Raw genomic sequence first — 56,225 nt, forward strand, 5'->3', positions numbered from 1 at the left:
TGCACACCCACCAGAGCCTCTGGCGCGGCGGCGAACCGCTGTTCTACGACGAGACCGGCTACGCCGGCCTGTCCGACACCGCCCGCTGGTACATCGGCGGCCTGCTGCACCACGCCCCGTCGCTGCTCGCCTTCACCAACCCCACCATCAACTCCTACCGTCGTCTGGTGCCCGGCTTCGAGGCCCCGGTCAACCTGGTCTACTCCCAGCGCAACCGCTCCGCCTGCACCCGCATCCCGGTCACCGGCAGCAACCCGAAGGCCAAGCGCGTCGAGTTCCGGGTGCCGGACCCGTCCAGCAACCCGTACCTGGCGTTCTCGGCCATGATGATGGCCGGCCTCGACGGCATCAAGAACAAGATCGAGCCGCCGGCCCCGATCGACAAGGACCTCTACGACCTCCCGCCGGAGGAGTGGGGCGACGTCAAGCAGGTCCCGGGTTCGCTGCCGGAGGTGCTCAACGCGCTGGAGGCCGACCACGACTACCTGCTCGACGGCGGCGTGTTCACGCCCGACCTGATCTCCACCTGGGTCGACTGGAAGCGGGCCAACGAGGTCGACCCGGTGCGCCTGCGCCCGACCCCGCACGAGTTCGCGATGTACTTCGACTGCTGAGCACGCTCGTCAGCACCGGCCGGGCCGGCTCCGCGATGGCGGAGCCGGCCCGGCCGTTTCACGCAGTACGGCGGCGCAGCGCGGCCCGGACGCCGGCCACCGCGACGACCACCACCAGCGCCGTCATCAGCACCGCGCCCGGCGCCTTGCTGAACCGGGCCAGGTTGGAGCCGTCCGGCAGGGTGAGCGCCGACGCCACCGCGCTGGGTGCCACGAACCAGACCTGCCGGGCAAGCGGCACCGCCGCGGCCGCGAGCAGCGTCAGCGGCCAGATCGCGTACCAGGGGTGGAAGACCGGCGCGAGCAGCACCGTGGCGGCGAGCGCCAGGCCCGCGCCGAGCAGCGCCACCCGGGGGCGGGCGCGCGTCAGCCGGGCCACCCGCTGCCGGGCGTCGTCGAGCCGCCGTAGCGTCGTCCACGCCCACCACCAGAGCGCGACGAGCGTTCCGGTCAGCAGCACCAGCGCGACCGCCCGGATCACCGGCACCGCCGCCGGCCGCCGCCCGGCCAGCTCCCCGGCGTAGTCGACGACGAACCCGATCGCGGTCGGCGGGGAGGTCCACTGCTGCGAGTCGCCGCTGTGGCCGAGCCCGTCCACCCAGCCCAGCCCGAGGCCGGTGGCGAGCGACACGACCAGCAGCGTGCCGAGCACCGACGCGGCCAGTTGCCCGCCGTCGCGCAGCAGCGCCCGCCACGTGTAGCCGCCCAGCACGGCGGCGAGCGCCGCGAACGGCAGCGCCACCACCGCGACCGCCTTCACCGCCACCGCCAGGCCCAGCAGCACCCCGGCGACCAGCAGCGCGCGCGGCCTGCCCGGCAGGCGGACCAGCACCAGCAGGCCGAGCAGGAGCAGCCCCAGCGCGAGCGCGTCGTTGTGCGCGCCCGCCACCAGGTGGATCCCGACCAGTGGGCAGGCGAGCACCAGCCAGGCGGCCCGGCGGGTGGGCACCCCGGCGGCGCGGGCCAGGCCGGGCAGGCAGAGCGCGACCAGCAGCACCCCGGCCACCGCGGCCAGCCGCAGCGCCACGATCGCCCCGATGAGGCCGCCACCGGCAAGGACGGCGAGCCCGGCCAGCAGCACGAAGAACGGCCCGTACGGTGCCGGGGTGTCCCGCCAGATCGGCGGCACCGAGTCGGTCCACGGGCAGCCGGCCCCGGCGACTCCCACCCGGTACGGGCTGAGGCCCTGCGTCCACGTCCAGCCCTGGCAGGCGTACGAGTAGACGTCGCGGCTGCCGATCGGCGGCGCGGCGAGCAGCGGCAGCGACCAGAGCCCGGCGGTCAGGTACGCCCACCGTCCGGACGGCGCGCCCCACCGCAGCGACCACCAGGCGCCCACCAGCAGGAGCGTCCCGGCCAGCCAGCAGCCGAGCGCCACCGGCCCGTGCGGGGCCGCCCAGATCGCGGCGAGCGTGCCGCGCGACGGCGTACCGGGAAGCGCGCCGCCGAGCCATCCGGCGGCGGTGAGCAGCACCGCCCCGGCGAGGCCGGCGTAGCGGGCGAGACCGGCGGCGACCGGCCGGACGGGTCCGTCGGGCTCGCTCACCGGCACTCTCCTCAGTCCGCGGGAACCGGCTGCCGACCCTGGCGAGCCGACCGTACCAACCACACCACCAGCCCGATCACGAACAGGGTCATCAGGGGCGCACCGGGCATCTTGGTGTACCTGGGTAAACCGGTGCCGTCGGCCAGCACCAGAAATGACGACACCACGGTGACGATCGAGAACCAGAGCGTGCGGTGCGCGGTGGCGGCGAGCACCGCCAGCGGCCACAGCCAGTACCAGGGGTGGAACAGCGGGGAGAGCGCGATCGTGGCGGTCAGCGCCAGCCCGGCGTGCCAGAACGGTTCACCGCGGCGGAACGACCGGAACCACAGCCAGATCAGCACGGCGATCAGCACGACCATGCCGATCGCCCGGGTCACCGGCAGCGCGTCGACATGCACGCCGAACGGCGCCAGCAGGTAGCCGACGGTCTGCCCCACCGCTGTCGGCGGCGAGGTCCAGGCCACCACCAACCCGCCCTGTTCCAGCCCGCTGATGAACCCCAGCCCCAGGCCGGACGCGACGGTCGCCGCGGCGAGCGCCGCGAGCGAGCCGCCGACCACCCACCCGCCGTCGCGCACGAGCGTCCTGATCCGGTACGCCCCGGCGATCGCGGCCAGCGCGGCGAACGGCATCACGACCAGCGCGGTGACCTTGACGGCGGCAGCCAGCCCGAGCAGCGCCCCACCGGCGAGCAGCGGTCCGGGCCGCCCCGGACGGGCCGCCACCACCGCCAGCCCGGCAACGAGCAGGCCGATCATCAACGCGTCGTTGTGCGCGCCGGAGACCAGGTGCACGGGGACCAGCGGGCTCGCCAGCGCCAGCCAGAGCGCCCGCCGCGGCGGCACCCCGCAGCGGCGGGCCAGCACCGGCAGGGCCCACGCGGTGAGCGCCACCCCGGCCACGGCGAGCACCCGGAACAGCGCGACGGCGGCGAACAGCGACCCGGTGGCCTCCACCACCGCACCGGCGAGCAGCACGAACAGCGGCCCGTACGGCGCCGGGGTGTCCCGCCAGATGAAGGAGATGGTGTCCAGCCAGGGGCAGGGCAACGCTGACACGCCCTGCTCGTAGGGGTTGATCCCGGCCGAGAAGCTGGCGCCCTGGCAGGCGTACGCGTACACGTCTCGGCTGCCCAGCGGCGGCGCGACAAGCATCGGGAGCAGCCAGAGCGCGACGGTGACCAGCACCCACCGGGCCGACGGCACCCGGTTCCGCAGCGACCACCAGGCCCACGCCAGCAGCCCGGTGCCGAGCAGCCACAACCCGATGATCAGCGGCCCGTCCGGGCCCTGCCAGATGCTGACCGGGGTGGGACGCAACTCTCCGTCGGGCAGGGCGCCGCCGAGGAACGCGGCCACGGCGAGCAGTACGGAGCCCGCCAGGCCGATCCAGCGCGAGAGGTGGTGAGGCACGTCCGACATGCTGCCAGTACGGTGGTTCGCGATCAGGAGGTGGGCATGCGGGGCGGTCGGGTGGTGGCGGTCTCCGCCGTGTCGGCGCTCGTGCTCGCCGCGTTCCACCTCACGCTGCCGGCCACCGGCTCGGACCTGTCCGCGCAGGTGGCCCGCGCCGGCTTCTTCGCCGAGCACGGTGCCGCCCTGGTGGACCTGCGCTGGTACGGCGGCGTGCACCCGTGGGGTTACAGCCTCGTCTCGCCGCCGCTGATGGCGCTGCTCGGGGTACGTGTCACCGGCGCGCTCGCCCTGCTCGCCTCCGCCACCGCGTTCGCCGCCCTGCTGGTGCGGGCCCGGGTGCCCCGGCCGCTGCTGGGCAGCCTGGTCGGCGTGGTCACGATCGCCGGCAACCTGGTCTCCGGCCGGGTCACGTACGCCCTCGGCGTCGCGTTCGGCCTGGCCGCACTGCTGGCGCTCACCGTTCCTGCCCGCCGCACCCGCCTCGCCGCCGGTGCCGCCGCCGAGCCGGTCGGGCCCGGCGCTTCCGGTCGTGACCGGAGCGTCTGGGCGACCGTCGCCGCCGCTGCCGCCGCGCTGCTCGCCTCCGCGGCCAGCCCGGTGGCCGGGCTGTTCGTCGGGCTCGCCGGCGTCGCGCTGCTGCTGACCCGCCGGTACGCCGACGGCCTGCTGCTCGCCGTGCCGGCCGCCGCGCCGCTCGCCGTGACCGGGCTGCTGTTCGGCGAGGGCGGCTGGATGAACATCAGCACGGCCGACACCGTGCACGCCGTGGTGACGAGCCTTCTGGTCGCGGCACTCGTGGCGTACCGGCCGGTGCGGGCGGGCGCGCTGCTGTCCGCGGCCGGGGTGCTGGCGTCGGCGCTGCTGCACACCCCGGTCGGGCTGAACGCCACCCGGCTGGTGGTGATGTTCGCGCTGCCGGTGCTGGCCGCCGCCGCGACGCTCCCCGCCCCACTCGCCGATCGACTGCGCCCTGCCGGTCGGCGCTCCCGGGTCGCCGGAGCGGCCGGGCTGGCCGCTCTCCTGGCGGTGGTCTGCTGGTGGCAGCCGCCGGTGGTCACCGCCGACCTGCGCAGTGCCGACGACCCGACGGCCGACCCGGCGTACTTCGCGCCGCTGCGCACGGAGTTGGCCCGGCGCGGGCTCACCGGGCGGGTGGAGGTGCCGCCGACCCGCAACTACTGGGAGGCGGCCCACATGGGCGAGGTGCCGCTGGCCCGGGGCTGGCTGCGGCAGGCCGACATCGACCGCAATCCGCTGTTCTTCACCACGGTGCCCGGCGCGGACGGCACCGGCGTCCCGCTCACCCCGGTCACCTACCGGGACTGGTTGGCCGACAACGCGGTGCAGTACGTGGCGGTGCCCGACGCCGAGTTCTCCTGGGTGGGTGCGTCGGAGGCGAAGCTGGTGGAGGCGGGCCAGCCGTACCTGACCGAGGTCTGGTACGACCGGCACTGGAAGCTGTACGCGGTCACCGAGCCGACTCCGCTGGTCGGCGCGCCGGGCGAGCTGATCCGCCAGGACGGTGCCTCGATCACGTTCCGCGCCCCCGCCGCCGGCCCGATCCCGATCCGGGTGCGCCACACCCGCTGGCTCACCGCCTCGGGCGGAGCCGCAGTCACCCCGAACGGCACCTGGACCACGGTGACGGTCCCCCAGGCGGGCACCTACACCCTCACCAGCTGATCCACCGTCCCCTGAGCGCGGCGATCTTGCGCTTTCTGCCCCGGCAAATCGGGCCTATCCGGCCTGCGCGGGGCCGCAACTGCAAGATCGCCGCGCGGGACGGCGTGCGGGGGCGGGGTGGGACGCGGCGGACGGGCGCAGGGGCTAGAGGGGGGACTCCAGGATTCGCTGGACGACCGTGCGGGAGTGGCGGCCGGTGCGCAGGTACTCGTCGAGGAACTCGCCCTGGTCCTCGCGCCCCAGCAGCCGCACCACCCCGGCCAGCTCCACCCCGTGCCGGGGCAACTGGTCCCCGGCCCGGCCGCGTACCAGCATCAGCGCGTCGCGCACCTCGGCGGCGAGCGTCCAGCCGGCGGCCAGCTCGGCGGCGTCGGACGGGTCGAGCAGGCCGGCGGCGCGGGCGGCGGCGAGGGCGTCGAGCGTACGGGTGCCGCGCAGGGCGGGCACCTGACCGGCGTACCGGAGCTGGAGCAACTGCACCGCCCACTCGACGTCGGCCAGCCCGCCCCGGCCCAGCTTGGTGTGGGTGGCCGGGTCGGCGCCGCGGGGCAGCCGCTCGGTCTCCACCCGCGCCTTGATCCGGCGGATCTCGACCACCTGCTCGCGGCTCAGCCCCTCGGCCGGGTAGCGCACCGGCTCGATCATGGCTTCGAACTCGGCGCCCAGGTCGGCGTCGCCGCAGACGAACCGGGCGCGCAGCAGCGCCTGCGCCTCCCACACCCGCGACCAGCGCGCGTAGTACTGGGCGTACGCGGCCAGGCTGCGGACCAGCGGGCCCTGCCGGCCCTCGGGGCGCAGGTCGGCGTCGACGCCCAGCGGCGGGTCGGGAGCGGGCGCGGACAGCAGCCGGCGCAGTTCCTCGGCGACGGCGTGGGCCGCGGCGCTGGCGGCGCTCTCCTCCACCCCGGGCGGCGGGTCGTAGACGAACAGCACGTCGGCGTCGGAGAGGTAGTTCGACTCGTACCCGCCGAGCCGGCCCATGCCGATCACCGCGAAGCGCAGGCCGGGCGGTCCGGGGTGGACGGTACGGGCGGCGCGCAGCGCGGCGGCCAGTGTGGCGTCGGCGACGTGGGACAGCGCGGTGCCGACCGCCGTCACGTCCACCACTGTGGGCCGGCGTTCCCCGCCGCCGACCGGGCGCGGGGTGAGCGGGGCGAGCGAACCGGCGCGGCTGAGCACGTCGGCGGCGGCGATCCGGACCAGTTCCCGGCGGCGCAGCGCGCGGACCGCCCGGATCGCCTCGACCGGGTCGTCGTGGCGGGCGGCAGCGGCGGCGAACCCCTCGACGAGCGTCGCCCGTGGACGCGGGGTCAGTTCGCTGTCCTCGGCGAGCAGCCGCAGCGCCTCCGGTTCGCGGGCCAGCATGTCGGCCGCGTACCGGGACGACGACAGCACCCGGGCCAGCCGGCGCGCCACCGGGCCGGAGTCGCGCAGCAGGCGCAGGTACCACGGGGTGCTGCCGAGCTTGTCGGAGACCTGCCGGTAGTTGAGCAGCCCGCGGTCCGGCTCGGGGGCGTCGGCGAACTCGTCGAGCAGCACCGGCAGCAGCGTGCGCTGGATGGCGGCGGTACGGCTGACCCCGCCGGTGAGCGCCTGGAGGTGCCGCAGCGCGCCGGCCGGGTCGGCGAAGCCGAGCACCTCCAGCCGGTGGCGGGCCGCCTCGGGCGTGAGGCGCAGCCCTTCGGCCGGTACCCGGGCCACGGCTTCCAGCAGCGGCCGGTAGAGCAGTTTGGCGTGCAGCCGGCGTACCTCGGCGGCGTGGGTGACCCACTCGGCGCGGAACTCCTCGACGGCGCTGCGGCCCGGCGTGGCCGCGTAGCCGAGCGCGGCGGCGAGCCAGCGCAGCGCGGCCGGTTCGGTCGGCACGGTGTGGGTCCGGCGCAGGGCCTGGAGCTGGAGCCGGTGCTCGACGGCGCGCAGGAAGCGGTAGCCGCGCAGCAGCGCCTCCCCGTCGGCGCGGCCCACGTAGCCACCGGCGACGAGCGCGCGCAGCGCCGGCACGGTGCCCGGCACCCGCAGCGACTCGTCGCCCCGACCGTGCACGAGCTGGAGCAGCTGGACGGCGAACTCGATGTCGCGCAGCCCGCCCGGACCGCGCTTGATCTCGCGTTCCAGCTCCTTCGGCGGCACATTGTCGAGGATCTTGCGGCGCATCGACCGGACGTCCTCGACCGCCTCGGGGCGTTCGGCGGCGGTCCAGACGAGCGGGGCCAGCGCGTCGATCCACTCCTTGGCCAGCTCCAGGTCGCCCGCCGCCGGGCGGGCCTTGAGCAGCGCCTGGAACTCCCAGGTGCGGGCCCAGCGCTTGTAGTAGGCGAGGTGGCTGGCGAGCGTGCGGACCAGCGGGCCCCGGTTGCCCTCCGGACGCAGCGCGGCGTCGACCGGCCAGGCCACCAGCCCGCAGATCTGGATCAGCCGGGTGGCGACCTGGGTGGCGGCGGGCAGGTCGTCGTCAGTCGCGGAGACGAAGATGACATCGACGTCGGAGACGTAGTTCAGCTCGTCGCCACCGCACTTGCCCATCGCCACCACTGCCAGCCGGGGGCGTGGCGTGCCGTCGGGCAGCTCGTCGGCGGCGATGTCGTACGCGGCGGCCAGCGTGGCGTCGGCCAGCCCGGACAGCGCCGCCATGGTCTGCTCCAGGCCGCGCCCGCCGGTCAGGTCGGCCGCCGCGATTCGCAGCAGCGCGAGCCGGTACGCCTGCCGCAGCAGCGGGACCGCGCCGGTCATGGTGGTCAGCCGGGCCGCGACGCTCAGGTCGAGCCGCCCGTCCGCGGTGGGGGCGAGCCCGTCCGGCTCGGTCGCCAGCACCGCCCACTGGCCGGGGTTGGCCACCAGGTGGTCGCCGAGCGCTGAGGAGGCGCCGAGCACCGCGATCAGCCGGCGGCGCAGGCCGGGGTCGGCGGCCAGGGCGTCGCGTACGGCCGTCTCGTCGCCGGAGCGCCGCTCGGACTCGACCAGCCGGTGCAGCTGACGCAGGGCCAGGTCCGGATCGGCGGCGCGGGACAGCGAGGCGAGCATCTCGGCGGCGCTGTCGTCGGCGGGCTCCTGGGTGTCGGGCCGCCACAGGGCGAGCCCGTCCGGGCCGAGCAGGTCCACGGCGCGGACGGCGCCGTCGCCCTCGGCGAATCCGTAGCGGGCCAGGCGCCCGCGGGCCGGCCGGGCCACCGTCAGGCCCCGAGCAGCGGCAGGCTGCGGCGCGGGTTGTCGTCGCCTAGTTCGCCGAGCGCGAGCGCGGCGAACCGGATCGCGAACGGCTGCCACGCCTCCTCGACGTCGGCCATCACCCGGTCGCAGGCGGCCACCACCAGCTCCGGGTCGTAGCCCAGCTCGGCCAGCACCGCCGAGTCGCGGGACCACTCGGCGATCATCGCGGTGTCGCACTCGATGTGGAACTGCAACCCCCAGGCCCGGTCGCCGAGGCGGAACGCCTGGTGCGGGTAGCGGGTGGACGCGGCCAGCAGCGTCGCGCCGTGCGGCAGCTCGGTGATCTCGTCGGCGTGCCACTGGAGCACGTCGGGCATCAGCGGCACGTACCGGAACAGCGGGTCGTCCTCGGCGGCGTCGCGCCGGCCCACCAGCGCCGGGCCGACCTCCGGGCCGGACGGGCTGCGCTCGACCCGGCCGGCGTGCGCGGTGGCGAGCAGTTGCGCGCCGAGGCAGACGGCGAGCGTGGGCACCCGCTGCCGGACCGCCTTGCGCAGCAGCCCTTCCAGTGCCGGGAACCAGGGCGCGCCGGGGCCGCCGTCCGGCCCCGGGTACGCCTGCTGGTCGCCGCCGAGCACGACGAGCGCGGCGTACCCCTCCAGGTCGGCGGGGAGCGGGTCACCGGCGTGCGGACGCAGCACGCGCAGCTCCAGGCCCCCTTCGGTGAGCCACTCCCCCAGTCGGCGGAGGTCGTCGGTCGGGTCGTTCTCGATCACCAGAGCGGTCGCCACGACGTCGAGGCTAACCGGTGCGCCCGACCGGGCCGGTTCCGGCAGGCCCTAGGCTCCGATCGTGCCTGACGACTGCCTGCGCCCACCGGCCCTGCGTCCCGGCGACGCGGTGATGCTGGTGTCCCCGTCCGGGCCGACCCGTCCCGAACGGGTGGCCCGCGGCGTCGAGCTGCTCACCGGCTGGGGGTTGCGGCCGGTGCCCGCGCCCAACGCGTACGCCCGCCGGGGTTACCTGGCCGGCGACGACGCGCTGCGGGCCGCGGACCTGAACGCGGCGTTCGCCGACCCGGAGATCCGCGGGGTGGTCTGCACCCGGGGCGGCTACGGCGCGCAGCGGGTGGTCGACCTGATCGACATGGCGGCGGTACGCCGGGATCCGAAGGTGGTGGCCGGGTTCTCCGACATCACCGCGGTGCAGTTCGCGCTCTGGCGGGGTGCCCGGCTGGCCGGGGTGCACGGGCCGGGCGCCGCGTGGCGGGACGAGCGCACGCCGATCCGCTCGGCCGAGTCGCTGCACGCGGCGCTGACCAGCACCGAGCCGGTGACGGTGGCGGCGGTCGAGGCGGAGGAGACGTACCCGGTGCGGGTGCCCGGCCGGGCCGGGGGCCGGCTGCTCGGCGGCAACCTGTGCCTGATCACCGCGTCCGTCGGCACGCCTGACATGCCCGACCTGACCGGGGCGGTCCTGCTGGTCGAGGAGGTGCAGGAGCCGCCGTACAAGATCGACCGGATGCTCACCCACCTGCGCCGCTGCGGCGCGCTGGACGGGATCGCCGGAGTGGCGGTCGGCCAGTTCACCGAGTGCGCGGACGGCTGGGACACCACTGTCGTGGACGTGCTCACCGACCGCCTGGGCGACCTCGGCGTACCGGTCCTCGGCGGCCTGCCCGTCGGCCACGGCCCCGGCCAGCTCACCGTCCCGGTGGGTACCCCCGCCACCCTGGACGCCACCGCAGGCACCCTGACGGTGACCGCCGCCGTCCGCTGACCCGAGGCCGAGGCCCGGCGGTCATGAGGTTGGCGGCAGTCGTGGATCTCTGGACTGCCGCCAACCTCTTGATCAACCCTGCGAGGGCGGGGCGAGGTGGGCCACGGCGCCGATCTCCAGGGCGGCCCAGACCGCACCGTCGGGGGTGACCGTGAGACCGTGCGGCTCGGACGCGGGGGTGGGCAGGGGGTGGGCGGTGACGTGGCCGTCGGGGTCGACGTGGCCGATGCGGTTGGCGCCCCACTCGGTGAACCAGCAGCCACCGGCCGGGTCGGCGACGATCGCGTGCGGGCGCGCCGCCCGGTCCGGCAACGGGAACTCGTCGATCCGCCCCTCCGGGGTGATCCGGCCGATCTGCCCGGCGAGGATCTCGACGAACCAGAGCGCGCCGTCGCCACCGCGGGTGATGCCGACCGGCCCGGCCGCCCCGGTGGGCAGCGGATGCACCGACACCTTCCCGTTCAGGTCGACCCGGGCGATCGCGTTGCCCTGGTTGAGCGTGAGCCAGAGCGCGTCGCCCGGGCCGGCCGCCAGCATCGACGGGAAGCCCTCGGCCACCGGCAGCGGGAACGACGTGACCTCCCCGTCGACGCTCACCCGGCCGACCGTGTCGTCGCTCATGCCGGCGTACCAGAGCGCGCCGTCCGCGCCCACCGCCAGCCCGCAGGGGCCGCAGCCGGGCGGCAGCGCCACCGAGCCGGTCTCGCCGCCGACGGTGATCCGGCCGAGCCGGTCGTCGCCCGAGCGGGTGTACCAGAGCGCGCCGTCGGGGCCGGCGACGATGATCAGCGGGCGGCTGCCGGGCGGGTCGCCGCGGTAGGTCCGTACCTCACCGTCGAGACCGAGCCGGGCGACGCCGCCGGAGCCGGCCAGCGCCAGCCAGAGCGCGCCGTCGGGCCCGACCGTGATCGAGTACGGGCCGGAGCCCGGCCCGGTGAGCGGGATCTCGCGGATGGCGGGCTTCGTCATCAAGTGGCCCTTCGTCGGGTTTCGCCCAGCCTCGCGGGCACTTCGGCACCCCGGCAACGCGAATAAAAGGGGCCTTCCGGACGGAATTGCCAGCTCGCTGACAGGTCCGCCACGGGTGGCCCTCAGTTCCGGCGACCACTGTCGGTGACGTCATCGCACCACCACCGAACAGGAGAATCGCATGATCCGCACGATGTCGAAGAAGCACCTGCTGGCCGGCCTGGCCGCTGCCGGCATGCTCGGCGTCGGGATCGCCGCCCCGACGGTGGCGCTCGCCGACGACAAGAGCCCGAACCCGTCCTCGAGCGCCAGCACCACCGACCAGGGTGACGACCGCCGCCAGAAGCACGCCGACCGGCAGGCCGAGTTCGCCGAGGCGCTCGCCGAGGAGCTGGGCGTCTCGACCGACAAGGTCACCGCGGCGCTGGAGAAGCTGCGCGAGCAGCGCCAGGGCGACCGCCCGGAACGCCCGGAACGGCCGTCGACCGAGGACCGGCAGGCAGCGCTGAAGGAGCGGCTGGACCAGGCCGTCACCGACGGCGAGCTCACCCAGGAGCAGGCCGACGCGGTGCTCGAAGCCGCCGAGGCGGGCGTGTTCCCGGGCCCGGGCAAGGGCGGCCACCACGGCCGGGGTGGCGACAAGCCCGGCCAGGGCGCCGAGGCCGGGCAGGAGGGCCAGGGCGGCAAGTGACGTGGTGGCCCCGCCGCCCCGCACCGGCCGTTCCCTCCTCCTGGCCGGAGCCGAGCGGGGCCACCCGTGGTGGCGGTGCCCGACCGGGCACCGCCACCACGCCGCTACGGGTGCTGTCGCCCCGGTCCGGCGACGCGCACCCGAAGCGCGCTCAGCCCTCGGCCCGCGGGGCGAAGACACCGAGCAGGTTGCCCGGGAGGACGGGACCGCTTCAGGCGATGCAGGCGCAGACGATCAGCGCGGCGCCGAAGTGGGTGGCGGCGCTGACCCTGGCGGCCGGATGCGGCTCCTCGGCGGCGATGACGTCACCCAGCTTGCCCGGGGTGAGCAGGTCCAGCACGAGGAACGCCAGCGCCATCACCAGCAGACCGACCAGCCCGAACACCACAGTGGACGCGAGCCCCTTGGTGAACGAGCTGTAGCTGGTCAGGATGGCCGTGAAGACGATGCCGGCGATGCCGACCTGGTTGGCGGCGAGCAGCAACGCGGCGTTGCCGTTGCGGCGCACCCAGATCAGCTCCCGCAACTTGCCCGGGGTGAGCAGGTCGACGAGCAGGAAGCCGGCGGCCATCAGCGCCACCCCGACGATCCCGAACACGATGCTCTGCCACGCCCCGTCGAGCAGATCTCCCAGCACCAACGCCTCCCCGGCTCACCCCGCCCGGCGGTGGTGCCGGGGCGGTGCCGCAGACGATAGCGGCACCGCGCCAGCGTGATCTAGAGCGAGAGGTAACGCTGCCGCTCGTACGGGGTGACCTCGCGGCGGTACTGCTCCCACTCGGAGCGCTTGTTGCGCAGGAAGAAGTCGAAGACGTGCTCGCCGAGCACCTCGGCGACCAGCTCGGACCCGGCCATCACGTCGATCGCCTCGGCCAGGTTCTCCGGCAGCGCCTCGTAGCCCATGGCGCGGCGCTCGGCGCTGCTCAGCGACCAGACGTCGTCCTCGGCGCCCGGCGGCAGCTCGTAGCCCTCCTCGATGCCCTTGAGGCCGGCACCGAGCATCACCGCGAACGCGAGGTAGGGGTTGGTCGCCGAGTCCAGCGAGCGGACCTCGACCCGGGCCGAGTTCGGCTTGCCGTACGCGGGCACCCGCACCAGCGCCGACCGGTTCAGGTGACCCCAGCAGACGTACGCCGGGCTCTCGGTGATCCGGTCCGGCAGCGCCTGCGGGAACAGCCGCTTGTACGAGTTGACCCACTGGTTGGTGACGGCGGTGTACTCGCGGGCGTGGGTGAGCAGCCCGGCGATGAACGACTTCGCGACCTTGGAGAGCTTCATCGGGTCGCCGGCGTCGTGGAACGCGTTGCGCTCCCCCTCGAACAGCGACAGGTGCGTGTGCATGCCGCTGCCCGGCTGGTCGGTGAACGGCTTCGGCATGAAGCTGGCCTGCACGCCGGTGGAGAGCGCGACCTCCTTCACCACGTGCCGGAACGTCATGATGTTGTCGGCGGTGGTGAGCGCGTCGGCGTAGCGCAGGTCGATCTCCTGCTGGCCGGGGGCGACCTCGTGGTGGCTGTACTCCACCGAGATGCCGATCCGCTCCAGCGCCAGCACGGCCTGGCGGCGGAAGTCCCGCGCGACGGCGTGCGTGGTGTGCTCGAAGTAGCCGCCGGTGTCCACCGGAATGGGCACCGAGCCGTCCTGCGGACCGTTCTCCAGCAGGAAGAACTCGATCTCCGGATGGGTGTAGAAGGTGAAGCCCTTGTCGGCCGCCCGGGAGAGCATCCGGCGCAGCACGTGCCGCGGGTCGGCCCAGGACGGGCTGCCGTCGGGCAGCATGATGTCGCAGAACATCCGGGCGCTCTCGCCGCTGACCCCGCCCTCGAACGGGAAGACCTGGAACGTGGTCGGGTCCGGCATGGCCACCATGTCCGACTCGAACACCCGGGCGAAGCCCTCGATCGCGGAGCCGTCGAAGCCGATGCCCTCCTCGAAGGCCGCCTCCAGCTCCGCCGGGGCCACCGAGACGCTCTTGAGCGTGCCGAGCACATCGGTGAACCACAGCCGGACGAAACGGATGTCCCGCTCTTCCAGCGTGCGGAGGACGAACTCCTGCTGACGGTCCACTTCCACCCCTCGTGACACGTACGTCCGCACCGGTCGGGCCGGCCGGGCCTGACCGCCCAGTCTCCACCGGGCTCGTTACGCCGACGTTACGCCTTCCCCGGCCGGCCGTCCCGGACGGCTGGGGGAAGATGGAACCATGCCCACCCTTCGTCTCGCCCTGTGCCAGGTCAACCCGACGGTAGGCGACCTCGCCGGCAACGCCGGCCTGGTCCGCACGTGGACCCGTCAGGCCGCCGACGCCGGCGCCCAGCTCGTCCTGTTCCCCGAGCTGATGCTCACCGGTTACCCGGTCGAGGACCTGGTGTTCCGCCGCTCGTTCGTGGCCGCGTCCCGTGCCGCGCTGCACCGGCTCGCCGCCGACCTGGCCGCCGACGGTCTCGGTGACCTGCCGGTACTGGTCGGCTACCTGGACGCGGACGGCCCCCCGCAGGTCAGCTCGGACGCCGAGCCGGGCCGGGGCGCCCGCAACGCGGCGGCGCTGCTGCACCGGGGCGAGGTGGTGGCCACCTACTTCAAGCACCACCTGCCCAACTACGGCGTCTTCGACGAGGACCGCTACTTCGTCCCCGGTGACACGCTGACGGTGGTGCGCGTGGGCGGGGTCGACGTGGCGCTGACCATCTGCGAGGACCTGTGGCAGGCCGGCGGCCCGTTCGCGGTGGCCCGGGAGGCCGGCGTCGGGCTGGTGCTGAGCATCAACGGCTCGCCGTACGAGCTGAACAAGGACGACGTGCGGCTGCCGCTGGTGCGTCGGCGCGCCGCCGAGGCCGGGGCCGCCGTCGCGTACGTGAACATGGTCGGCGGCCAGGACGAGCTGGTCTACGACGGTGACTCGATGATCGTCGCCGCGGACGGCACGCTGCTGACCCGGGCGCCGCAGTTCGTCGAGCACCTGCTCGTGCACGACCTGGAGCTGCCGGCGGCTGCGGGTGCGCCCGGCGGGACCGGCGCACCGGCCGACGGGATGCGCGTGGCCCGCCACGATCTCCCGGCGATCCCGGCCGCGCCGTCCGGCCCGGCTGCCGACGGCGGCGTCATCGAGCCGGTCGCCGACGAGCCCGAGGTGTGGCACGCGCTGGTGCTGGGCCTGCGCGACTACGTCGACAAGAACCGGTTCCCGTCAGTGGTGCTCGGCCTGTCCGGCGGCATCGACTCCGCGGTGGCGGCGGCGATCGCGGTGGACGCGGTCGGCCCGGACCGCGTGGTCGGCGTCTCGATGCCCAGCCAGCACTCCTCCGAACACTCCCGCACCGACGCCGAGGACCTGGCGAAGCGCACCGGCCTGGACTACCGGGTCGAGCCGATCCAGCCGATGGTGGACACGTTCCTGGCGAACATGTCGCTGTCCGGGGTGGCGGTGGAGAACCTCCAGGCCCGGGTACGCGGCGTGATCCTCATGGCGCTGTCGAACCAGGAGGGCCACCTGGTGCTCACCACCGGCAACAAGAGCGAGCTGGCGGTGGGTTACTCGACGCTCTACGGCGACTCGGTGGGCGGCTACAACCCGGTCAAGGACGTCTGGAAGACGCTCGTGTGGCGGCTGGCGAAGTGGCGCAACGCCGACGCGGTACGGCGCGGGCAGACGCCGCCCATCCCGGAGAACTCGATCGGCAAGCCGCCGTCGGCCGAGCTGAGCCCCGGCCAGCTCGACAGCGACACGCTGCCCGACTACGACGTGCTCGACCCGATCCTGATCGGCTACGTCGACGGCGACCTGGGCCGCGACGGCCTGGTCGAGTCCGGCCACGACCCGGCCGTGGTGGACAAGGTGCTGCGGATGGTGGATACCGCCGAGTACAAGCGACGGCAGTCGGCGCCCGGCACCAAGATCTCCATGAAGGCGTTCGGGCGGGACCGGCGGCTGCCGATCACCAACCGGTGGCGCGAGGACGGCTGACCGCTTCCCCGGCCGGGGAGTGAAATCCTCCACTCCGACCTGCCCGCGGCCCGCCGCCCGGTGCGACGATCGCGGGGAACCCGGGGACCGCGTGCGCGGCCTCGAGGAAGGAGATTGTCATGGTGGAGTCCACCCCGGCCGAGGTGACCGCCCTCTACGGCGGGCCGGCCACCCGGCGGGTACGCGCCCGCGACCTGATCGCCGCCAAGGAGCGCGGCGAGCGGTGGGCGATGCTGACCTCGTACGACCAGTACACGGCCTCGATCTTCGACCAGGCGGGGATCCCGGTGCTGCTGGTCGGCGACTCGGCGGCGAACAACGTCTTCGGCTACGAGACCACGCTGCCGGTGACCGCCGAGGAGTTGCTGCCGCTGGTCCGTGCCGTGGTACGGGCCACGAAGCACTCACTGGTCGTCGGTGACCTGCCGTTCGGCTCGTACGAGGAGGGGCCGGCGCAGGCGCTGCGCACCGCGGTGCGGTTCATGAAGGAGGGCGGCTGCCACGCGGTGAAGCTGGAGGGCGGGCGGCGCTGCGCCGCCCAGATCGAGGCGATCACCGGCGCCGGCATCCCGGTGATGGCGCACGTCGGCTTCACCCCGCAGAGCGAGCACACCCTCGGTGGCTACCGGGTGCAGGGCCGGGGCGACGCCGCCGAGGAGGTGCTCGCCGACGCGCGGGCGGTGGCCGAGGCGGGCGCGTTCGCGGTGGTGCTGGAGATGGTGCCCGGCGAGGTGGCGAAGCGGGTCACCGCCGAGCTGCCCATCCCCACCGTCGGGATCGGGGCCGGCCCGGACACCGACGGGCAGGTGCTGGTCTGGCAGGACATGGCCGGGCTGCGGACCGGCCGGGCGCCGCGTTTCGTCAAGCGCTACGCCGACCTGGCCGGTGCGCTCACCGACGCCACCCGCCGGTTCGCCGACGAGGTGCGTGACGGCGAGTTCCCCGCGGCCGAGCACACCTTCTGAGGGTGCAAGGAAGGGCCCCTTCTTAACGCCTCGCGTAGAGGAGGGGCCCCTTCTTAACACGCGCTGCCGCCGTGCCCCCGCCCACGGCGCGGGCGGGGGGGCACGGCGGCAGCGCGTCAGAGGTCGGTGACCCGGATGCCAGCGTGCGCCTTGTAGCGCTTGTTGATCGCGATCAGGTTGGCGGTGAACGCCTCGATCTGGTGGGCGTTGCGCAGCCGCCCGGCGTAGATGCCCCGCATGCCGGGGATCCGCGCGGCCAGCGCGGCGACCACGCCCACGAGTTCCCGGTCCTCGGTGCAGATCAGCACGTCCAGGTCGATCCGGTCGATCTCCGGGTCGGCCAGCAGCGGCGCGCTGACGTGGTTGAACGCGGCGCAGACCCGCGACTCGGGCAGCAGCGCGGCGGCCTGCTGCACGGCGCTGCCCTCGGCGACGGTGAGCGCGTACGGGCCCTGCTTGTCGAAGCCGAGCGGGTTGACGCAGTCCACCACGATCTTGCCGGTCAGCGGTCCGGCGAGCGCGGCGACGGTGGCCGCGTGCCCCTCCCACGGCACCGCGACGATCACCACGTCGCTGCGCCGGGCGACGTCCTCGTTGTCGCCGCCGGAGACCAGAGCGCCGTCGGGCACCCCGGGCAGGGCGGCGATCTCGGCGGCGGCCTGGGTGGCCCGCTCGGCGGTACGGGAGCCGATCAGCACGGTCTGCCCGGCTCGGGCGAACCGGTAGGCGAGACCCCGTCCCTGGTCGCCGGTGCCACCGATGATGCCGACGGTCAGCCCGGAGACGTCGGGCAGCGTGGTCGCGTCGTAAGCCATGGGCTCATCCTCGCAAAGCGGGGCGGCGAGCGGTGCGTCCCGATGCTGTGACAATCGCCGCGCCGGTCACGCCCGTTCGAAAGCGACCCGGCGCTGGGCCGGGTCGGCGACGGTGAGCCGCACCCGGACGCGTTCGCCCAGCGGCAGCTCGCCGGTGCAGCGGGCGCGCACCGGCGGCTCGTCGAGCGCGATCGTGCCGCCGGGCGGGCGGCCCTGACGGCCGTTGCCCGCCGGACGCGGTTCGTCCACGTCGAGCACCGCCGCCTCGAACGTCTCCCCCACCCGGTGCGCGAGCAGCACCGCCTCGGCCAGCTCCACCGCGCCCCGGGTGGCCGCGCCGGCGATCCGGTCGGTCGCGGCCATCGCCTCGGGCAGCTTCGGCAGCGCGGCCCGGACCTGCTCGGGCACGTCGCGGCCCTCGTGCAGCGCCAGGCAGACCTCGGTGGCGTAGCGGTCGGCCAGCCGGCGCAGCGGCGCCGTCACGTGCGCGTACGCGGCGGCCACCCCGCCGTGCTCGGGCTGCTCGGGCAGTTCCCCGTCGAACGCGGTGTACGCGGCGCCGCGCATCAGCTCGGCGGCCTGGTCGACGAAGGCGGCCACCCGGGGCTGGGAGGTGTCCAGCCCGTCGAGCACCTGACCTACCGGCGTGCCGTCCGGCCAGGGCACGCCGAGCGGGCCGGCGGCGAGCCGCAGCCGTTCGACCGCCTCCGGGCGTGGGCGGGGCATGGTGCGCAGCAGCCCGATCCGGCCGGCCAGCATGATGTCTGCCGCGGCCATCCCGGTCAGCAGCGAGATCTGGGCGTTGTGCTCCTCCATCGGGACGGGCCCGCGCAGCACCAGCCGCCACCCGTCGCCGTCGGACTCGACGTCCTGCTCCGGCAGCGGCAGGCTGATCGCGCCCCGGCTCAGTCCCCGCGCGGTGAGCAGGGCCCCGATCTCGGGCAGCAGGGCGATCGGCTCGGGCAGCCGGCCGGCGTCGGCGTCGCGCTGCACGCCGGCGTAGTCGAGCTTGGCCCGGCTGCGCACCAGCGCCCGCTCCAGCGCGACGGCGACGGTGCCGCCGTCGGCGTCCAGGTCGACGGTCCAGAGCACGGCGGCCCGGTCGGCGTCGGGCAGCAGGCTCGCCGCCCCCTCGCTGAGCGTGTGTGGGTGTAGCGGCACGTTGCCGTCGGGCAGGTAGACCGTCTGCCCCCGGCGCCACGTCTCGGCCTCCAGGTCACCGCCGAGGCGTACGTGGGTCAGGACGTCCGCGATCGCGTACCGGACGCGGTAGCCGCCGCCGGGACGGCGGGTGAGGTACATGGCCTGGTCGAGGTCGCGCGAGGTCGCCGGGTCGACGGTGACGAACGGGATGTCGGTCCGGTCGGCGACGGCCGGTGGCGGCGCGGCGGCGGCCAGGTCGGCCTCGCGCTGCGCCGCGGCCGGGAAGCCCTCGGGCAGTCCCAGCTCGCGGCGCAGCGCGCCGAAGTCGATACGGGGCGCCAGTACGCGTCGGATCACCACGCGGTCAATCCTGACAGCGCCCCGCACGTTCCGCTTCCCGGGAGGGAGCGGCGTCAGGCGCGGCGGACCGGCGCCTTACGTGCGGTGGTGGTCTTCGCGGTCGTGCTCTTGCGGGCCGGCGCCTTCTTCGCGGCGGTGGTCTTCTTCGCCGCCGTCGTGCTCTTGCGCGCGGTGGTGGTCTTGCGCGCGGGTGCCTTCTTCGCCGCCGCCTTGCGCGCCGTGGGACGCGTCGAGGCGGTGGTCTTCTTCGCCGGCGCCTTCTTCGCCGCCGCGGTGACCTTCCGCGCGCCCGTGGTCTTCGCCGCCGCCGCCGTCGTCTTCTTCGCCGCCGTCGTCTTGCGGGCCGGCGCCTTCTTCGCGGTCGCGGTGGTCCGGGCCGTCGTGGTCTTCCGGGCCGTCGTGGTCTTCTTCGCCGCCGCCGTCTTCTTGGCCGCCGTGGTCTTCTTCGCGGTCGTCTTCTTCGCCGTGGTCTTCTTGGCCGGCGCGCTCTTGGCGGTGGCCCGGCCGGCCGGCGCCGTACGGCCCGTGGTCTTCTCCGCCGCCGTCCGGCTGGTTGTGGTCTTGGTGGCCGGCGCCTTACGGGCCGCCGACACGACCTTCCTGGCGGCCGCCTTCTTCGCCGCCGCCTTCTTCGCCGGGGTCCGTCCGGCGCCGGCGCCCGAGGCGTTCGGCGACGCCTTGGTGACCGTGGTCGTCCTGCCCGCGGCGCTTCTCTTCGCGGTCGTCCGTTTCGCGGCCGGGCGGGTGGCCTGCTGTGCTTCGGCCATCTCGGTTCCCTTTCCTGGGGACGTGCTCTCGCCCTCGCGGAGCACGGATCACCTCGACGCGGGCCCTCCCGCGCCGTCTAGCGGCCCTCCCCGGCCCAACGGGCGTCCTCGGCGTCCCACGCGTCGTTGCGCTCCCGCACCGTCTGCAGGGCGTTGTCCGCGTCGGCGGCTGAGGCGTACGGTCCGAGAACGTGCCGTGCGGGGCACACGTCGGCATCGGTCTCGACCCGGTGGTGTCGCGTGCACCAGTAGTAGTGCCCACCACTTCCGTCGTCGCTCATGCGATCACTGTGCACCGGGAACCGCCTGGCCGCCACCGGAACGGCACAAATAGCCACATCCTTCTCCACATTAGACCTGGTCACGGCGGTTGTGGCGGGGAACGGCTGAAGACCCGGCCACGCCCGCCCTCGTCCGAACGGCCGCTACCGGCTCGGGCGGGAAGCAGCCAGGACCGACGCTCGTGATCACCACGACGACGGGCACGGGGGCCTGTCCGCGATGCGGCGCGACGCCGGTGTCGCTGGACGGGGCGTTGCCCTGGTGCGCCGGCTGCGACTGGAACCTCGACACCTACGACGCGCGCCGCCAGCCGCCGGAGTTCGGCTGGTCCCGGGTCGACCGGCGGACCTACCGGCTCGCCGCGCGGCTCACCCGCCGGCAGTACACCGCCCTGCTCGGCCGGTCGCTGGAGCCGGCCGGGCCGGGGTTCGCCGGCGCATTCTGGTCGCCGGCATCTCGGTGCTGCTCCTGCTCGGCGTTGCGGGACTCGCCGTGGCCGGGGTGTGGCTGCTGTTCGCGTACCCCTTCCCGAACCTCGCGGTGGTCGGCGGCGTGGCGCTCCTCGCGCTCGCGGTGGCGCTGCGGCCGCGTTTCGGCCGGCTCGACCGGGACCTGGACGTGCTCACCGAACGGGAGGCGCCGGAGCTGCACGCCCTGGTCCGGGAGGTGGCGACGGCGGTTAGCGGGCCGAGTACCTGGCCGACGAGATGGCTGCCCGCGCCGGCGGCACGGCGGGCGCGACCCGGCTGCTGGACACGTTCCTGCGGACCGAGTCGGTGGCCACCGCGGTGCGCAACGCGGTACGCGGCGGCCACGGGCCGGACACCTGGCGGGTGGAGACGGGACGCGCGCTGGACGCGGCGGCCGAGCGGCTGTCGCTGGAACGCCAGCTCACCGTCCGGGAGGACACCTCGCGCTGTTCGCCACCCACCCGCCGACCGGCCTGCGGCACCGGATGCTCGGGTGGCGTGGCCGCCCGGCGGACGGCCAGGCTCGCAGCGTACCGGACCATCCTCCAGCGACGGCTGGTGCGAGCCAGCTCGGCGGTCCACTCCCGGGCCAGGTCGGCACGCAGCTCGGCCAGTGCCAGCCGGGCCGACCGGATGCCCACGCCGGTCAGGCGGTAGTAGCGGCGGGCCGGGTGACCGGGGACGGCCGGGTCGGCTTCCTTCCAGTCGAAGCCCTCGGCGGGCCGACGGACTAGCCTCGCGGCTGTGACCCCGCACCTGCTCGACCGCGCCACCGCCCGCCGGATCGCCGTCCGCGCTCAACTGCTCGACGCCCACCGGCCGGCCGACCTGTTGTCGACTGTGGACCGGTTGACGTTCCTGCAGATCGACCCGACCGCCGCGGTCGCACCCAACGCCGACCTGGTGGCCTGGACCCGCCTGGGCGCCGGCTACCACCCGAACGACCTGGTCCGCGCACTCGAACACGAGCGCAGCCTCTTCGAGCACCGGGCCATGATCAGGCCGATGGCCGACCTGTCCCTGCACCTCGCCGAGATGGCCGCCTGGCCCCCCGACGCCCGACGGCGGGACTGGCTGGCCGCCAACGACAGCTTCCGCCGCTACGTGCTGGACGTGCTGCGCGACGCCGGCCCCCGGCTCAGCCGGGACATCGAGGACCGCAGCGTGGTGCCGTGGCCGTCCAGTGGCTGGACGAACAACCGCAACGTCACCCAGATGCTGGAGTTCCTCGCCGCCCGGGGCGAGGTCGCCGTCGCCGGGCGGGTCGGCCGCCAACGTACCTGGGACCTGGCCGAACGGGTCTACCCGGCCACCGCCCCGGTCTCCGCCGAGGAGGCCGCGCGGCGACGCGCCGAACGGCGGCTGGGTTCGCTCGGCGTCGCCCGGGCGGCCGTGGTCGGCGACGCGGGCGAGCCGGCGCGGATCGAGGGCACGTCCGGCGTCTGGCGGGTCGCCCCGGCCGCGCTGGACGACGCGCCGTTCACCGGCCGCACCGCACTGCTCTCCCCCTTCGACCGGCTCGTGCACGACCGGGTCCGCGCCAAGGAGCTGTTCGACTTCGACTACCGGCTGGAGATGTACGTGCCGAAGACGCAGCGGCGCTGGGGCTACTTCGCCCTGCCGGTGCTGCACCACGATCGGCTGGTGGGCAAGGTCGACGCGACCGCCGACCGCAGGGCGTCGGTGCTGCGGGTCGACGCGATCCACCCGGACGTGCCCTTCACCCCGGAGCTGACCGCCGCCGTGCACGCCGAGATGGCCGCGCTCGCGTCCTGGTCGGGCCTGCGCGATCTGCGCCTCCCGGCCCGCTGAGGACGGCGTCGTAGCAGCCCAGCCGGGAATCGGCCATCGGACGGCGCGTTCCCTTGCGGGGACCGGTGGCCGGTCCCGTGGGGACCGCTCAGGTGGATCACCAGCGGCCCGGGTGCGGGCCCCGACTCCGTATGCGAACCTCGACGGACCGAACCCGCTGCCCACCCGCTCCGGTGGACAGCGGCCCGAGCTGGGGAGAGAAAAATCGTGGGCAACCTTGACATCGCGCTGAAGAACGCGATGGACATCGACGGCGCGATCGGGGCCGCGCTCGTCGACTACACCAGTGGCATGACCCTCGGCGTCGCCGGGGGCACCGGCGAGATCGACCTGACCGTCGCCGCCGCCGGCAACACCGACGTCGTACGCGCCAAGCTGCGCACCATCGAGATGCTCAGGCTCGACGACGAGATCGAGGACATCCTGATCACGCTCGGCAGCCAGTACCACCTGATCCGCCCGCTGAGCAACCGCACCGGCAAGGGCCTGTTCCTCTACCTGATGGTGAGCAAGAGCCGGGCCAACCTCGCGATGGCCAGACACCAGCTACGCGCGATCGAGGAGAGCCTGGAACTGTGAGCCGGGTGGACGACCTTCCCCGCCGTGCGCGACCCCAGCCCGGCACCCTGCCGCCGCCACAGGCGCTCCCTCAGTCGCTGGCCGGCAACCCGGCGTTGCCGTACCCGGCCATCGGCCAGGAACTCTCCACGCTGCGGTTGCAGATCCCCGGCGTGCACGGCTGCGTCCTCGGCGGCGTCGACGGCCTGCTCGTCACGCACAACCTGCAGAACGGTGCCGACCCGGACGACCTGGCCGCGCTCGCCGCCACCATGTACGGGCTCGGCCGTCAGGTCGGGCTCCGGCTCGGGCAGGGCGACTTCCAGCAGTCCACGGTACGTAACGCCGGCGGCTACCTCAGCGTGTACGCGATCAACGGGCACGCGCTGCTCGCCGTGATCGGCACGGACAGCATCAACGTGGCGCGGCTGCACCTGCACGCCCCGACCACAGCGGCCCGGCTCGCCGAACTGCTCGACGGCGTCAGCCCGGCCACGTCCTGACGTACGCCGGTCGTCTCGGTCCCACCCGTCCGGGCCGCGGGCGGCCGGCGTACCTCCGGGTCCTGTGGTTGTCGTGGCGCGGCGGTGGGGCGCCCTGCCGCGGCGGCCCGGTCGGCGCGGTCGCGCCGCGCAGCGGTGGTGCGGTCGCGCCGCGCAGCGGTGGGTGCGGTGGGTCAGACGCCGAAGCGGCCGGCCCACGCGGTCACGTCGGCCACCGTGGCGTTGCCGCCGCAGACCACCAGGCCCAGCCGGGCGTCGCCGCCCATCCGCTCGACCACCCGGCGGGCGGCAGGCAGCAGGCACCCGGCGGCCGGCTCGGCCCACACCTTGGCGTGCTCGGCCAACTCGACGGTGCCCCGCACCGCCTCGGCGTCGGAGACCACGAGAACGTCGCTCACCAGCGCGGTCACATGGTCGTAGGTGAGCTGCGAGACGCTCGGCGCGCTGAGCGTGGTCACGATCGACGACAGCGGCACCTCGACCGGACCGCCCTTCGCGATCGCCTGCGACATCGCCTGCGCGCCCTCGGTCTCCACGCCCCAGATCCGTACCCCCGGCCGTCGCGCCCGCAGCGCCGCCGCCACACCCGAGATCAGGGCGCCCCCGCCGATGCTGACCAGCACGTCGGTCAGCTCACCGGCGTCGTCGGCGAACTCCAGCCCGACAGTGCCCTGCCCGGCGAGCACGATCGGGTCGTCGAACGGGTGCAGTAGCGTCACGCCCTCGTCCCGCAGCCGGTTCATCAGGGCGAACGCGCCGGCCATGTCCTCGGTGAGGCGCACGTCCGCGCCCGCCGCACGGGCCACCTCGACCGCGCGCGCCGGTGCCGTGCAGGGCATGACCACAGTCGCCGTCACCCCGAGGGCACCGGCCATGACCGCGACGGCGATGCCGTGGTTACCGCCGCTGACCGCCACCACCCCGGCCGCCCGCTCGGCGTCGTCGAGCGCGAGAAGCTTCGCCGCCGCGCCCCGGGCCTTGAACGATCCGGTACGTTGCAGCAGCTCCAGCTTGGCGGTGACCGGTACGCCGAGCAGCTCGGTCAGTCCCGGGCTGGGCACGGTCGGGGTGTGCACCACGACGTCGGCGATCCGGTCGGCGGCCGCCTGGATGTCCGCAAGCTCGATCACCACCGCAGCGTGCCACACCGGCCCTCACAGCCCGCGCCGTCCCCGCGGCGCGGCGCCACAACTCCAAGAACGCTGGAGTGGCTGGTCCTGTCACGATCGGGTGGCGGCCACCTCGGCGTCGCTGCGGAGGATGCCCTCCGGGTCGGCGAGCACCACCCAGCCGGTGCCGTCCGCCGGTCGGCCACCACTGCCGCAACCGGCCCGGTCAGCCGGGCCAGTTCCTCGTCCCGCGTCCCCTCGGCCGGGCGGGCGGCGTCGATCCCGCAGCTCGGGCGAACGCACTCGACCTCGCAGAAGATGATGCACTCGCGCAGGGGCGACGCCACCTCGACCGGCTCGTCTGTCATCGCCGCTCCTCCCCGAACGGTGACGGGTAACGATGCCAGCGCCGCCACCGGCCGGGCACCCCGGCGAACACGGCGGCCACTCCGGAGTCACAGCCGGGCTTCCGCGAACCGGGACCGGCCACCTTCGCGTGTCAGTCGTCGAACTCGAACCCGCGCGCTTCGGCGTCAGTGACCAGCCGCCGCATGCGTTCCCCGTCGGTGGCGACCGTGTTCATCAAGGCCTCGAGTTCCTGTAGCGCGCCTCGATCGGTGCCGTAGGCGCAGAACATGCCGGCCTCAGGGTCGTAGGCGAAACGACCTTCGAGCGCCGGAGATTCGGTGCTGACAAGAACTTCCGCGACACCTGCCCAGAAGTAGCCGTTGGGCTCGTGACCAAGCTCCCCGATCACACTGTCAACTGGAGCAGTCCCGGCATCCAGCAGCAGCGAATACTGCCCGGGAGTGGTCTCGTTCAGCCTGAGCAAGGTCATCTTCGAAGCCTGCCAGTGCGCGGTGGTCATGGCAAGATCCGCAAGCCACCCGTTCGCGAGCAGGGCGCGCAGGCCGACGGGGGTTCGGCTGCCCCGGCGCTGTGGGTTCCGGTAAGCGGGGAGGATCCGCTCTGCGCTGGTGGGCGACGGACGAGTCGACCTGTACGCCGGATTCTGTGACCGGCACGCCCGCAGGCGCACCGGCGGCGGCCATCCATCTCGGCCTGCCGTCGCCGGCAGGCTCCAGCGGCCTACCCGCAGACATCGGGCGGGCAGCCCTCAAGCGTCTGCGCGGGTCGTCATCTTGCGGTGACGGCCCTTTCTTGGCCTTGCTCCGGGTGGGGTTTACCGAGCCACCCCGGTCACCCGGGGTGCTGGTGGGCTCTTACCCCACCGTTTCACCCTTACCGTCCCGTTAAGGGCCGGCGGTCTGTTTTCTGTGGCACTGTCCCGCGGGTCACCCCGGGTTGCCGTTAGCAACCACCCTGCCCTGTGGAGTCCGGACGTTCCTCGGCGACGGGCCGGAGCCCGTCGACGCGACCGCCCGGTCGACTCGTCCGTCGCGCTTTCATCCTAACGACGCACCCGCCGCGCCCATTTCCACCCCGGCTCGCCAGTGCGCGCCTGCCACTTCGGGGAGGTGGCGGCATGAACCGGCCCTCGATACAGCCGCTTCCCCGAACTGGCGCGATGCGCACTCGCCGCCCGACCGACTAGCCTCGGGAGATCATGGATCTCTCCGACGCCGCGCTCCTGATCGCCGCCGGTCTCGCCGCGGGCACTGTCAACGCGGTGGCCGGTGGTGGCTCGCTGATCACGTTTCCGGCGCTGATCGCCACCGGACTGCCGCCGGTGGCGGCAAACGTCTCCAACTCGGTGTCGGTCTTCCCCGGGTACGTGGCGAGCGTGGCGGGCAGCCGGGTGGACCTGCCGCGCGGGCGGGAGCTGTGGTCGCTGCTGCCCACCGCCGTCGTCGGCACGATCGCCGGATGCGTGCTGCTGCTGGCGACCCCGGCGCGGGCGTTCGAGCTGGTGGTGCCGTTCCTCGTGCTGGGCGCGACGTCGGTGCTCGCGTTCCAGGGTCCGCTGCGCCGGCTGGTCGGTCATCCGCAACGGTTGGGCGCGCGCCGCCGTACCGTCACGGCGCAGGCCATGGTCGCGGTCGGCACCGTGTACGGCGGCTACTTCGGCGCGGCGCTCGGGGTGATGCTGGTGGCCGGGCTGGCGCTGGTGCTGGACGCGACGCTGGCCCGGGTGTCGGCGGTGAAGAACCTGCTCTCGGCGGTGGTGGGCTTGACCACGCTCGTGGTGTTCGCCCTGTTCGGCCCGGTGAACTGGGCGGCCGTCGCGGTGGTCGCGCCGGCCACCCTGTTCGGGGGGTACGCGGGCGCGCGGCTGGCCCGCCGGCTCCCGCAGGTGGTGTGGAAGACGGTGATCGTGGCGTTCGGCACCGCCATCGGCTTCTACCTGCTGTGGCGCGCGTTGACCTGACACCAGCGGGCCCGGGCCGGAACCGGGTGTACGCCTCCCCCACCGGCTCCCCCGGTGCGTGCTCGGCCCGGCGAGCGCCCCAATTCCAGATGACCCGTTCGCGGTAGCCGGCCGCCATGAGGTGACCGAACGCGAGGTAGGAACGCCCCGGCGGCGGCACGCCGGTCGGCGGAGCCGAGCGACATAGCGGCGCCGGTGGACGTGGCGAACCGGACCATGCAGATCAGCAGGCCGAGCAGTGCGACGCCGAGTGTCTGCACCGCGCCGATGCGGTGGGTGAGCCGGTGCCCGATGAGCAGGATGCCGGCGGCCAGGCCGAGGGCCCAGCCGGTGAACGCCAGGCCCAGCGGGATGACGTCGAGTCGCAGGAACAGCGGCGGGTAGCCGAGCACGACGAAGAAGACGAGGTTGTACGCGGCGGTGACCACGCACAGCGTCACGAACGCGGGCCTGCGGTAGGTGGGGACTGGCCGAGGCGTACCGGCTGTTGCCTGTTCGCCGGTTCGCGCAGCTTGCGGGCGGCGACGCCGAGCGCCAGCACCATGAACACGCCGCAGACGAAGAACGGCAGTCGCCAGCTCACCTCGCCGAGCAGGCCGCCGATCAGCGGGCCGACGGCGAAGCCGAGCCCGAGGGCGGTCTCGGACAGGCCGACCACCCGTGCCCTGTCGTTGGCCAGGTTGACCAGCATCACCATGGCGGTGGCGAAGAACATCGCGTTGCCCAGGCCCCAGACGCCGCGCAGCACGGAAAGCTGCACGATGTCGCTGCTGAACGAGGCTCCGATGGCGGCCAGGCCGACGACGGAGACGCCGCTGACGAGCACCGTTGGAGCCGAACCGCTCGCTGGCGAGCGTCGCCGGGATCATGCCGACGGCCGTGACCGCGATGTACGTGGTGAAGAGAGCGGGCTCCAGCGGATGGCCGCCGTCCGGGCGGCCCGCACCCGGTTGTACGGCGACATCCTCGCCGCCTGGCCCGAGGCGGACCGGGGACGCTCGCGGAGATGTTGCACCGCCTCAACGAGGCGCTCGACGCGCGCAACCGCCGTCGCTGAGGTGGTTGTTAGGAAGGGCCCCCTTCAATGCACGAGGCGTTAATAGGGGGCCCCTCCTTCACGCGACCGGTTCGTGCGCGGAGGCGGCGTCACGGTTGGCGCCGGGCGTCACGCGCGGGTCGCCCTCGTCGGCGAAGTAGTCGTCCGGCGTGGTTCCGTCCGGGCCGTCGGCCACCTTCGCCGCGCGCAGCACCAGCGTGAGCAGCGCGGCCACCACCAGGTTCACCAGCACCGCCACGATGCCGACGTAGATGGTCTTCGGCGTGTCGAGACCGAACTTGTCCAGCGGGAACGCCGATCCGGCGAAGTGCTTCTTCCCGGTCGCCGGGTTGCCGATCTGGTAGAGCATCCACATGCCCAGGCCCATGCCGGCCGCCCAGCCGGCGATCAGCGCCCCCCGGTGGAACCAGCGGGTGTAGAGGCCCAGCGCCACCGCCGGCAGCGTCTGGAGGATGATCACGCCGCCGATGAGCTGAAGGTCGATGGAGAACTGCGGGTCGAGGAAGACGATGCAGGCCACCGCGCCGACCTTCACCACCAGCGAGGTGATCTTCGAGACGTTCGCCTCCTGCGCCGGGGTGGCGTCCCGCTTCAGGTACTCCTTGTAGATGTTGCGGGTGAACAGGTTCGCCGCCGCGATCGACATGATCGCCGCGGGCACCAGCGCGCCGATGCCGATGGCGGCGTACGCCACCCCGGCGAACCAGTCCGGGAACTGCTGGTCGAACAGCAGCGGCACCACCGTGTTGCCGTCGGTCGTGCCCTCCTTCGCGCCGGGCAACGGCTTCACGTTGGCCGCGATGGCCATGTAGCCGAGCAGCGCGATCAGCCCCAGCAGCAGGCTGTACGCGGGCAGCGCGGACATGTTCCGCTTGATCACGTCGCGGTTCCGGCTGGCCAGCACACCGGTGATGCTGTGCGGGTAGAGGAACAACGCCAGCGCCGAGCCGAACGCAAGCGTCACGTACTGGATCTGGTTGTTCTGGTTGAGCAGGATGCCGTCGCCGGGCGCGGGTGACGCCTGGAACTTCGCGTCGGCCGCGTCGAAGATGGCGCCCCAGCCGCCGAGCTTGTACGGCAGCCAGATCACCGCGACCAGGATCACGACGTAGATCAGCGAGTCCTTGACGAACGCGATGAGCGCCGGGGCGCGCAGGCCGGACTGGTACGTGTACGCGGCCAGGATCGCGAACGCGATGATGATCGGCAGGTGCCGGGCCAGCGCGGTGTCCCCGGTGACGCCCATGGTCTTCAGCACCGCCTCGATGCCGACCAGCTGCAACGCGATGTACGGCATGGTGGCGACGATTCCGGTGATGGCGACCAGCAGCGCCAGGATCGGCGAGCCGAACCGGTTGCGGACGAAGTCGGCCGGGGTGACGAACCCGTGCCGGTGCGAGACCGACCAGAGCCGGCACAGCACCAGGAACACCAGCGGGTAGATGACGATCGTGTACGGCACGGCGAAGAAGCCCGCCGCGCCGGCCCCGAAGATCAGCGCCGGGACCGCCACGAACGTGTACGCGGTGTAGAGGTCACCGCCGACCAGGAACCAGGTGATCCAGCCGCCGAAGCTGCGCCCGCCCAGCCCCCACTCGTCCAGGTGGGCCATGTCCGTCGGCCTGCGCCACCGGGCCGCCACGAAGCCCATGGCGCTGACCAGCAGGAACAGCAGCGTGAAGACGATGATCTCGGTGAGGTGGTCCCGCCACATCAGTGGTCACCCCGCTTCTTGGTCATCTGGTAGACCAGCGTGGTGGTGCCGACGCCCAGCAGGATCCAGACCAGTTGCAGCCAGTAGAAGCGGGGGAACCCGAACAGGCGGGGCGAGTCGGCGTTGAACAGTGCCGGGATCAGCGGCACCACGATCGGGATGAAGAGCAACCAGTTCCAGGGACTCTTGTCCTTCGCCCTGGATCGCGCCGTGTCGAGCGCCTCCGGTTCCGGTGCGGACATGTGACACCCTCCGGGCATTCGTAGCGGGCCATTGACGGCCGGAGGCTACGACCCTGTGACGGGGGTCACGTCTGATCAGGTGATGTCGATGCGCCGAACGGCCGCCGGCATGCGCCGAACGGCCGTCAGACGTCCGTGAGGTGCGAGGTGTCGTTCACCGAGCGGACCGCGACGCCGCCGTCCGGGTACAGGTCCAGCACCGAGATGCCCGCCGTGTCCAGGTAGAGCCGGTGCAGGAACGCGTCTCCGGCGGCGAGCGCGTCGCGCAGCACCAGCTTGATCGGCGAGACGTGGGAGACCACCACGACCGTCTCCCCCGGGTACGCCGACCGTAGCCGGTCGACCGCCCGCCCGGTCCGCTCGGCGACCGTCACGAACGACTCGCCCCGCGGCGGGGCCACCCGGGTGGAGGCGAGCCAGGCGTCCAGCTCGGCCGCCCAGCCCTCGCGTACCTCGGCGAACGTGTGTCCCTCCCAGACCCCGAAGTCGCACTCGATCAGGTCGTCGTCGGTGCGTACCGGCGGGTTGCCGACCTGCGCGGCGACCGCCTCGGCGGTGGCCGTGCACCGCGACAGCGGGGAACTGACCACTGCCGCGACGGACGGCGCCAGCGCGGCCACCCGGGCGGCGGTGGCCCGGGCCTGGGCCCGGCCGCGCTCGGTGAGCGGCACGTCGCCCCGGCCGGAGTAACGCTTCTGCACGGTGCGCTCGGTCTCGCCGTGCCGCACCAGGATCAGCCGGGTGGCCTCCTCGGTCGGGCGCGGCTCCCAGGAGGCCGGCGTGGTGGCCGGGTCGGTGCCGGTGGCCCGCACGACCGCCGCCTCCCGTACGCCCGGCTCCGGCGCGGCGACGCCACGCGGTACGACCTCGGCCGGTGCGGCGCCGGATGCGGCGGCGTCCATGGCCGCGTTGGCCAGGGCGTCGGCGTGCCGGTTGCGGTCGCGGGGCACCCAGGTGAACCGTACGGCGGCGAACCGGCTGACCAGCCCGGCGGCCTGGGCCGCGAGCGGGCGCAGCCCGGGGTGTTTGATCTGCCAGCGGCCGCACATCTGCTCGACCACCAGCTTGGAGTCCATCCGCGCCTCGACCTCGGCCGCGCCCAGCTCGGCGGCGGCCTCCAGCCCGGCGATGAGGCCCCGATACTCGGCGACGTTGTTCGTCGCCGTACCGATCGACTCGGACCGCTCGGCCAGCACCTCACCGGACTCCGGATCCCGGACCACCGCGCCGTAGCCGGCCGGGCCGGGGTTGCCCCGGGAACCGCCGTCGGCCTCGATCACGACCGCGCGCACCGCCACGGCGGCTACAGTCCCGACTCGTTGGTCCGGACCATGATCCGCCGGCAGTCCTCGCAGCGGACCACGTCCTCCGGGTCGGTCTTGCGGATGCGGGCCAGATCGGCACCCGACAGCTCCAGCCGGCAGCCGCCGCAGCGGCCACCGGTCAGCAGCGCGGCACCCAGGCCGGTGTCCTCGCGGATCTTGTCGTAGAGGCCGACCAGGTCCGACGGGAGGTCACCGGCGAGCGGCTGGCGGGCGGAGCGCTTGAAATCCTCCTCCTTGGCGATCTCCGCCAGGGTCTCGTCGCGGCGCTGCTCGGTCGCGGCGCGGCGCTCGCGGGCCGCCGCGATCCGGCTCTCCACGCCGTCGAGCACACCCTGCGCGGTCTCCCGCTGCTCCATCAGCTCCAGCTCGGCGTCCTCCAGGTCGCTCTGCCGGCGGTTCAACGAGACCAGCTCGTGCTGGATCGCCTCCAGCTCCCGGGCCGGGCCGCTGCCCGAGGCCAGCCGCGCCTCGTCCTTGCTCTTGCGCGCCCGCACCTGGTCGACGTCCTTCTCGATCCGGGCGATGTCCCGGTCCAGGTCGTCGACTGCCACCTGGGCGCGGACCCGCTCGTCCTCCAGCGCGGACAGCTCACGCGCCAGGGCCTCCAGCTCGGCGCGCTCCGGCAGGGTACGGCGGCGGTGCGCGAGCTGGGCCAGCGTGGTGTCGATCGCCTGGAGGTCGAGCAGGCGGCGCTGCACCTTCGGGTCAGCCTTCACGTCGGGGCTCCTTGTCGTCCGGCCGGGGCGCGGCGGCGTGCACGGTCCACGGGTCGGTGTCCAGGTCGGACACCACGGTCTCGACGTCCAGCTCGGCGGCCAGGTAGGCGGCCAGGTCGTCCAGCCAGGGTCGCTCCGTCGCCCAGTGGGCGGCGTCCAGCAGCGCCGGGCCACCGGCGGCGAGGTGTTCCCCGGCCGGGTGGTGACGCAGGTCCGCGGTGAGGAACGCGTCCACCCCGGCCGCGGTCGCCTCGGTGAGGAAGCCGTCCCCCGAGCCGCCGCTGACGGCGAGGGTACGAACCATACGCCCGGGATCCCCGGCGGCGCGAACTCCCCAGGCGGTGACCGGGAGCACGGCGGCGGCCAGCCGGGTCAGCTCGGCGAGCGTCATCGGGGTGGGCAGCTCACCGATGCGGCCGATGCCCCGGCCGGGCCCGGCCGCGGGCGAGCCGGGGCGGGGCGGGTGCAGCGGGCGCAGCCCGGTCAGCCCGAACCGGGCGGCGAGCGCGTCGGACACTCCCGGGTCGGCCACGTCGGCGTTGGTGTGCGCCACGTGCAGCGCGACGTCCGCCTTGATCAACCGGTGCACGATCCGGCCCTTGTACGTGGTGGCGGCCACCGACGAGACGCCGCGCAGCAGCAGCGGATGGTGCGCGACGATCATGTCCGCGCCGGCGTCGAGCGACTCGTCCACGGTCTCCGGGACCACGTCCACCACGCAGGCGACCCGGCGCACCGGGCGGTCGGGCTCGCCCAGCACCAGGCCGACCCGGTCCCACTCCTCGGCCCAGGCGGGCGGATAACGGCGGTCCAGCGCGGCCACGACGCCGGCGACTGTTGTGCTCACGGGCGGCCAGCTTACCGGCGTCCGGGCCGGTACACGCCGAGCGCCGCCGAGCGTGGCTCCCGGGCGCGCCGGGAGCCACGCTCGCGCCTCAGCCGACCGGAGCGACCGGGCGGTCCGCGCCGCGCAGGGCGGCCAGGCCGGCGTCCCAGGGGAAGGCGTCCGCGTGCCGCTCCCCCGTGCCGGGCGGGTGCAGGCGTACGACGTGGTCGCCGAAGACCACCCGGACGCCCCACTGCGAGAGCCGGTCGAGGCCGGCCCGGAACGCCGGGTGCGCGGCCATCGCCTCGTTCGTGTACGGGACGGCGGCGATCGGCACCCCCATCCCCTGCGCCTCGACCAGCAGGCCCAGCGCCAGTGTGTCGGTGATGCCGACCGCCCACTTGTTGATCGTGTTGACGGTGGCCGGGCACACCAGAATCGCGTCGGCCGGGGGCAGCACGTCCGGGTCACCCGGGTTCTTGTAGTGCGTACGGACCGGATGGCCGGTCTGCCGGGCCAGCTCCGTCCGGTCGACGAACTTCGCGCCGTCCGGCGTGGTGACCACGCAGACCGTCCAGCCCTCCCGCTGGGCGAGGTCGACCAGCCGGCCGACGTGACGGGCCAGCGGCGAACCGCAGGCGATGACGTAGAGCACCCGCCGGTGCCCGTTGGCGGTCTCCGGACCGCTCATACTCCGACTCCCATGTGTTCAGCCAACTCCGCGATCGGCGGAGGCGGCGCACCACGTGTGCGACGGAGAATCTCGGACATCAGTTCGTGCGCTATCGGCCGGCACCGGATCTCCGACGGCGCGAGCCGGTCGCCGCGCAGCAGCATGTCCCCGGCGTTGGCGACGTCACCGATCTGGGAGTAGCCCCGGGCCAGGTCGAGCAGGTGGTGTGCGCGCCGCTCCGGCAGCAGCGCGTTGAACGCGGGCTCGGCCAGCCGCAGGTGGGTCTCCACCGCCCGGCCGCCGTCGCCCAGCTCGACCGCCGCCGCCGCGCGGTGCAGTTCCAGGTTGGTCGGGCCGAAGGAGGTCCAGTAGTGGTTGTGGTCGCCGCCGAGCAGCCTGGCCGCCTCTTCGGCACCGGTGAGCAGGTCGTCCACGGTCGCCGAGTCGCCGATCCGGGCGGCCGCCATCGCGCCCTGGAGCAGCAGCATGCCGTACACGGAGATCCGTTCCGGCCCGACGTCGTTGTCGCCGCCGGGCGCGAGCCGGCCCGCGATGCGGACGTTGAGCTCCAGCGCCGGGCGGGGGCGGCCCATCGCGACGAGCGCGTTGCAGACCCTCGTGGTGGCGATGCCGGCCAGCAGCGGATCGTCGGCCCGCTGGGCCACCGCCATCGACCGGTCGGCGGCGAGCCAGGCGAGGTCGCACTCGCCGAGCTTGCGCAGCACCGAGGAGGCGATCTGGTAGACCTGCCCGAGCAGGTGGGCGGCCTCGCGTACCTGGTCGTCACCGGCGTAGCCAGCGTCCGCCGCCTGGGCGTCGCGCAGCAGCTTGGGCAACGCGCGGGTGAGCATGCCGTAGCGGCCGTACTGGTAGGTCAGCCAGGCGTGGTTGACGGCCTTGCGCATGTCGGCCAGCGGCGGGGGGTAGGGCGCCGCGTCGAAGTAGGCGCTCATCGAGTCGTACCGCTCCAGGGCGGTGCGGATCTCCTCCACCTCGACCTGGTCGATGCAGTTGAGCGCGTCGGTACGCCGCTCCGGATCCTTGCCGTGCAGCAACTGCACGTCGATCTGGAGAATGTCGGCGATCTCGTAGAGCACGGAGAACTTGTCCAGCCGGCGGACGCCGCGCTCCACCTTGTCCACCCAGCTCTTGGACTTGCCGAGCCGGTCGGCGAAGACCTGCTGGGACATCTTGCGGCGACTCCGCCAGTACGCCACCCGCCGGCCTATGGGCAGTTCGTCCATTCCTGCTCCCTCCCCCTCACGGCCCCGGCCGTTCCCCCCACGTCCCTCAGGCTCGCGCCGATCGCACAGGTTGTGCGTCCACCGTCCAGCCAGTTCTCGTAGTTTTCGTGCAAGTTGCACCGACCGTTAGTCACCTCAACGAGCGTGGGTGACGGCAGTGACGGCTTTCGACATGTGGCTTGTGGACGGTTCGGCGGGACCAGAGGGGACGGCAGACATGTGGAGGAACGTCCGGCCGCGCGTCGCTCACCTGTCGCCGCTGGAACGGGTCCGGCTGCGCCGCGTCGCGGTGCGGTACGCGCTGCACGGCTGGCCGGTCACTCCCGGCGCCTGCCTAGCCAACAGCCGGTTCGTCTGCGGCCGGGCCGGCTGCCCGACGGTGGGCTGCCACCCCGCCCTGGAGGACTGGGAACACGGCGCCAGCGCCGACCCGGCCCGCGTGGCCACCTGGTGGCGCAGCCGCCCGCACGGCATCCTGCTGCCCACCGGCCGCGCCTTCGACGTCCTGGAGGTCGCCACCCACCTGGGCCGGCAGGTCCTGGACGCGGTCGCCACCCATCCCGCCGGTTTCGGCGTACGCGGACCGGCGCTGGTCACCCCGACCGGCCGCTGGATGTTCCTGGTCCGGCCCGGCGACCCGCTGCGGCCCGAGCTGGAGCACTGCTTCCACGTGGTACGCCACGGACCCGGCTCGTGGATTCCCGCTCCACCGACCCGACTGCCCGAGGGGACGGTGCGCTGGGTGGTCGCCCCGGAGCAGGCGCGCTGGCAGCTACCCGACTCCTACCTGGTGCAGAACGCGCTGATCGCCGCGTTACGGGCGGCCGGGGTGACGCTCGGCGCCGACCTGTTCCCCGGCCACCTCCCGCTGCCCCGCCGGGGCCGCTGACGATCCTCCTGGCCATGGCCGGTCCGGTGACCCGGACGGGTGGCGGACAGCGACCTCCCCGGCACCGGACTCGTTGAACCTGGCGAGGGCGCGCGTGCGCCAGAGCGGGGGTTTGACCATGTCCAGGGACGACGCTGCCCGCCACACCGGCGGTACCGAGCCGGCGCGGCCCCGCCGCCGCCTGCACCCGTGGGCCTTCACCCGCCCCCTGGGCGTACGGCCCGGCCGCCCCCGCCCGACGGGCTCCCGCCCCGCCATCCTCCACCGCCCCCTCCGCTGACCTCGACGGGGCGAGGGGGCGGGTCAGGAAGGCGGGAGGGTGGGGAGGGTGCGGGAGTGGTGCAGGTGGGAATCCTCCGTCACCACGGCGTGCTGCCAGGGGGACGGTAGGCGGTCCAGCCAGGCCAGGCCCGGTTCGCCCATGGCGACCGCCGCTGTCGCGTACGCGTCGGCCACACCCAGGTCCGGACCCACCACTGTCACCGAGCGCAGGCCGGTCGCCGGTACGCCCCGCCGCGGGTCCAGCACGTGGTGGCCGCGCTCGTACACGCCCGAGGTGGCGACCGCCAGGTCGGTGCCGGTCAGCACCAGACAGGTCGCCGCCGCCTCCCACGGATGACGCACCCCGATCCGCCACGGTTCACCTGTCGCGTCGTGGCCGCGTACCCGCACGTCGCCGCCCGCGTTCACGCAGTGGTTCGGCGCACCCGCGGCCACCAGCCGGTCCGAGGCGACCTGCGCCGCCCAGCCCTTCACGTAGCCGGACGGATCGAGCCGCCCGGTCGCGTACGCGTCGAAGAACCCGTCGGTGGCGGTCCACAGGTCGGCGCAGGCCGCGAGCACCTCCCGCAGGTCGGCGGAGGCGTCGGCGGCCCGCAACTCGCCCCGGTCGACCCGGCACACCTCGCTGTCGTCGCGGTACGTGCTGAACCGCGCGTCCACCTCGCGCAGCCAGCCGAACGTCTCCCCGGCCAGATCGTGCAGGGTGTCCAAGGGCAGGTCGTCGGCCAGGTCGAGGCTGATCGCCGTACCCATGATGTGTTCGACCCGGCGCAGGCCCGGACGAACAGCCGTCACGCCTTGTCCAGCGCGGCCTGCAACGCCTGCTGGTACGCGGTGCTGGTGTAGGTGGCCCCGGACACGGTGCTCAGGTTCGCGCTCTGCTGGGCCACCACCTCGCCGGAGGTGCCGCTGTAGCGGGCCTGCACGTCGTCGCTGCGCTGCCCGGACTGCCCGCCCAGCGGCAGACCGATCCCCGTGGCGTCGACGATCCGGCTGCCACTGAGCGTGATCCGGACCTGGAGCGAGCCGTACTCGTAGCTGACCGACGGCCCGGTCACCGTGCGGGTGGCGACCTTCGGCGCGCTGGTGGTGGTCCGGGGCGCGGCGGGCGCGGTGCTGGTGCTGGTGCGGGTGCCGCCCCGGCTGGCCGCGCTGCGCTCGGCGGACGGCTTCGGCGTGGGTTTCGCCGAAGTCCGCGGCGACGGGGTGACGCCGGCGGGCGCGGAGCCGGTGGGCGACGGCGGCTCGGGCGCGGCCGAACCGCCCGGGGCGACCGGGGCGAGCGCGGTCGGCACGTCCTGGGCGGACGAACCGACACCCGGCGCGCCCTTGAGCACCACCAGTGCGGTGGTGCCGGCGGCCAGGCCGGTGATCGCGAGCAGCGCGCGACGCATCGTTTACGCCTTTCTACAGCTCGAACGCGGTCAGGTGGATCTGGCGGCGGGGCACGCCTGCCGCCCGCAGCGCGGCGACCGCCTCGTCGACCAGGCCGCCGGGACCGCACAGATAGACGTCGCGGCGGGTCAGGTCGGGCACCAGGCGGCGCAGGCCCTCGGGGTTCATCACCTGGCGGGGGCCGGGGTCGTCGCGGCGGCCGACGACGTACCAGACGGACGTCTGCCGGGCCTGCGCGAGCCAGTCCAGCTCCTGGTGCAGCAGCACGTCGGCCGGGGTACGCGCGCGGTAGATCAGCGCCGCGCCGGGCGGCAGTTCCTCGAGCATCGCCCGCAGCGGCGCGATGCCGCTGCCCCCGGCGATGAGCAGCGCCCGTTCCCGGGTGCGGTGCGCGGCGGTGAACGTGCCCGAGGGGCCCTGCGCCCAGACCCGGGTGCCGGGCGTGAGGTCGCGCAGTTCGGCGGTGTACCCGCCGACGACCTTGACGGTGATCCGCAGCCAGCGGTCGTTGGCGGCGGCGGAGACGGAGAACGGGTGCGACTGCCACCAGCAGCCGGGGTTGAGGAACCGCCAGCGGAAGAACTGCCCGCCGAGCAGGTCGATCTGGTTGAGCCGCTGCCCGGTCAGGTAGACCGAGACGGTGTCCGGGCTCTCCGCCACCACGTCGGCGACGCGCAACCGGTGCCGCAGGTTGAACACCAGCGGCGCGAGCACCCGGCCCCACACCAGCGCGGCCACGACCAGCAGGTACGCGGCGATCCAGCCGGTACGCACCGGGCCGGACTCGTAGAGCTGCGCGCCGTTGCTGAACTGGTGCGCGTAGCCGAGCAGCAGCGTGAGGTAGCTCGCGGCGTGCAGCAGCCGCCACAGCTCGTACGGCAGGCGGCGCCGCACGGCGCGTACCGCGGTGAACGCGACAGCGACCAGGATGCCCGCGGCGGCGAACGCGGAGACCATGTCCTCGTAGTCGGTCAGCAGCGCGCCGACCTCGCCGAGCACCGTCCTGCGTTCCTGACGGGAGTAGCCGACCACCACCAGCGACATGTGCGCGAGCACCGCCACCAGCAGCGTCGCGCCGAGATCCCGGTGCAGCCGGGAGATCCGCTCGCCGCCCAGCGCGCGTTCCAGCACGCCCAGCCGGCTCATCATCAGCACCTGCACCAGCAGCAGGTAGCCGGCGATCAGCCCGGTGATCCGGCCACCGGCGGTGAGCAGGTCGGCGGTGTCGGCGAGCGATCCGGCCGGGGTGTCCAGCCACCACGGCACGACCGCGGCGACCAGGCCCAGCCAGAAGGCCACCGCCAGCGCACGCCGGCCGCCGGGGCCGCGGCGCGGACGACCCGTGGGTACGGGGGCAGCCGGATGGCCGCCGTACGGGGCGAAGTGCCCGGTACGGCGGCCGGCGGCGCGGGTGTCCTGGTACGTCACGCGTAGATCTTGACCGGGGTGAACTTCTGCCGGGGGAAGACCTTGTCCACCTCAGCGGCGGTCAGGCCGAATCGGCCCTGCGCGACGGACCCGTAGACGTTGAACATGTTGTTGTATTCCGGCACGTCGCCGCTGTCCAGCTTGTCCAGTCCGTTCCAGGTGCCGAGCAGCGAACCGGCGAGCTTGCGGCCGGACAGCACGGTGACCACGCCGCCGTGCCCGTGGTCGGTGCCGCCACCGTTCGAGCCGACCCGCCGGCCGAACTCGCTGGACACCATGATGGTCACGTCGGCCGCCCGGTCGCCCAGGTCGGTGAAGAACGCGGCCATGGCGTTCGCCAGCTCGTTGAGCCGCCGCCAGAGCTGGCCACCCTCGCGGGTGCCCTGGTTCTCGTGGGTGTCGTAACCGCCCATGCCGACGGTGGCGACCCGCACGTTCGCGCCGCCCTTGATGAGCTGGGCGAGCTGCTTGAACGCGTTCCCGACGCCCTGGTACTCGACGCCTTCGGCGGCGGCGTACGGCTTGGCGGCGAGCTTCTGCGCGGTGGCCAGCGCGCCCATGCCCTCCTGCACCGCCTCCTCGACCGGGTGGTTGATGCCGGTGAACAGGCCGCGGATGGCCTTCTCGGTGGCCGCCCGGTACTTGTCGTCGCCGTTGAGCCGCAGGTCGCCGACGCTGTTGAGGGAGATCGCGCCGTTCACGCCGACCAGCGAGCGGGGCAGCGTGCTGCCGATGCCGACGCTGCGGAACGCGGTGCCCTTGCCGAGCGAGTCGACCAGACTGTCCAGCCAGCCCCGGCCACCGGTCTCACCGGGCAGGCCGCCCAGGTTGCAGGCGTCGGCGGCCTGGAAGTGGCTGCGGGACAGCCGCGGGTCGGACACGGCCGGCACGAAGCCGAGCTGCCCGGCCTTGAGCCACTTGTCCAGCGGCGCGAACGCGCTGGTGAGCTTGAAGCCGCGGGCCAGCGCCAGCGAGTCCTCACCGAGCAGCAGTTCGGGGCGGGCCTTGGCGAGCACCGGGTCGTTCGCCGGTGCGACCAGGCTCAGCCCGTCCAGGCCGCCGTAGAGGAAGACGTGGATCAGCGTGCCGGTCTTGGTCGCGGCGAACGACGCCGAGGTGGTGACGAACTGGGCGGTCGCCAGCGCGGTGGCGGTCGCGGCGGCACCGGCGACGAAGGTACGCCGGGTGACGCCCCGGCCGTCCTGCTGCGCCTCCTCGATCTCCTCCAGCCGGCGGTACCGGTCGGCCTCGGCCGCGTTCTCGGCCGCGACGATGTCCGCCTCGGCGCGCAGCAGCGCCTCGGCCGGGTTGTCCGCGAGCCGCCGCAGGTCGGGGCATTCGGGGTGCAGGGGGTACGGGTTCACGGTCATCTCCATCGAATGCCTCACCGGAGGTGGTGCTGGGGGGACGCGAGGATCGTCCGCGCGACAGCGGCGATGGCCCCGTTGAAGGTGGCGTCGACCTTGGCGCTCTCGGCCACGCCGGCCACGGCTAGCACGAGCGACTTCTCCTTGGCGCTGAGCTTCTGCTGCACCAGCCGCTGGGCCAGCGCGTCCACGTACGCCCCGGCGGTGGACGGCGGCTTCGCCACTAGCTTCTCCGGCTTGACGAAGGTGAACTGCTTGCGCCGGCCGGCGATCAGGTCGCCCGCCTCGTTCCAGCCGTCGATCATGGTGCCGGCCGAGGTCCAGGCCAGGTAGACGTCGGCGTAGCCGTCCGGGGTGGGCTTGCCCATCGGGTACTGGCCGAGTTCGCGCATCTTGTCCTGGATCTGCCGCAGGCCCTGCGCGAACGGGGTGCGCCGCTGGTCGCCGGAGAATCCGGGGGCCGCGTCCGGCGAGACGCCGAGCGCCCGGTACGTGGCGACCAGGTACTCCATCGGGCGGCGTACCTTCTGGCCGACCGCGGCCCAGAACTCCGACGAGCTGAACAGCGTCGCCAGCACCGGGCGGATCTGACCCTTGTTCGTGGTGTACGCCTTGGCGAGCCGGTCCACCACGGACTTCGGCGGGGTGTCGGAGACGAACCGGGTGGCGAGGTTCTGTGCCACGTACCGCGCGGTCGACGGGTGCGTCGCGATGTAGCGGATGTACGAGTCGATGACCTTGTCGGCGGCCACCGGATCGTCGGAGTTGTTGGCGTGGCTGAACCCGAGGATCTGCACCTTGCCGAGGTAGTGCCGCTCGGCGAAGAACTTGTACTTGCCGTCGGCGACACCGCGTCCGGTCTGGAGCAGCGCGGCCTGGCGGACGTCCTTCTCGGTGTAGCCGCCGTCGACGCCGACCGAGTACAGCTCCAGGTTCTCCCGGGCCAGGTTCTCGTTGACCGCGTTCTTACGGGAGTCGACCTGGTTCAGGTAGAGCAGCAGCGCCGGGTGCTTGTTCGCGGCGACGAGCATCTCCGGGTAGCTGCCGAGCGCGTGTTTGCGGATGACGTCCCGGTCGAACGCATTGCGGTAGTTCTCCCCGCCGTCGAAGTCGGCGGCGACGTGCAGGAAGTCGTTCCAGAAGTCGACCATCACCTCGAACAGCTGCCGGTCGGACCAGATCTGCCGGGCGATGGTCGCGTCCACCGTCTCCCGGGCCGGGTCGACGCGCTTTTCCTTGAGCTGCTCACGCTGGTCGCGCAGCTGCGTCGGGCTGAGCTTGAGCGACTGCAGCTCGGCCAGCTTCAGCTCGGCCCTGGTCGGGGTGATCTTCTCCGGCTGGAGCTGCTCGCGCAGCCAGTCGTCGATGCCGACGCGCTTGACCTCGGCCATCATCTCCGACGTCGGACCGAAGGTGGTCCGGCTCAGCAGGTGCCGGATCGGATCCTTGGCGAGGACCGTCTTCACCGTCACCTTGGTCGCCGCGGCGGCCTCGGCCGGGCTGCCGTAGAGCTGGCCGCCGGACGGCGCGTTGCGCTTGAGCGCCTCACCGGCCCGGGAGCCCATGTAGCTCTCGTTCTGCTCGGTGTAGGTCCGTACCGTGCTCGGCTGCTGGCCGCTGGGCCGGGCGGCGCTGCCGTCGGTGGTCACGGTGCCGGTGGCGTCACCGGCCGGCGCGTCACCGAACAGGCCGCGCACCTGCGGGGACATCGCCAGGGCGGCGCCACCGGCGACCACCACGGCGCCGCCGAGGGTGGCGAGCGCCCGGCGGCGGCCCCGCTTCGGGGCCTCGTCGCCGTCGTCGTCCAGGTCGGGCAGTCCACCGCCGGGCGGCGGGCCGTACCCGCCGGCAGGCTGGGCGTACCCGCCGGCCTGGGGGTAGCCGCCGGGCTGGGCGTAGCCGCCGGGCTGGGGGTAACCGGCGGGGGCGGGCGCGGCGGGGGCGAAGCCGTTCGGCCCGACCCACTGCGGCCCCGCGGCGGGCTGGGCACCGGCGTACGGCGCGGCGTGCGGGTCGCGGTACCCGTCCGGATGGGGGTGCTGGTATCCGTCCCAGCCGCGGTCGTCCCGGGGGCGACGCGGTGGCACGTTCAGGTCGGCCATGTACCTATCCCGTTTTCTTCGAGCGCCGGCACGCCTGCCACCCGGGGGGTCGGGTGTCGCAGGGGCGGCGACGGTTGCCGGAGAGTTGCCTACGGAAATTAGCCATGCGGTCCCGGCAGCTCAAGGCACGCCGGAGGCGCTCGTACGCGCACTTAAGACGGTGCTCAGGCCCGCCGGGGCGGACCCGTCGCGGCGGCGGGGGCACGGCGGCCTCCGGAGCAGGGCCGACCCGGGCGCGCACCGCCCGAACGCGAGGTTCCGCACCCCGGCCACGCCGCCGGGGGCATTCGTCGCCTCACCGAAACTTAAGGTACGGATAAGCCTGCGCTGAGAACCTCGTTCCGCCTGTCCGGTCCCCCGAAACAGCAGCAGCGGCGGCGCGTGACCGCCCTCCGATCCGGGTATGCCGCCGAACCGCTGAAGCCGTGAGGGGAAGGCACCGCCATGCTCAGCCAAGAGGATCAGCGCAGGTTCGAACAGATCACCCGTCATCTGCGGGAGAGTGATCCACGCTTCTTCGCCAGGTTGGACAGCCGGATCAAGGGCCGCCGGGGCCGGTACATGATGCTGTTGACGATAGTGCTGTGGGCCTCGCTGCCGGCGATGACAGTGCTCGTCGGGCGGCTGGCCGGGGCGATCTGCGCGGTGGTGCTCGTCGCCAACGCCGCGGTGATGTGGCGCTTCCGCCGCCGCTTGCTCTGAAGGAAGGGCCCCTTCTTAACGCATTCGGTAGAGGAAGGGCCCCTTCTTAACGCTCGGCCTCGCCGCTGCTGGACTCCCTGGGGGACGCGGCTTCGCCGCTGCTGGACTCCCTGGGGGACGCGGCTTCGCCGCGACCGAACTCCCGGTACGCCCGGCGCAGCCGTTCGGCCAGGCCCGGCCCGCCGACCGCGGCCCCGGGTGGGCCGAGCTGACGCAGCAGCAGCTCCGGGCCGGTGGCGAGCGTGGGCGGCCGGTCCGGCAGCGCCACCGGGGCCAGCCAGAACCGGTCCAGCTCGGCGTCCGGCTCGACCGCCCGCAACCCGGCCAGGGCCCGCGCCGCGCCGACCACCGGCACACCGTTCGTCGCGTTTCCGGCCAGCTCCGGCCCGGCGTTCACAGCCGACTCCGGACCGCCGCGCGCAGCCGGCTCCGGCGCACCGCCCGGGTGGGCGCCGCGCAGCGTACGCAGCCGGTCGAGCAGATCGGCACGGGACCGGCCGCGCCAGTGCAGCAGGTGGAACGGGTCGGCGTCGAACGCCTCGGCGAGCAGATAGAACGTGGCCGCCAGGTGTTTGCACGGCACCGCGAAGTCGGGGCAGCCGCAGCTCTGGTCCAGCTCGCCGATCGCGGCGGGGAACAGCGGCGCGCCCGTCTCGGCGAACAGCTCCTCCAGTTCGGCCGGCAGGTCACCGGCGAGCAGCCGGGCACTGAAGAACGCCTGCCCGGCCAGCTCGGCCTCGATCCGCCGCCACGTCTTCTCCGGGTACGCGGCCAGCCCGATCCGTACCGGGTAGGGCCGCGGCCGGGAGCCCTGCACCTCGGCGGTGACCGTCCCGGGTGTCACGTCCAGCCGGAGCACCTGCCCCCGCCGCGCGTACGCCCGGCCGCGGGTGAGCCGGGAGCCCAGCGCGAACGACTCCAGCACCTCCACGAACCGCCGGGACCACCAGGACTGCCCGATCGCGCCCCGGGTGCTGCGCGCCCGCAGGCCGCCCTCGACGCGTACCGGCGGCCCGTAGTCGTCGAAACCGGGGCTCACTCGACCACCGCCCCGGATTCCAGCCGGAACAGGTCGCGCAGCGTGTCGGTGGACAGCTCGGTGACCCACTGCTCGCCGCTGCCCACCACCGACCGGGCCAGGCTGCGCTTGTCCGCGATCATCGCGGCCACCTTCTCCTCGACCGTGCCGGCGCAGACGAACTTGCGGACCTGCACGCGGCGGCGCTGTCCGATGCGGAACGCCCGGTCGGTGGCCTGGTCCTCGACGGCCGGGTTCCACCACCGGTCCACGTGCACCACGTGGTTGGCGGCGGTCAGGGTGAGCCCGGTGCCGCCGGCCTTGAGCGACAGGACGAACAGCGGCGGCCCCTGCGGCGACTGGAACCGGGTCACCATGGCGTCCCGTTCGGCCTTGCCGACGCCGCCGTGCAACAGCAGCACCTCCCGGCCGGTACGCGCCGACAGGTGCCCGCGCAGCATGCCGCCGAACTCGGCGTACTGGGTGAACAGCAGCGCCTTCTCCCCCGCCGCGAGCACCTCGTCGACGATTTCGTCGAGGCGTTCCAGCTTGCCGGACCGGCCGCCCAGGGTGGAGCCGTCGTGCAGCAGCTGGGCGGGATGGTTGCAGACCTGCTTGAGCCGGGTCATGGTGGCCAGCACCAGCCCGCGCCGCTCGATCCCGTCGCTGGACTCGATCTTCGCCATCATGTCGTCGACCACGGCCCGGTAGAGCGCGGCCTGCTCGGCGGTGAGGTTGCAGACCACCTCCATCTCCAGCTTCTCCGGCAGATCGGTGATGATCGACGGGTCGGTCTTGAGGCGGCGCAGCACGAACGGGCCGGTGATCCGGCGCAGCCGCTCGGCCACCTCGGCGTCGCCGTGCCGTTCGATCGGTTCGGCGAAGCGCTTGCGGAACGTCGCGGCCGGTCCGAGCAGCCCCGGGTTCGCGAACTGCATGATCGACCAGAGGTCGGCGAGCCGGTTCTCCACCGGCGTACCGGTGACCGCGACCCGGTGCCGCGCGGGCAGCGACCGGACCGCCTCGGCCTGCCGGGTCGCGGCGTTCTTGATCGCCTGCGCCTCGTCCACCACCACCCGGTGCCAGTCGACGCCGGCGAGCTCGAACGCGTCCCGGGCCGCCACCGAGTACGTGGTGAGCACCAGGTCCGCCTCCTGCACGGCGGCGGCGAAGCCCTCGCCCCGGGCGCGTTCGGCGCCGTGGTGCACGTGCAGCCGCAGCCCGGGCGCGAACTTCGCCGCCTCCCGCTGCCAGTTGCCGACGAGCGACATCGGACAGACCAGCAGTGTGGGGCCGGCCTCCGGCGGGTCACCGGCGAGCAGCGCGAGCAGTTGCACGGTCTTGCCCAGGCCCATGTCGTCGGCGAGGATCCCGCCGAGCCCGAGCGACTGGAGGAACGCCAGCCAGGCCAGCCCGCGCCGCTGGTACGGCCGCAGCGTCCCGGTGAAGCCCGGCGGCGGGTCGGCCGGGGTGAGCCGCCGCTCGGCCTCACCGGCCAGCAGCTCGCCCAGCGCGCCGTCGGCGACCACGTCCAGCACCGGCAGTTCACCGGCCCGGTCGTCACCGGACAGTCCCATCCGGAGCAAATCTGCCACCGTCAGCTCGCCGGAGGACCGCAGCAGTTTCAGCCCGGCCTCCAGCCGCTGCGGGTCCAGCTCGACCCACCGGCCGCGCAGCCGGACCAGCGGCGACTTCAGGTCGGCCAGCGACGCCAGTTCCTCGGCGGTCAGCGGCTGGTCGCCGAGCGCCAGCTCCCAGCGGTAGTCGACGAGCGCGTCCAGGCCCAGCTTCCCGGCGGTGGTGGCGACCGCGCCCGGCGCGGTGCGGCTGCGCGCCCGCAACCGCGCGCCCAGCCGGGACGAGGATCGCCGCCACCACGACGGGAGCAGCACCCCGAACCCGGCCGCGTGCAGCACCGGCGCGCCCTCGCGCAGGAACCGGTGCGCGCCGTCGGCGTCCAGTTCCATGCCTTCGGGCGCGGCGGTACGCAGCGCGGCGTCCACCTCGGGCCACAGCCGGCTGGCCCGGCCCAGCTCGGCCAGGAGCGTCTCCTGTGGCTCCACGCCCCGGGCGGCGAGCGCGGGCGCGGGCCGCTGCCAGATGTGCGCGGCGTCCACCACGAGCCCCGGCTCGTCGGCCGGGTGCAGGCCGAACTCGACCCGCCAGGCGGCGTCCTCGACCAGCTCGGCGACCGGGTCGACGGCCGGTTCGACGAGGCGGAACGTGGCCCGTACCGCACCGCCGGCGGCGTCGCGCTGCCAGGCGTCCAGTTCCTCGCGCAGCGTCGCCAGTGCGGCCGGCTCGGCCGGGAAGGCGCGTTGCGGTCCGGTGAGCGCGGCCAGCCAGCGCGGCACCGCACCGACCGGGCGCATCCCCCGGTGCAGCCGGGTGTCGGCCAGCGCCACCCGGGCGGCGGCGTCGACGAGCCCGTCCAGCGCGTCCGCGACCAGCTCACCGGCCCCGATGTCGTCGGCCCGCCCGGCCCACGCGTCGTCCGCCGGACCGCTCGCCCCGCCGCGGTCCCCGCTGCCCCGGACGGCCCCTCCCGGCGAGCGCCCGCCGCCGCCCGGGGCATTCCAAGCCTCCGGTCGCCATTCGCGGCCGGCGCGGGCGGCCGGTGGCAACGCCATCGCCAGGTCACGCGTCCAGGTCGCGTCGGTGCCGGTGAGCAGTGGCCGCCAGAGCGCCCACCCGGTCGCCACGTCGTCCGCCCCCACGGCCCGCAACCGCCGCCCGGACCCCGCGACGCCCGAGGCCGCCGGCACCCGCACCGCCGGGGTCCGGCGGCCGGTCGCGGCCGACCCGCCGTCGGACAGACCACCGGGGTACGCCTCCAGCGCGACCGGCAGCAGCCGGCCGCGGACGACCAGGTCGGCGGCGAAGTCGGCCAGCTCGCACAGGTGACGCAGGCTCGCCCCGACCGCACCCGGCACGGGCGCGCGCAGCAGCGCGTACGCGGCGTCCGGGGCGTACGCCAGGGCGGGCGCCCGCCACCCGGCGCGGGTGACCGGGCCGCGGACCGGTTCCCCGACGGTGGCCCGAACCAGTTCCGGCGAGTCAAGCGGCGAGCCGGCCCGGGTCGGCAGGTCCAGCAGGACGGAGACCGGTTCGCCCGGCACGCCGTCGAGCGCGGCGGCGAGCGCGACGTGGCCGGCGGCGAACGGGTGCGGGCGCTCACGCGGGACGCGGCCGGGGCGGCGGGGCGCGCGGGCCGGAAGCGTGCTGTCCTCGGCCCACAGGGCGAGCCCGGCGCCGGGCAGCCACAACCCGTGGATGACCAGCACTGCTCCCCCTCGCCGACGCCGGGGCCGAAGGCGGCGCCCGGGGAGTCAGGATAGGCCGCCGGACGCCGCTATCGTCGGCGCCATGGTCGACCTTCTCGTGATCGGCGGGCTCGGTGTGGACGTCCGCGCCCGGGTGCCCGCCCTGCCACCGCCCGTGGCCGACTCGCTGCTGGTGCCGCCGATCGACCTGCGGATCGGCAACACCGGCTCCGGGGTGGCGCTGGCCGCGCACGCGCTCGGCCTGCGGGTGGCGCTCGTCGACGTGCTGGGCGCCGACGCGGCCGGGGACGTGGTGCGGGCGGCGCTGGCGCGTACCTCGATCCGGACCACGCTCGCCGACGCACCGACCGGTACCCGCCGCTCGGTGAACCTGGTCGATCCGGCGGGGCGGCGGATGTCGCTACACGATCCGCGTCCGTGGTCGGGGCCGGCGCCCTTCGGCGAGGCGGAGCTGGCCGCTCTCGTCGCCGAGGCGACCCACGTCCACTTGTCGATCATGGATTGGGCCCGGGACTCGCTGGGGGTGCTGCGCGACGCCACGTCGGTCTCCACCGACCTGCACGACTGGGACGGCGAGAACGACTACCACCGTCCGTTCGCCCGGATCGCCGACCTGGTCTTCGTGAGCGACACGCGGCTCGGCGAGCGGGCCGCGAAGGAGGCCGCCGAGCTGGCGCCGCGCACGGTGCTGGTCACCGGCGGGGCGGCGGGCGCGACGCTGCACACGCCCGGCGTGCCGCCGACGCACGTGCCCGCCGCCACCCCACCGGGGCCGGTGGTGGACACCAACGGCGCCGGGGACGCGTTCGCGGCCGGGGTGATCGCCGCCCGGCTGCGCGGCGCGGGCGTCCTCGACGCGGCCCGGTACGCCGCCCGGGTGGCGGCCGCCGCTTGCACCCACGACGGGATGGAGTATCCGGACGGGCTGCTGCCCCGCGAGTGACCGGTCAGATCGCGCCGGTCTCGCCGTCGGTCAGCTCGCGCAGGATGTCGGCGTGCCCGGCGTGCCGGGCGGTCTCCTCGATCAGGTGCACCAGCACCCAGCGCAGCGACACCTCGCCGAGCTGCGGGTGCGGCACCACGTGGTCGAGGTCGAACCGGGCGGCGACCCGGCGGGATTCGTCGCAGGCCGCCTCGTACGCGGCGACGAGCGACTCGACGGTGTCGCCGGCGCCCAGCGCGAAGCTGGCGTCGGCGTCGTCCTGTGAGGTGACGTAGACGTCGCCCGGCTCCGGGGCGAACAGGCAGCGGAACCAGTTCCCCTCGACCACCGTCAGGTGCTTGAGCAGCCCGGCCAGGGTGGTCAGCGAGGGCACCAGGCGCCGGGCGGCGTCGGCGTCGGTCAGGCCGCGCGTCTTACGCAGCACTGTGGCCCGGTGGAAGTCGAGGAACGCGTCGAGGATCGCCCGTTCGTCGCCCGTGCGGGCGAGGACCGGACCGAGTGCCGGATCGATCGTCGGGTGCGCCATCCCCGGACCCTAGTACGCGGTGTGTCCGGTCCGCCGCCCCGCGTGATCCTCCTGCGCGGGCGGGCCGGCCGGGGCAGGATGGGCCCATGGCTTCCACGGTGCAGATCCCTCTGGTGGGCGGCGCGGCCGACGGCGAGACCGTCATGGTCGAGCTGGACAGCAACGGCCGCCCGCCGCTGACCCATCACCACCTCGGGTCGAAGGGCCTCGCGGAGGCGCAGATCTACGAGCTGGAGTCGGACGACCAGCCGGGCCGGGAGTGGGTCTACTCCTGGCGCGGCCCGGCGGTCTGACGGCCTGGCTCACACCGCCGACGTCAGCGTGCGGGCCCGGATGCTGTCCAGCACGCTGCGGGTCACCTGCGAGGTGCCGCGTGCCTGCTCGCAGACCTCCGCCACCCGGCGCGCGGTCTCGTCGGCGCGGGCCGCCCGCTCGTCCCACAACCGGTCCACCTCGGCCAGCAACGGGCCCTCCACCTCCCGTTCCACGCCGCGCAGCGCCGGCACACCGAGCCGTTGGGCCAGGTCGAAGACCTTTCCGGCGTACGGCAGCGGCAGGAACGGCGTGCCCATCATGGCCGCGAAGATCAGGAAGTGCAGCCGCATGCCGACCGCGAGGTCGAAGTGGCGCATGAGCCCGAGGATCTGGGCCGGACGGTAGTCGCCGTGCAGGATCCGGCCCCGGTCGGCGGCGGTCATGTGCGACAGCACGCCGTGGGAGTGCCGGATGTCGTCGCGCTCCATGGGCACGAACAGCACGTACGCGTCGATCCGGTGCACCAGGAAGTCACTGATCTGGGCGAGCAGGCGATGGTAGCCGTCCACGTCGAGCCGTTCGGCGGCCCGGCCCGGCTCGCGCACGCTGAGCCCGACCAGCCGGGAGCCGGCCGGTACGCCCTCCTCGCGCAGCCACTGCTGGGGGAACTCCTCCGGTTCGAGCAGGAACGCCGGGTCGGCGGTCACGGTGATCGGGTTCACCAGGCCGGCCTCCTCCAGCACCATCCGCGACTCCTGGTCGCGGACCGTCACCTCGACGGCCTGCGCCAGCGTCTCGCGCACCATGCCGCTGTCCAGCGTGTCGGTGAGCGGACCGACCCCGACCGCGTACGTGATCAGCGGCAGCCCTCGCTCCTGGGCGACCCGGACCACCCGCAGGTAGCGCCGGGCCTCCTTGTCGTAGAGGATCCCGCCGCCGCCGAGGATGAGCAGGTCGAGTTGGTTGAGCACCGGGGACGAGTCGACCCGGCTGACGCCCTCCCACGGCACCGCCTCGACCTCGGGGTGGGCCAGCGCGGTGTGCGCCGGGTTGCGGGAGAACACGATGATCCGGGCGTTGGGCTCGTGCCGCCGCAGATCGTCCAGCAGGCCCGTGAGGATCGCCTCGTCGCCGAGGTTGCGACCGCCGTAGGAGCCGAGCACGCCGATGGTCAGTCCGGTGCGTTCCCTCATCCGTTGCTCCTTCCCAGGGGCGTCCGCGCCAGCGTTCCCGCTGGCCGCCCCGGGTTAACGCGCGGCGAGGAGGCTCAACCGGCGGCGTCGCCGACCAGACGGGAGACGAGGTCCGAGACCACCTGATCGGTGTCGAACCCGGCGTCGATGGAGGTGGTGAGCAGGTCGAGCAGGAGCCCGTCGACGGCGTAGTGCAGCAGCGCCACCTCGTACGCCCCGCCCGGCAGTCCGGCGGCGGTGTGGTGGGCGACGTCGTCGGCGTACCCCCGGCGCAGCACGCCGCCGAGTGCGGCCCGCAGCTCCGGGCGGCGCGCGGCCTCCAGCCGCAGCTCGAACAGCGCCCGGGTGAGGCCCGGCTCGCGGGTGGTGCGCGCGACGATGTCGCGCAGGTAGTCGGTCATCAGCGCGAGTGACGGCTCGCGGCGGCCGAGGTCGGCCAGCACGGCCGGGTCGGGCGCGATCCGGTCGAAGATCCGTTCGGCCAGGCCGGCGAGCAGCGCCGCGCGGGACGGGAAGTAGTTCGAGGTGGTGCCGGTGGGCACCCCCGCCTCGGCGTCGACCGCGCGGTGGGTCAGCCCCCGCGCGCCCGCGTCGGCGAGCACCCGCAGCCCGGCGTCGGCGAGCAGGGTACGGCGTTCCGGATTCCTGGCCACGCGAACACACTAGCAACAACCACGACAGGTGTTGTACATTCGCTGCCGAACCACGACAGCCGTCGTGGATCACCTCGGACATCGGAGCCGGTTTGCGCAAGCTCGTGTACTTCGTCGCCAGCACCCTCGACGGCTTCATCGCCGCACCCGACGGGACGTTCGACTTCCTCCCGCTGACACCCGACCTGGCGCCCCACCTGGTGGCCGAGTGGCCCCAGACGCTGCCCACGTTCGCCCACGCCCAGCTCGGCGTCGACTCCCCGCCCACCGGCCGCTTCGACACCGTGCTGATGGGCCGCGGCAGCTACGCCCCGGGCCTGAAGCTCGGCGTCACCAGCCCGTACGCCCACCTGGAGCAGTACGTGTTCAGCCGCTCCCTGCCGCCGGCCGACTACCCGGACGTGCACGTCGTCGACGGCGACCCGGTGGCCCTCGTCCGCGAGCTGAAGACCCGGCCCGGGCGCGACATCTGGCTCTGCGGCGGCGGGCAGCTCGCCGGTCAGCTCCTCGACGAGATCGACGAGCTGGTGGTCAAGCTCAACCCGGTGGTCGTCGGCAGCGGCATCAAGCTCATCGACAGCGGCTTCGACCCGCGGCGGCTCACGCTCACCTCCGCGCGCCCGTTCGACGCCGGGGTGGTCGTCCTGAGCTACACGCGCAACGGCTAACCCGGTTGCCCCGGCGGCGGGCGTCACGCACCGTGGGACCGTGACGAAGACCCGGCTGCACTGGCACGAGCTGCCCGCACACGTGCGCGACGGCGTCGAGGGCGTCCTCGGCGACCGGGTGGTGGCGGCGATGTCACAGCCGGGCGGCTTCTCCCCCGGCACCGCCGACCGCGTCCGTACCGCCGGTGGTGGCCGGGCCTTCGTCAAGGCGGTCAGCCCGGCGCAGAACGACCGCAGCCCCGGCCTGCACCGCGCCGAGGCCCGCATCGCCGCCACCCTGCCGCCGGACACGCCCGCGCCCCGGCTGCTCGGCAGCTACGACGACGGCCACTGGATCGCGCTCGTCTTCGCCGACGTCGAGGGCCGGCATCCGGCCACCCCGTGGCGGGCCGACGAGCTGACCGCCGTGCTGTCCACGCTGGAGACGATGGCCGCCGCGCTCACCCCGGCACCCGCCGACGCGACCACACCCACCGCCGCGGAACACCTCGCCCACGACTTCGGCGGCTGGCGGCGCCTCGCCGCCGACCCGCCGGGCGGCCTCGACCCGTGGGCCCGGTCCCACCTGCCCGAGCTGTGCGCCGCTGCCGACCGGGGACTGGCCGCGCTGGACGGCGACACGCTCTGCCACATCGACGTGCGTGCCGACAACCTGCTGGTCGGCCCGGACGGATCGGTCACCGTCGTCGACTGGCCGTGGGCGTGTCGCGGCCCGGCCTGGCTGGACACGCTGCTCACCGTCGTCAACGTGCAGGTGTACGGCGGACACGACCCGGACGCGCTGCTGGCCGCCCGGACACTGACCGCCGATGTCAACCCGGCCGACCTGACCGGTGTGCTGGCCGGCCTCACCGGGTTCTTCCTCGACGGCGCCCGCCAGCCCCCACCACCCGGCATCCCGACCGTGCGCGCGTTCCAGCGCCTCCAGGGCACTTCCCTGCTCCCCTGGCTGACCCACCGCCTCAAGACCTGACCCACCGTCGCCCCGCCCTCACCCCGCCCGCCCTGCTCGGCCCCGCCCGGCCCGGCTCGGCCCGGCTCGGCCCGGCTCGGCTCGGCCCGGCTCGGCTCGGCCCGGCTCGGCCCGGCTCGGCTCGGCGATCTTGCGGTTTCGGCCCCTGGCATGCCCCCTTTGCGCGCTTTGTCAGGGCCGGAAGTGCAAGATCAACGCACTCAGGAGGGCTGGACGCGCAGCGGTGCGCAGCGCGGGCTCACCCGGCAGTGGGGACGCCGAGGGGGTCGGCGAACAAGGGGGAGAAGCCCAGTTCGGCGGCGCCGATCAACGTCGCGTCGTAGCCGAGTGCGGACACGCGCAGGCGGGCCTTGTCGCGGGAGATGGGCAGCACGTTGGCGGCGATCCGGCTGCGGACATGGGCGGCCGAGGCGGGGAAGACCTCCTGGAGCGTGCCCCCGAAGATCACCACGCCCGGGTTGAACAGGTTGATCACGTTCGCCACGCCGATGCCCAGCCAGTCACCGATGTGCCGCAGCGCCTCCTGCGCAGCCGGTTCCCCATGAGCGGCGGCGGCGACCACCGCGCGTACCGCCTCGCGCCCCTTCTCCCGCGCCGGGCGACCCGCGACGTCGAGCAGCGCCCGCTCACCGACCTCGGCCTCCAGGCACCCGCGCGAGCCGCAGCCGCACGGCCGCCCCTGGTAAGGGTTCACGAGCATGTGCCCGACCTCGGAGGCGTACCCGCCGTCGCCGTCGAGCAGCTCCCCGCCCACGATGATCCCGCCGCCGACACCCACGTCCCCGTGCAGGTAGACGAGGTTCTGCACGCCGACGCCGGCCCCGCGCTGATGCTCGGCCAGCGCCCCGAGGTGCGCCTCGTTGCCGACCAGGACGGGCAGGCCAAGGTCCAGCCGCCGGGCCAGCTCGGCGCCGAACGCCTGGTCCACCCACCCCATGTCCGGTCCGAAGCGGACCATCCCGTCCCCCGGCCGGATCATGCCGCAGTAGGAGGCGCCGACGCCCACGCACACCGACCCGGGTGGCGCGGCGTGGTGCAGGGCCCGCCCGAAGTCGGCGAGCACCGAGACCACGGAGTCGAGGTCGGCCCCGGCCCGTGGCCGTTCCGCCTCCAGCCGCGCCGCCAGCACACCGCCGAGCCCGACGCGGGCGGCCACGAGCCGGTCCACGGCGATGTCGAAGGCGAGGACGTGGACGGTGTCGGAGGCGGGACGCACCACACGCGAGGGACGCCCGGCCCGGCCGCTGCCACCCGCCGCCACCTCCCGGACCAGGCCGGCCGCCGCCAGTTCCGCGGTGAGCGCCATTACCGTGCTGCGGTTGACGCCCATCCAGTCGGCCAGTTCGACGCGGGTGACCGGGCCGGTCAGATGGACGCGCCGCAGCAGCGCGCCGAGGTTGAGCCGGCGGCTGTCCCCCTGCGCGTGCCGGTCTGCTGCCAGACCTTTCAGCATCGACCACTCCGTCGGATGGCGACTGGCTCTCCGAGACCGAGGATAGTTGGCACACATCGACAGCAGCCAGCGCGGAACCGGACTGCCGAAGCACGAGTGGAAGTCACGGGTGTCCTCCGGGCCGGGAGACACCCGTGACGTTCCAGTCGGCGAGGATGACCGCGCCGGAGGACTACTCGGTTTCGCGGACCGGGCTCTGCGGCACCACCATGACCGGCCGGTGGGCGCGGTGCAGCGTGGCCATCGCGACGCTGCCGAGCAGGATCTTGCGGACCGCCGTGCGGCCACGCGAGCCGACCACGACCAGGCTCGCCTTGCGCTCGGTGGCCACGGTGGAGAGCGCGTCGGCGACCGCGCGGCCGGGAGCACCGCCGGCGGCGCGCACGCGCACGGTGGTCACCGGCTGCCCGTCGACGGTGTCCGGCGTGTCCCCTTCGTCGCCGTCGACGGCGGCCAGGATGATCTCCCGCTCGGGGAAGAGGCGGCGGGCGGCGGCGAACGCGGCCTCGGATCCGGCCGAGGCGTCCCAGCCGACCACCACCGGCCCGGCGGCGAGCGCGTCGTACTCGTCGGTCAGCAGCGGGTGCGGCACGACCAGTACGGGACGCGGGCTGTAGTGCACGGCCATGTCGGAGACGCTGCCGAGCACCGCGCGGGCGCCGCCGAGGCCCCGCGAGCCGAGCAGCAGCACGTCGGCCTGCTTCTCGTCGGCCAGCTCGGCGAGCCGGAGTCCTTCACCGCCGTAGCTGCGGCACACGAGCGGCTCGGCGTCCCAGCCGGCGGCCCGGCCCAGCATCACGCCGACCGCTGTCATCCGGTCGGCCTCCCGGCCGCCCTCGCGCTCGATCGCCTCGACGAACACGTTGATGTTGCGGGTGCCGGTCCAGAGCCGCTTGCGCAGTTCCTCGCTGGCGAACGGAGGCGTCCACAGATGCCCGATCCACGCGTGCGCGCCGGGGAACAGCAACGCGCCCACCTCGATGGCGGCGCTGGCGGCCGGGGATCCGTCGTAACCCACCACCACTTGCCTGCCGTGCTCGTCGCTCACCGCACCCAACCTCTCTCACCGACGACATCTCTCACAAGATCGTATCCGGGCCAGGACCGCGTCCGAGCCGGATCATCCGCCACGGAATCATCGGTACGCTGGGCGGATGAGCACCCCGGACCTGTCGTACCTCCTCGACCACACCAGCCACGTGTTGCGTACCCGGGTGGCGGCGGCGCTCGCCGAGATCGGGCTGACCGCACGGATGCACTGCGTGCTCGCGCACGCGCTGCCCGAGGAGCGTACGCAGATCCAGCTCGCCGAGATGGGCGACATGGACAAGACGACGATGGTGGTGACGGTGGACGCGCTGGAGCAGGCCGGGCTGGCCGAGCGGCGTCCGTCGCGTACGGACCGGCGGGCGCGGATCATCGCGGTCACCGAGGAGGGCGCCCGGGTCGCGGCGCGCAGCCAGGAGATCGTCGACCGGGTGCACGCCGAGGCGCTGGCGAGCCTGCCCGACGACGAGCGGAAGGTCTTCCTGCGCGCGCTGGAACGCCTGACCGCCGACCACCTGGCCACGCCGGTGCAGAGCCCGAAGCCGGCCCGCCGGGCCCGCCAATAGTCCCTCAATAGATTGTCTATAACGGAACTATCCGTTACGGTCTCTCCTGTCGCACCTCTCGACAGGAGGACCCCATGTCCGCTCCCCGCTCCCGGCGGCTCGCCCTCGCCGTGCTCGCCACCGGCGCCCTGATGACCATCCTCGACGGCAGCATCGTCACCGTGGCGATGCCGGCCATCCAGCGCGACCTGAGCTTCTCCCCGGCCGGCCTGAGCTGGGTGGTGAACGCGTACCTGATCGCGTTCGGCAGCCTGCTCCTGCTCGCCGGCCGGCTCGGCGACCTGATCGGGCGCCGGACGATGTTCCTCGGCGGCACCGCGCTGTTCACCGCCGCCTCCGTGCTGGCCGGGGTGGCGGCGAACAGCGCCACGCTCGTCGCGGCCCGCTTCCTCCAGGGCGTCGGCAGCGCGGCGGCCACGGCGGTGAGTCTCGGCATCCTGGTCACGCTCTTCCCCGACGCCGCCGGGCGGGCGCGGGCCTTCGCCGTGTTCGCGTTCACCGGCGCCGCCGGCGCGGCCATCGGCCAGGTCGCCGGCGGCCTGCTCACCGACGCGCTGGGCTGGCACTGGATCTTCCTGATCAACCTGCCGATCGGCCTGGCCACGATCGCGCTCGCGGTCCGCACGCTGCCGGCGGACCGGGGTCTGGGCCTGGCCGCCGGAGCCGACGTGGCGGGCGCACTGCTGGTCACCGCCGGGCTGGTGCTCGGCATCTACACGGTGGTCACGATCGAGCGGTACGGCGCGACGTCGGCGCACAC

53 protein-coding genes, 1 other RNA gene and 2 pseudogenes (1 of these 56 running past the window's edge) are annotated in these 56,225 nt (G+C 73.9%); 18 read left to right on the plus strand and 38 right to left on the minus strand.

Annotation, left to right across the window (positions count from 1 at the left end):
* Window positions 1-614: pseudogene (locus tag C569_RS0117240) on the plus strand (type I glutamate--ammonia ligase); the annotation flags it as partial.
* Window positions 615-672: 58 nt separating this feature from the next.
* Here the strand turns inward: C569_RS0117240 and mptB (C569_RS0117245) are convergent.
* Together mptB (C569_RS0117245) and mptB (C569_RS0117250) are read right to left on the minus strand one after the other, a co-directional pair.
* Entirely contained in the window at window positions 673-2,160 is a 1,488-nt protein-coding gene (gene mptB, locus C569_RS0117245; RefSeq protein WP_026268278.1) for a polyprenol phosphomannose-dependent alpha 1,6 mannosyltransferase MptB, read from the minus strand.
* Between the two features lie 11 nt (window positions 2,161-2,171).
* Window positions 2,172-3,584 (minus strand): polyprenol phosphomannose-dependent alpha 1,6 mannosyltransferase MptB, encoded by a 1,413-nt coding sequence (gene mptB / locus C569_RS0117250; protein WP_018787027.1) that lies wholly within the window; start codon window positions 3,582-3,584, stop codon window positions 2,172-2,174.
* 36 nt (window positions 3,585-3,620) lie between these two features.
* Here mptB (C569_RS0117250) and C569_RS0117255 point away from each other — a divergent pair, with 36 nt between their 5' ends.
* Complete coding sequence (locus C569_RS0117255) at window positions 3,621-5,261, plus strand: hypothetical protein (RefSeq protein WP_018787028.1); 1,641 nt, start codon at window positions 3,621-3,623, stop codon at window positions 5,259-5,261.
* Window positions 5,262-5,405: 144 nt separating this feature from the next.
* Here the strand turns inward: C569_RS0117255 and C569_RS0117260 are convergent, their stop codons facing one another.
* Window positions 5,406-8,429: a bifunctional [glutamine synthetase] adenylyltransferase/[glutamine synthetase]-adenylyl-L-tyrosine phosphorylase gene (locus C569_RS0117260; protein WP_018787029.1), complete on the minus strand. Its 3,024-nt coding sequence runs from the start codon at window positions 8,427-8,429 to the stop codon at window positions 5,406-5,408.
* 2 nt (window positions 8,430-8,431) lie between these two features.
* Window positions 8,432-9,199, minus strand: a complete 768-nt coding sequence (locus C569_RS0117265) for a type 1 glutamine amidotransferase (RefSeq protein WP_018787030.1) — start codon at window positions 9,197-9,199, stop codon at window positions 8,432-8,434.
* Between the two features lie 112 nt (window positions 9,200-9,311).
* Here C569_RS0117265 and C569_RS0117270 point away from each other — a divergent pair, with 112 nt between their 5' ends.
* Window positions 9,312-10,187, plus strand: coding sequence for an LD-carboxypeptidase (locus C569_RS0117270; RefSeq protein ID WP_369753688.1), 876 nt, complete (start codon window positions 9,312-9,314; stop codon window positions 10,185-10,187).
* A gap of 72 nt (window positions 10,188-10,259) precedes the next feature.
* Here the strand turns inward: C569_RS0117270 and C569_RS0117275 are convergent, their stop codons facing one another.
* Window positions 10,260-11,156, minus strand: a complete 897-nt coding sequence (locus C569_RS0117275; RefSeq protein WP_018787032.1) for a virginiamycin B lyase — start codon at window positions 11,154-11,156, stop codon at window positions 10,260-10,262.
* A 181-nt stretch (window positions 11,157-11,337) separates the two neighbouring features.
* On the opposite strand from C569_RS0117275, the gene C569_RS0117280 reads away from it, so the two are divergent.
* The gene (locus C569_RS0117280) at window positions 11,338-11,847 is read left to right on the plus strand and encodes a hypothetical protein (RefSeq protein WP_018787033.1); all 510 of its coding nucleotides are present in this window, start codon (window positions 11,338-11,340) and stop codon (window positions 11,845-11,847) included.
* A gap of 211 nt (window positions 11,848-12,058) precedes the next feature.
* Here the strand turns inward: C569_RS0117280 and C569_RS0117285 are convergent, their stop codons facing one another.
* On the minus strand, window positions 12,059-12,484 hold the full coding sequence (locus C569_RS0117285) for a DUF350 domain-containing protein (protein WP_018787034.1): 426 nt from the start codon (window positions 12,482-12,484) through the stop codon (window positions 12,059-12,061).
* An 80-nt stretch (window positions 12,485-12,564) separates the two neighbouring features.
* Window positions 12,565-13,914 carry a type I glutamate--ammonia ligase gene (glnA, locus tag C569_RS0117290; protein ID WP_018787035.1) on the minus strand — a complete coding sequence of 450 codons (1,350 nt, stop codon included), beginning with the start codon at window positions 13,912-13,914 and terminating at the stop codon, window positions 12,565-12,567.
* A 136-nt stretch (window positions 13,915-14,050) separates the two neighbouring features.
* Between glnA and C569_RS0117295 the strand changes: the two genes are divergently transcribed.
* Both C569_RS0117295 and panB read left to right on the plus strand, forming a co-directional pair.
* Complete coding sequence (locus tag C569_RS0117295) at window positions 14,051-15,811, plus strand: NAD+ synthase (RefSeq protein WP_018787036.1); 1,761 nt, start codon at window positions 14,051-14,053, stop codon at window positions 15,809-15,811.
* Between the two features lie 119 nt (window positions 15,812-15,930).
* The gene (gene panB, locus C569_RS0117300) at window positions 15,931-16,776 is read left to right on the plus strand and encodes a 3-methyl-2-oxobutanoate hydroxymethyltransferase (protein WP_018787037.1); all 846 of its coding nucleotides are present in this window, start codon (window positions 15,931-15,933) and stop codon (window positions 16,774-16,776) included.
* Between the two features lie 116 nt (window positions 16,777-16,892).
* Here the strand turns inward: panB and npdG are convergent, their stop codons facing one another.
* The 6 genes from npdG to C569_RS34350 all read right to left on the minus strand — a co-directional run bounded on the left by npdG (window position 16,893) and on the right by C569_RS34350 (window position 21,254).
* On the minus strand, window positions 16,893-17,591 hold the full coding sequence (gene npdG / locus C569_RS0117305) for an NADPH-dependent F420 reductase (RefSeq protein ID WP_018787038.1): 699 nt from the start codon (window positions 17,589-17,591) through the stop codon (window positions 16,893-16,895).
* Window positions 17,592-17,657: 66 nt separating this feature from the next.
* Complete coding sequence (locus C569_RS0117310; protein WP_018787039.1) at window positions 17,658-19,094, minus strand: RNB domain-containing ribonuclease; 1,437 nt, start codon at window positions 19,092-19,094, stop codon at window positions 17,658-17,660.
* A gap of 53 nt (window positions 19,095-19,147) precedes the next feature.
* On the minus strand, window positions 19,148-19,861 hold the full coding sequence (locus C569_RS0117315) for a hypothetical protein (RefSeq protein ID WP_018787040.1): 714 nt from the start codon (window positions 19,859-19,861) through the stop codon (window positions 19,148-19,150).
* A gap of 77 nt (window positions 19,862-19,938) precedes the next feature.
* Complete coding sequence (locus tag C569_RS30480) at window positions 19,939-20,142, minus strand: hypothetical protein (protein ID WP_018787041.1); 204 nt, start codon at window positions 20,140-20,142, stop codon at window positions 19,939-19,941.
* Window positions 20,143-20,491: 349 nt separating this feature from the next.
* Window positions 20,492-20,794, minus strand: a complete 303-nt coding sequence (locus tag C569_RS0117325) for a hypothetical protein (RefSeq protein WP_018787042.1) — start codon at window positions 20,792-20,794, stop codon at window positions 20,492-20,494.
* Window positions 20,795-20,822: 28 nt separating this feature from the next.
* The gene (locus C569_RS34350) at window positions 20,823-21,254 is read right to left on the minus strand and encodes a hypothetical protein (protein ID WP_231394820.1); all 432 of its coding nucleotides are present in this window, start codon (window positions 21,252-21,254) and stop codon (window positions 20,823-20,825) included.
* 103 nt (window positions 21,255-21,357) lie between these two features.
* Here C569_RS34350 and C569_RS0117335 point away from each other — a divergent pair, with 103 nt between their 5' ends.
* The 3 genes from C569_RS0117335 to C569_RS0117345 all read left to right on the plus strand — a co-directional run bounded on the left by C569_RS0117335 (window position 21,358) and on the right by C569_RS0117345 (window position 23,486).
* Window positions 21,358-22,425 carry a DNA glycosylase AlkZ-like family protein gene (locus C569_RS0117335; protein ID WP_018787044.1) on the plus strand — a complete coding sequence of 356 codons (1,068 nt, stop codon included), beginning with the start codon at window positions 21,358-21,360 and terminating at the stop codon, window positions 22,423-22,425.
* Between the two features lie 207 nt (window positions 22,426-22,632).
* A complete protein-coding gene (locus C569_RS0117340) occupies window positions 22,633-23,004 on the plus strand; it encodes a hypothetical protein (protein ID WP_018787045.1) in 372 nt (123 codons plus the stop codon).
* Window positions 23,001-23,486 carry a roadblock/LC7 domain-containing protein gene (locus tag C569_RS0117345; protein WP_018787046.1) on the plus strand — a complete coding sequence of 162 codons (486 nt, stop codon included), beginning with the start codon at window positions 23,001-23,003 and terminating at the stop codon, window positions 23,484-23,486. Before C569_RS0117340 ends, C569_RS0117345 begins: the two co-directional genes overlap by 4 nt.
* A gap of 173 nt (window positions 23,487-23,659) precedes the next feature.
* Here C569_RS0117345 and C569_RS0117350 read toward each other — a convergent pair whose 3' ends face one another.
* The 4 genes from C569_RS0117350 to rnpB form a co-directional block, all read right to left on the minus strand.
* Window positions 23,660-24,616: a threonine/serine dehydratase gene (locus C569_RS0117350; RefSeq protein WP_026268283.1), complete on the minus strand. Its 957-nt coding sequence runs from the start codon at window positions 24,614-24,616 to the stop codon at window positions 23,660-23,662.
* A gap of 90 nt (window positions 24,617-24,706) precedes the next feature.
* On the minus strand, window positions 24,707-24,898 hold the full coding sequence (locus C569_RS33235; protein ID WP_369753653.1) for a hypothetical protein: 192 nt from the start codon (window positions 24,896-24,898) through the stop codon (window positions 24,707-24,709).
* Between the two features lie 196 nt (window positions 24,899-25,094).
* On the minus strand, window positions 25,095-25,463 hold the full coding sequence (locus tag C569_RS0117355) for an immunity 51 family protein (RefSeq protein WP_018787048.1): 369 nt from the start codon (window positions 25,461-25,463) through the stop codon (window positions 25,095-25,097).
* A 117-nt stretch (window positions 25,464-25,580) separates the two neighbouring features.
* An RNA gene (gene rnpB / locus C569_RS31765) (RNase P RNA component class A) lies at window positions 25,581-25,989 on the minus strand.
* A gap of 173 nt (window positions 25,990-26,162) precedes the next feature.
* Here rnpB and C569_RS0117360 point away from each other — a divergent pair.
* Entirely contained in the window at window positions 26,163-26,924 is a 762-nt protein-coding gene (locus tag C569_RS0117360) for a sulfite exporter TauE/SafE family protein (RefSeq protein WP_018787049.1), read from the plus strand.
* Here the strand turns inward: C569_RS0117360 and C569_RS34355 are convergent.
* The 9 genes from C569_RS34355 to C569_RS0117405 form a co-directional block, all read right to left on the minus strand.
* Window positions 26,897-27,364 carry a hypothetical protein gene (locus C569_RS34355; RefSeq protein WP_231394821.1) on the minus strand — a complete coding sequence of 156 codons (468 nt, stop codon included), beginning with the start codon at window positions 27,362-27,364 and terminating at the stop codon, window positions 26,897-26,899. The genes C569_RS0117360 and C569_RS34355 overlap by 28 nt on opposite strands.
* Window positions 27,361-27,750, minus strand: coding sequence for an MFS transporter (locus C569_RS34360; protein WP_018787051.1), 390 nt, complete (start codon window positions 27,748-27,750; stop codon window positions 27,361-27,363). The genes C569_RS34355 and C569_RS34360 overlap by 4 nt, the downstream gene beginning before the upstream one ends.
* Window positions 27,751-28,039: 289 nt before the next feature.
* Entirely contained in the window at window positions 28,040-29,695 is a 1,656-nt protein-coding gene (gene mctP, locus C569_RS0117375) for a monocarboxylate uptake permease MctP (RefSeq protein WP_018787052.1), read from the minus strand.
* Window positions 29,695-29,937, minus strand: a complete 243-nt coding sequence (locus C569_RS0117380) for a DUF3311 domain-containing protein (protein WP_018787053.1) — start codon at window positions 29,935-29,937, stop codon at window positions 29,695-29,697. Before C569_RS0117380 ends, mctP begins: the two co-directional genes overlap by 1 nt.
* 125 nt (window positions 29,938-30,062) lie before the next feature.
* A complete protein-coding gene (locus C569_RS0117385; RefSeq protein WP_018787054.1) occupies window positions 30,063-31,235 on the minus strand; it encodes a bifunctional RNase H/acid phosphatase in 1,173 nt (390 codons plus the stop codon).
* A gap of 5 nt (window positions 31,236-31,240) precedes the next feature.
* Window positions 31,241-31,978, minus strand: a complete 738-nt coding sequence (locus tag C569_RS0117390) for a zinc ribbon domain-containing protein (RefSeq protein ID WP_018787055.1) — start codon at window positions 31,976-31,978, stop codon at window positions 31,241-31,243.
* Window positions 31,968-32,825, minus strand: coding sequence for a Nif3-like dinuclear metal center hexameric protein (locus C569_RS0117395; protein WP_026268285.1), 858 nt, complete (start codon window positions 32,823-32,825; stop codon window positions 31,968-31,970). The genes C569_RS0117390 and C569_RS0117395 overlap by 11 nt, the downstream gene beginning before the upstream one ends.
* An 88-nt stretch (window positions 32,826-32,913) precedes the next feature.
* Window positions 32,914-33,495, minus strand: coding sequence for a flavoprotein (locus C569_RS0117400; RefSeq protein WP_018787057.1), 582 nt, complete (start codon window positions 33,493-33,495; stop codon window positions 32,914-32,916).
* Window positions 33,492-34,721: a helix-turn-helix domain-containing protein gene (locus C569_RS0117405; protein WP_026268286.1), complete on the minus strand. Its 1,230-nt coding sequence runs from the start codon at window positions 34,719-34,721 to the stop codon at window positions 33,492-33,494. Before C569_RS0117405 ends, C569_RS0117400 begins: the two co-directional genes overlap by 4 nt.
* Before the next feature lie 217 nt (window positions 34,722-34,938).
* On the opposite strand from C569_RS0117405, the gene C569_RS0117410 reads away from it, so the two are divergent.
* Window positions 34,939-35,610: a bifunctional DNA primase/polymerase gene (locus C569_RS0117410; protein ID WP_018787059.1), complete on the plus strand. Its 672-nt coding sequence runs from the start codon at window positions 34,939-34,941 to the stop codon at window positions 35,608-35,610.
* 303 nt (window positions 35,611-35,913) lie between these two features.
* Here the strand turns inward: C569_RS0117410 and C569_RS0117415 are convergent, their stop codons facing one another.
* Genes C569_RS0117415 through C569_RS0117435 form a run of 5 tightly spaced genes read right to left on the minus strand, consistent with a single transcriptional unit; the run spans window position 35,914 to window position 42,184 of the window.
* Window positions 35,914-36,645 carry an FAD:protein FMN transferase gene (locus C569_RS0117415; RefSeq protein WP_018787060.1) on the minus strand — a complete coding sequence of 244 codons (732 nt, stop codon included), beginning with the start codon at window positions 36,643-36,645 and terminating at the stop codon, window positions 35,914-35,916.
* Window positions 36,646-36,683: 38 nt separating this feature from the next.
* Window positions 36,684-37,286: an FMN-binding protein gene (locus C569_RS0117420; protein WP_018787061.1), complete on the minus strand. Its 603-nt coding sequence runs from the start codon at window positions 37,284-37,286 to the stop codon at window positions 36,684-36,686.
* A gap of 13 nt (window positions 37,287-37,299) precedes the next feature.
* Window positions 37,300-38,715, minus strand: a complete 1,416-nt coding sequence (locus tag C569_RS0117425) for a ferric reductase-like transmembrane domain-containing protein (RefSeq protein WP_018787062.1) — start codon at window positions 38,713-38,715, stop codon at window positions 37,300-37,302.
* Entirely contained in the window at window positions 38,712-40,085 is a 1,374-nt protein-coding gene (locus tag C569_RS0117430) for a DUF1501 domain-containing protein (RefSeq protein ID WP_231394825.1), read from the minus strand. Before C569_RS0117430 ends, C569_RS0117425 begins: the two co-directional genes overlap by 4 nt.
* A gap of 14 nt (window positions 40,086-40,099) precedes the next feature.
* Window positions 40,100-42,184: a DUF1800 domain-containing protein gene (locus C569_RS0117435; protein WP_018787064.1), complete on the minus strand. Its 2,085-nt coding sequence runs from the start codon at window positions 42,182-42,184 to the stop codon at window positions 40,100-40,102.
* A 444-nt stretch (window positions 42,185-42,628) separates the two neighbouring features.
* On the opposite strand from C569_RS0117435, the gene C569_RS0117440 reads away from it, so the two are divergent.
* Window positions 42,629-42,886: a DUF3040 domain-containing protein gene (locus C569_RS0117440; protein ID WP_018787065.1), complete on the plus strand. Its 258-nt coding sequence runs from the start codon at window positions 42,629-42,631 to the stop codon at window positions 42,884-42,886.
* 46 nt (window positions 42,887-42,932) lie between these two features.
* Here C569_RS0117440 and C569_RS0117445 read toward each other — a convergent pair whose 3' ends face one another.
* Together C569_RS0117445 and C569_RS0117450 are read right to left on the minus strand one after the other, a co-directional pair.
* Window positions 42,933-43,925, minus strand: coding sequence for an SWIM zinc finger family protein (locus tag C569_RS0117445; RefSeq protein WP_018787066.1), 993 nt, complete (start codon window positions 43,923-43,925; stop codon window positions 42,933-42,935).
* A pseudogene (locus tag C569_RS0117450) lies at window positions 43,922-46,594 on the minus strand (DEAD/DEAH box helicase); the annotation flags it as partial. The gene C569_RS0117445 and the pseudogene C569_RS0117450, both read right to left, overlap by 4 nt.
* Window positions 46,595-47,270: 676 nt before the next feature.
* On the opposite strand from C569_RS0117450, the gene C569_RS0117455 reads away from it, so the two are divergent.
* Window positions 47,271-48,131 (plus strand): carbohydrate kinase family protein, encoded by an 861-nt coding sequence (locus C569_RS0117455; protein ID WP_018787068.1) that lies wholly within the window; start codon window positions 47,271-47,273, stop codon window positions 48,129-48,131.
* A 4-nt stretch (window positions 48,132-48,135) separates the two neighbouring features.
* On the opposite strand, the gene C569_RS0117460 is transcribed toward C569_RS0117455, so the two are convergent.
* A complete protein-coding gene (locus tag C569_RS0117460) occupies window positions 48,136-48,657 on the minus strand; it encodes a DinB family protein (RefSeq protein ID WP_018787069.1) in 522 nt (173 codons plus the stop codon).
* A gap of 86 nt (window positions 48,658-48,743) precedes the next feature.
* Between C569_RS0117460 and C569_RS0117465 the strand changes: the two genes are divergently transcribed.
* Window positions 48,744-48,950 (plus strand): hypothetical protein, encoded by a 207-nt coding sequence (locus C569_RS0117465; protein ID WP_018787070.1) that lies wholly within the window; start codon window positions 48,744-48,746, stop codon window positions 48,948-48,950.
* A gap of 9 nt (window positions 48,951-48,959) precedes the next feature.
* Here the strand turns inward: C569_RS0117465 and C569_RS0117470 are convergent, their stop codons facing one another.
* Together C569_RS0117470 and C569_RS0117475 are read right to left on the minus strand one after the other, a co-directional pair.
* Window positions 48,960-50,105, minus strand: a complete 1,146-nt coding sequence (locus C569_RS0117470) for a polysaccharide pyruvyl transferase family protein (protein WP_018787071.1) — start codon at window positions 50,103-50,105, stop codon at window positions 48,960-48,962.
* A gap of 74 nt (window positions 50,106-50,179) precedes the next feature.
* Window positions 50,180-50,758: a TetR/AcrR family transcriptional regulator gene (locus C569_RS0117475; protein WP_018787072.1), complete on the minus strand. Its 579-nt coding sequence runs from the start codon at window positions 50,756-50,758 to the stop codon at window positions 50,180-50,182.
* Window positions 50,759-50,850: 92 nt separating this feature from the next.
* Here C569_RS0117475 and C569_RS0117480 point away from each other — a divergent pair, with 92 nt between their 5' ends.
* Entirely contained in the window at window positions 50,851-51,426 is a 576-nt protein-coding gene (locus C569_RS0117480) for a dihydrofolate reductase family protein (protein ID WP_018787073.1), read from the plus strand.
* Between the two features lie 40 nt (window positions 51,427-51,466).
* Entirely contained in the window at window positions 51,467-52,399 is a 933-nt protein-coding gene (locus C569_RS0117485; protein WP_018787074.1) for a phosphotransferase family protein, read from the plus strand.
* Between the two features lie 238 nt (window positions 52,400-52,637).
* Here the strand turns inward: C569_RS0117485 and C569_RS0117490 are convergent, their stop codons facing one another.
* Together C569_RS0117490 and C569_RS0117495 are read right to left on the minus strand one after the other, a co-directional pair.
* A complete protein-coding gene (locus C569_RS0117490) occupies window positions 52,638-53,852 on the minus strand; it encodes an ROK family transcriptional regulator (protein ID WP_018787075.1) in 1,215 nt (404 codons plus the stop codon).
* 172 nt (window positions 53,853-54,024) lie between these two features.
* Window positions 54,025-54,900 (minus strand): universal stress protein, encoded by an 876-nt coding sequence (locus C569_RS0117495; protein ID WP_026268287.1) that lies wholly within the window; start codon window positions 54,898-54,900, stop codon window positions 54,025-54,027.
* A gap of 106 nt (window positions 54,901-55,006) precedes the next feature.
* Here C569_RS0117495 and C569_RS0117500 point away from each other — a divergent pair, with 106 nt between their 5' ends.
* Together C569_RS0117500 and C569_RS0117505 are read left to right on the plus strand one after the other, a co-directional pair.
* Complete coding sequence (locus tag C569_RS0117500) at window positions 55,007-55,465, plus strand: MarR family winged helix-turn-helix transcriptional regulator (RefSeq protein ID WP_018787077.1); 459 nt, start codon at window positions 55,007-55,009, stop codon at window positions 55,463-55,465.
* Between the two features lie 74 nt (window positions 55,466-55,539).
* Window positions 55,540-56,225: the 5' end (the start) of an MFS transporter gene (locus C569_RS0117505; protein WP_018787078.1), read on the plus strand. 742 nt of this gene lie beyond the right edge of the window; only the first 686 of its 1,428 coding nucleotides appear in the window; it begins with the start codon at window positions 55,540-55,542; its stop codon lies beyond the right edge, outside the window.

Source organism: Micromonospora sp. CNB394, from assembly GCF_000374985.1.
Taxonomy (GTDB): domain Bacteria; phylum Actinomycetota; class Actinomycetes; order Mycobacteriales; family Micromonosporaceae; genus Micromonospora; species Micromonospora marina.

Coding starts and splice junctions, on each gene's coding strand:
- mptB (WP_018787027.1), bottom strand. CDS start 3,584: ATGTCGGACGTGCCTCACCACCTCTCGCGCTGGATCGGCCTGGCGGGC.
- C569_RS0117255 (WP_018787028.1), top strand. CDS start 3,621: ATGCGGGGCGGTCGGGTGGTGGCGGTCTCCGCCGTGTCGGCGCTCGTG.
- C569_RS0117270 (WP_369753688.1), top strand. CDS start 9,312: ATGCTGGTGTCCCCGTCCGGGCCGACCCGTCCCGAACGGGTGGCCCGC.
- C569_RS0117275 (WP_018787032.1), bottom strand. CDS start 11,156: ATGACGAAGCCCGCCATCCGCGAGATCCCGCTCACCGGGCCGGGCTCC.
- C569_RS0117280 (WP_018787033.1), top strand. CDS start 11,338: ATGATCCGCACGATGTCGAAGAAGCACCTGCTGGCCGGCCTGGCCGCT.
- C569_RS0117295 (WP_018787036.1), top strand. CDS start 14,051: ATGCCCACCCTTCGTCTCGCCCTGTGCCAGGTCAACCCGACGGTAGGC.
- panB (WP_018787037.1), top strand. CDS start 15,931: ATGGTGGAGTCCACCCCGGCCGAGGTGACCGCCCTCTACGGCGGGCCG.
- npdG (WP_018787038.1), bottom strand. CDS start 17,591: ATGGCTTACGACGCGACCACGCTGCCCGACGTCTCCGGGCTGACCGTC.
- C569_RS0117315 (WP_018787040.1), bottom strand. CDS start 19,861: ATGGCCGAAGCACAGCAGGCCACCCGCCCGGCCGCGAAACGGACGACC.
- C569_RS30480 (WP_018787041.1), bottom strand. CDS start 20,142: ATGAGCGACGACGGAAGTGGTGGGCACTACTACTGGTGCACGCGACAC.
- C569_RS0117355 (WP_018787048.1), bottom strand. CDS start 25,463: ATGACCACCGCGCACTGGCAGGCTTCGAAGATGACCTTGCTCAGGCTG.
- C569_RS0117360 (WP_018787049.1), top strand. CDS start 26,163: ATGGATCTCTCCGACGCCGCGCTCCTGATCGCCGCCGGTCTCGCCGCG.
- mctP (WP_018787052.1), bottom strand. CDS start 29,695: ATGTGGCGGGACCACCTCACCGAGATCATCGTCTTCACGCTGCTGTTC.
- C569_RS0117380 (WP_018787053.1), bottom strand. CDS start 29,937: ATGTCCGCACCGGAACCGGAGGCGCTCGACACGGCGCGATCCAGGGCG.
- C569_RS0117400 (WP_018787057.1), bottom strand. CDS start 33,495: ATGAGCGGTCCGGAGACCGCCAACGGGCACCGGCGGGTGCTCTACGTC.
- C569_RS0117405 (WP_026268286.1), bottom strand. CDS start 34,721: ATGGACGAACTGCCCATAGGCCGGCGGGTGGCGTACTGGCGGAGTCGC.
- C569_RS0117410 (WP_018787059.1), top strand. CDS start 34,939: ATGTGGAGGAACGTCCGGCCGCGCGTCGCTCACCTGTCGCCGCTGGAA.
- C569_RS0117415 (WP_018787060.1), bottom strand. CDS start 36,645: ATGGGTACGGCGATCAGCCTCGACCTGGCCGACGACCTGCCCTTGGAC.
- C569_RS0117420 (WP_018787061.1), bottom strand. CDS start 37,286: ATGCGTCGCGCGCTGCTCGCGATCACCGGCCTGGCCGCCGGCACCACC.
- C569_RS0117430 (WP_231394825.1), bottom strand. CDS start 40,085: ATGACCGTGAACCCGTACCCCCTGCACCCCGAATGCCCCGACCTGCGG.
- C569_RS0117435 (WP_018787064.1), bottom strand. CDS start 42,184: ATGGCCGACCTGAACGTGCCACCGCGTCGCCCCCGGGACGACCGCGGC.
- C569_RS0117440 (WP_018787065.1), top strand. CDS start 42,629: ATGCTCAGCCAAGAGGATCAGCGCAGGTTCGAACAGATCACCCGTCAT.
- C569_RS0117455 (WP_018787068.1), top strand. CDS start 47,271: ATGGTCGACCTTCTCGTGATCGGCGGGCTCGGTGTGGACGTCCGCGCC.
- C569_RS0117460 (WP_018787069.1), bottom strand. CDS start 48,657: ATGGCGCACCCGACGATCGATCCGGCACTCGGTCCGGTCCTCGCCCGC.
- C569_RS0117465 (WP_018787070.1), top strand. CDS start 48,744: ATGGCTTCCACGGTGCAGATCCCTCTGGTGGGCGGCGCGGCCGACGGC.
- C569_RS0117470 (WP_018787071.1), bottom strand. CDS start 50,105: ATGAGGGAACGCACCGGACTGACCATCGGCGTGCTCGGCTCCTACGGC.
- C569_RS0117490 (WP_018787075.1), bottom strand. CDS start 53,852: ATGCTGAAAGGTCTGGCAGCAGACCGGCACGCGCAGGGGGACAGCCGC.
- C569_RS0117500 (WP_018787077.1), top strand. CDS start 55,007: ATGAGCACCCCGGACCTGTCGTACCTCCTCGACCACACCAGCCACGTG.